The organism is Parapedomonas caeni, assembly GCF_041060555.1.
Taxonomy (GTDB): domain Bacteria; phylum Pseudomonadota; class Alphaproteobacteria; order Sphingomonadales; family Sphingomonadaceae; genus CAUJIW01.
Genome location: NZ_JBEUDS010000014.1, coordinates 57672 through 100602, shown reverse-complemented (window position 1 = coordinate 100602; position 42931 = coordinate 57672). Strand labels below are relative to the sequence as shown.

The 42931-nt window shown below is 66.2% G+C and carries 38 protein-coding genes (1 of these 38 running past the window's edge); 20 read left to right on the top strand and 18 right to left on the bottom strand.

Annotation, left to right across the window (positions count from 1 at the left end):
• Window positions 1–50: 50 nt before the first annotated feature.
• Window positions 51–1121: a zinc-binding dehydrogenase gene (locus tag ABU113_RS10940; RefSeq protein WP_454559553.1), complete on the bottom strand. Its 1071-nt coding sequence runs from the start codon at window positions 1119–1121 to the stop codon at window positions 51–53.
• Window positions 1118–2728, bottom strand: a complete 1611-nt coding sequence (locus tag ABU113_RS10935) for an FAD-binding oxidoreductase (RefSeq protein ID WP_454559552.1) — start codon at window positions 2726–2728, stop codon at window positions 1118–1120. Before ABU113_RS10935 ends, ABU113_RS10940 begins: the two co-directional genes overlap by 4 nt.
• A gap of 185 nt (window positions 2729–2913) precedes the next feature.
• Between ABU113_RS10935 and ABU113_RS10930 the strand changes: the two genes are divergently transcribed.
• Together ABU113_RS10930 and ABU113_RS10925 are read left to right on the top strand one after the other, a co-directional pair.
• Window positions 2914–4164, top strand: a complete 1251-nt coding sequence (locus ABU113_RS10930) for an MFS transporter (RefSeq protein WP_454559551.1) — start codon at window positions 2914–2916, stop codon at window positions 4162–4164.
• Window positions 4161–5114 (top strand): VOC family protein, encoded by a 954-nt coding sequence (locus ABU113_RS10925; RefSeq protein WP_454559550.1) that lies wholly within the window; start codon window positions 4161–4163, stop codon window positions 5112–5114. Before ABU113_RS10930 ends, ABU113_RS10925 begins: the two co-directional genes overlap by 4 nt.
• Before the next feature lie 22 nt (window positions 5115–5136).
• On the opposite strand, the gene ABU113_RS10920 is transcribed toward ABU113_RS10925, so the two are convergent.
• Genes ABU113_RS10920 through ABU113_RS10910 form a run of 3 tightly spaced genes read right to left on the bottom strand, consistent with a single transcriptional unit; the run spans window position 5137 to window position 8092 of the window.
• Entirely contained in the window at window positions 5137–6516 is a 1380-nt protein-coding gene (locus tag ABU113_RS10920) for an FAD-dependent oxidoreductase (protein WP_454559549.1), read from the bottom strand.
• Window positions 6513–6872: a hypothetical protein gene (locus tag ABU113_RS10915; protein ID WP_454559548.1), complete on the bottom strand. Its 360-nt coding sequence runs from the start codon at window positions 6870–6872 to the stop codon at window positions 6513–6515. Before ABU113_RS10915 ends, ABU113_RS10920 begins: the two co-directional genes overlap by 4 nt.
• Window positions 6872–8092 (bottom strand): methyltransferase domain-containing protein, encoded by a 1221-nt coding sequence (locus ABU113_RS10910; protein ID WP_454559547.1) that lies wholly within the window; start codon window positions 8090–8092, stop codon window positions 6872–6874. Before ABU113_RS10910 ends, ABU113_RS10915 begins: the two co-directional genes overlap by 1 nt.
• Before the next feature lie 182 nt (window positions 8093–8274).
• Here ABU113_RS10910 and ABU113_RS10905 point away from each other — a divergent pair, with 182 nt between their 5' ends.
• The 3 genes from ABU113_RS10905 to ABU113_RS10895 are packed head-to-tail and all read left to right on the top strand — an operon-like array spanning window position 8275 to window position 10770.
• A complete protein-coding gene (locus ABU113_RS10905) occupies window positions 8275–8577 on the top strand; it encodes an REDY-like protein HapK (RefSeq protein ID WP_454559546.1) in 303 nt (100 codons plus the stop codon).
• A gap of 1 nt (window position 8578) precedes the next feature.
• Complete coding sequence (locus ABU113_RS10900) at window positions 8579–9397, top strand: SDR family NAD(P)-dependent oxidoreductase (RefSeq protein ID WP_454559545.1); 819 nt, start codon at window positions 8579–8581, stop codon at window positions 9395–9397.
• Window positions 9394–10770, top strand: a complete 1377-nt coding sequence (locus ABU113_RS10895) for an MmgE/PrpD family protein (RefSeq protein WP_454559544.1) — start codon at window positions 9394–9396, stop codon at window positions 10768–10770. The genes ABU113_RS10900 and ABU113_RS10895 overlap by 4 nt, the downstream gene beginning before the upstream one ends.
• 48 nt (window positions 10771–10818) lie before the next feature.
• Here the strand turns inward: ABU113_RS10895 and ABU113_RS10890 are convergent, their stop codons facing one another.
• On the bottom strand, window positions 10819–12324 hold the full coding sequence (locus ABU113_RS10890) for an aldehyde dehydrogenase family protein (protein WP_454559543.1): 1506 nt from the start codon (window positions 12322–12324) through the stop codon (window positions 10819–10821).
• A gap of 194 nt (window positions 12325–12518) precedes the next feature.
• On the opposite strand from ABU113_RS10890, the gene ABU113_RS10885 reads away from it, so the two are divergent.
• The 4 genes from ABU113_RS10885 (at window position 12519) to ABU113_RS10870 (ending at window position 18647) form a co-directional block, all read left to right on the top strand.
• A complete protein-coding gene (locus tag ABU113_RS10885; protein WP_454559542.1) occupies window positions 12519–14567 on the top strand; it encodes a hydantoinase/oxoprolinase family protein in 2049 nt (682 codons plus the stop codon).
• 13 nt (window positions 14568–14580) lie between these two features.
• On the top strand, window positions 14581–16458 hold the full coding sequence (locus tag ABU113_RS10880; protein WP_454559541.1) for a hydantoinase B/oxoprolinase family protein: 1878 nt from the start codon (window positions 14581–14583) through the stop codon (window positions 16456–16458).
• A 77-nt stretch (window positions 16459–16535) separates the two neighbouring features.
• Entirely contained in the window at window positions 16536–17393 is an 858-nt protein-coding gene (locus ABU113_RS10875) for an isocitrate lyase/PEP mutase family protein (RefSeq protein ID WP_454559540.1), read from the top strand.
• Between the two features lie 342 nt (window positions 17394–17735).
• Window positions 17736–18647, top strand: coding sequence for an IclR family transcriptional regulator (locus tag ABU113_RS10870; RefSeq protein ID WP_454559539.1), 912 nt, complete (start codon window positions 17736–17738; stop codon window positions 18645–18647).
• Here ABU113_RS10870 and ABU113_RS10865 read toward each other — a convergent pair.
• From ABU113_RS10865 to ABU113_RS10850, 4 genes are read right to left on the bottom strand one after another with little or no spacing between them, the layout of a single operon-like run.
• Window positions 18631–20139: an aldehyde dehydrogenase family protein gene (locus tag ABU113_RS10865; protein ID WP_454559538.1), complete on the bottom strand. Its 1509-nt coding sequence runs from the start codon at window positions 20137–20139 to the stop codon at window positions 18631–18633. The two genes, ABU113_RS10870 and ABU113_RS10865, sit on opposite strands and share 17 nt — an antisense overlap.
• The gene (locus ABU113_RS10860) at window positions 20136–21287 is read right to left on the bottom strand and encodes an FAD-dependent monooxygenase (RefSeq protein WP_454559537.1); all 1152 of its coding nucleotides are present in this window, start codon (window positions 21285–21287) and stop codon (window positions 20136–20138) included. Before ABU113_RS10860 ends, ABU113_RS10865 begins: the two co-directional genes overlap by 4 nt.
• Window positions 21284–22198: a polysaccharide deacetylase gene (locus ABU113_RS10855; RefSeq protein WP_454559536.1), complete on the bottom strand. Its 915-nt coding sequence runs from the start codon at window positions 22196–22198 to the stop codon at window positions 21284–21286. Before ABU113_RS10855 ends, ABU113_RS10860 begins: the two co-directional genes overlap by 4 nt.
• 29 nt (window positions 22199–22227) lie before the next feature.
• Window positions 22228–22974, bottom strand: a complete 747-nt coding sequence (locus ABU113_RS10850) for a maleate cis-trans isomerase family protein (protein WP_454559535.1) — start codon at window positions 22972–22974, stop codon at window positions 22228–22230.
• Between the two features lie 265 nt (window positions 22975–23239).
• On the opposite strand from ABU113_RS10850, the gene ABU113_RS10845 reads away from it, so the two are divergent.
• Window positions 23240–25405, top strand: a complete 2166-nt coding sequence (locus ABU113_RS10845) for a TonB-dependent receptor (RefSeq protein ID WP_454559534.1) — start codon at window positions 23240–23242, stop codon at window positions 25403–25405.
• Between the two features lie 302 nt (window positions 25406–25707).
• Window positions 25708–26001 carry a DUF1330 domain-containing protein gene (locus ABU113_RS10840; protein WP_454559533.1) on the top strand — a complete coding sequence of 98 codons (294 nt, stop codon included), beginning with the start codon at window positions 25708–25710 and terminating at the stop codon, window positions 25999–26001.
• Window positions 26002–26091: 90 nt separating this feature from the next.
• Here the strand turns inward: ABU113_RS10840 and ABU113_RS10835 are convergent, their stop codons facing one another.
• Entirely contained in the window at window positions 26092–27450 is a 1359-nt protein-coding gene (locus ABU113_RS10835; protein ID WP_454559532.1) for an MFS transporter, read from the bottom strand.
• A gap of 287 nt (window positions 27451–27737) precedes the next feature.
• On the opposite strand from ABU113_RS10835, the gene ABU113_RS10830 reads away from it, so the two are divergent.
• Both ABU113_RS10830 and ABU113_RS10825 read left to right on the top strand, forming a co-directional pair.
• A complete protein-coding gene (locus ABU113_RS10830; protein WP_454559531.1) occupies window positions 27738–28979 on the top strand; it encodes a methyltransferase domain-containing protein in 1242 nt (413 codons plus the stop codon).
• Window positions 28976–29344, top strand: coding sequence for a hypothetical protein (locus ABU113_RS10825; RefSeq protein WP_454559530.1), 369 nt, complete (start codon window positions 28976–28978; stop codon window positions 29342–29344). Before ABU113_RS10830 ends, ABU113_RS10825 begins: the two co-directional genes overlap by 4 nt.
• 120 nt (window positions 29345–29464) lie before the next feature.
• On the opposite strand, the gene ABU113_RS10820 is transcribed toward ABU113_RS10825, so the two are convergent.
• Window positions 29465–30361: an alpha/beta hydrolase family protein gene (locus tag ABU113_RS10820; RefSeq protein ID WP_454559529.1), complete on the bottom strand. Its 897-nt coding sequence runs from the start codon at window positions 30359–30361 to the stop codon at window positions 29465–29467.
• 252 nt (window positions 30362–30613) lie between these two features.
• On the opposite strand from ABU113_RS10820, the gene ABU113_RS10815 reads away from it, so the two are divergent.
• Window positions 30614–31813, top strand: coding sequence for an FAD-dependent oxidoreductase (locus ABU113_RS10815; protein WP_454559528.1), 1200 nt, complete (start codon window positions 30614–30616; stop codon window positions 31811–31813).
• Window positions 31814–32061: 248 nt separating this feature from the next.
• On the opposite strand, the gene ABU113_RS10810 is transcribed toward ABU113_RS10815, so the two are convergent.
• The 6 genes from ABU113_RS10810 to ABU113_RS10785 are packed head-to-tail and all read right to left on the bottom strand — an operon-like array spanning window position 32062 to window position 37330.
• On the bottom strand, window positions 32062–32865 hold the full coding sequence (locus ABU113_RS10810; protein ID WP_454559527.1) for an alpha/beta fold hydrolase: 804 nt from the start codon (window positions 32863–32865) through the stop codon (window positions 32062–32064).
• 29 nt (window positions 32866–32894) lie between these two features.
• Complete coding sequence (locus ABU113_RS10805) at window positions 32895–33914, bottom strand: zinc-dependent alcohol dehydrogenase family protein (RefSeq protein WP_454559526.1); 1020 nt, start codon at window positions 33912–33914, stop codon at window positions 32895–32897.
• Window positions 33911–34828 (bottom strand): polysaccharide deacetylase family protein, encoded by a 918-nt coding sequence (locus tag ABU113_RS10800; protein ID WP_454559525.1) that lies wholly within the window; start codon window positions 34826–34828, stop codon window positions 33911–33913. Before ABU113_RS10800 ends, ABU113_RS10805 begins: the two co-directional genes overlap by 4 nt.
• Entirely contained in the window at window positions 34825–35718 is an 894-nt protein-coding gene (locus tag ABU113_RS10795; RefSeq protein WP_454559524.1) for a polysaccharide deacetylase family protein, read from the bottom strand. The genes ABU113_RS10800 and ABU113_RS10795 overlap by 4 nt, the downstream gene beginning before the upstream one ends.
• On the bottom strand, window positions 35718–36401 hold the full coding sequence (locus ABU113_RS10790) for an isochorismatase family protein (RefSeq protein ID WP_454559523.1): 684 nt from the start codon (window positions 36399–36401) through the stop codon (window positions 35718–35720). The genes ABU113_RS10795 and ABU113_RS10790 overlap by 1 nt, the downstream gene beginning before the upstream one ends.
• Window positions 36398–37330: a hydroxymethylglutaryl-CoA lyase gene (locus tag ABU113_RS10785; protein WP_454559522.1), complete on the bottom strand. Its 933-nt coding sequence runs from the start codon at window positions 37328–37330 to the stop codon at window positions 36398–36400. Before ABU113_RS10785 ends, ABU113_RS10790 begins: the two co-directional genes overlap by 4 nt.
• 94 nt (window positions 37331–37424) lie before the next feature.
• Here ABU113_RS10785 and ABU113_RS10780 point away from each other — a divergent pair, with 94 nt between their 5' ends.
• From ABU113_RS10780 to ABU113_RS10755, 6 genes are all read left to right on the top strand, one after another.
• Window positions 37425–38609 carry a CaiB/BaiF CoA transferase family protein gene (locus tag ABU113_RS10780; protein WP_454559521.1) on the top strand — a complete coding sequence of 395 codons (1185 nt, stop codon included), beginning with the start codon at window positions 37425–37427 and terminating at the stop codon, window positions 38607–38609.
• 16 nt (window positions 38610–38625) lie between these two features.
• Window positions 38626–40008, top strand: a complete 1383-nt coding sequence (locus tag ABU113_RS10775) for a 3-isopropylmalate dehydratase large subunit (protein WP_454559520.1) — start codon at window positions 38626–38628, stop codon at window positions 40006–40008.
• Between the two features lies 1 nt (window position 40009).
• Complete coding sequence (gene leuD, locus ABU113_RS10770) at window positions 40010–40639, top strand: 3-isopropylmalate dehydratase small subunit (protein ID WP_454559519.1); 630 nt, start codon at window positions 40010–40012, stop codon at window positions 40637–40639.
• A 232-nt stretch (window positions 40640–40871) separates the two neighbouring features.
• Window positions 40872–42098, top strand: a complete 1227-nt coding sequence (locus ABU113_RS10765) for a class I SAM-dependent methyltransferase (RefSeq protein WP_454559518.1) — start codon at window positions 40872–40874, stop codon at window positions 42096–42098.
• Window positions 42095–42469, top strand: coding sequence for a hypothetical protein (locus tag ABU113_RS10760; RefSeq protein ID WP_454559517.1), 375 nt, complete (start codon window positions 42095–42097; stop codon window positions 42467–42469). The genes ABU113_RS10765 and ABU113_RS10760 overlap by 4 nt, the downstream gene beginning before the upstream one ends.
• Window positions 42470–42536: 67 nt before the next feature.
• On the top strand, window positions 42537–42931 hold the 5' portion of the coding sequence (locus ABU113_RS10755) for a hypothetical protein (protein ID WP_454559516.1). Its footprint extends 283 nt past the window's final position; 395 of the gene's 678 nt are visible here — the first part of the coding sequence; it begins with the start codon at window positions 42537–42539; its stop codon lies off the right edge, out of view.

Below are 42931 nucleotides of genomic sequence, written 5' to 3'. Positions count from 1 at the left end.
AAGGCATGGCCGAACTCAACCAACCCATGATCGAGGAGGAAAATCAGCCCCTACACATCACCGCCAAAGCCGCCTGACGATGGCCCACGGCCACAGCCGAAATTACACCACCTTGACGGACGCGACCCGATCACTTTGCCGATGGATTGACCCGACAGCAGATGCTCGATGGCGTCATAGACGCCTTCCAGCCCCTGGAAATGGCGGTCGTCGAATCTCACCTGCACATTGCCTTCGCGGTAAAGCGCGAACAGCCGCTCCCGCGCGGCCGGCCAATGTTCGGTCAGCAGGCCGTTCATGAAGCCGCGTACTGATGCACCCTTGTAGTAGATGGCATGGGCGATGCGGGGCGCGGTGACGATCTCCGGCTTACCCTCCAGATCGCTGGCGGCGCCGCCCACGACCAGCCGGCCATGGCGGGCAATGTTGGCGAGGAAGGCGTCGAAGATTGCTCCACTGACCGTGTCGACCGCGACGTCGATGCCATGGGGGTATTCACGGGCCAGTACCTCGCCGACATCTTCACGGCGGTAGTCGATCACCCGCCGGGCGCCCAGATCGCGGACAAAATCCCCCTTCTTGGCACCACCGCACACGGCGATGACATGACAGTTCCGCTGAACTGCAATCTGCACCAGGAAATGGCCGAGACCACCGGCGGCCGCGGAGATGGCAACGGTCTCGCCGTCCTTGAGGGCGCCGATATGTTCAATGGCAAGCAGGGCGGACACACCCGTCGAGGCCAGCGCCAGCCAGTCGGGCGTCGCCGCCGGTACTTTCACGAACTGGGACGCCGGGCCCGTGTTGGCTTCCCGGTAACCGCCGGTGAAGCGCACCGTGACGGCGGCGTCACCAACCGCGAAATCGGTGACACCGGGGCCAACCGCATCCACCGTGCCGATGGCCTCGACGCCCGTGAAGGTAGGCAGTGTCAGGCGAACATAATCAACCGCATTGCGGGCAATCTGGGTGTCGAAAATGCCATTGATGCCGCAATAGGCATTCCGTACGCGAATTTCGCCCGGTCCGGGTTCAGCCAGTGGCAGGTCGACGATCGCCGTCGCCTCGCGGAACGACGGGGCAACGCGGTCGAGCCGGATGGCGCGGTAGGTTTCGCTCATTTCGGGAAACCCAGACCGCCGGGATTGAACTGGCGGCTCGGGTCCACCAGCTGCTTGATGGCGTCGAGCAGCTGCCGGGATGCTTCGTCGCGACTGCCGCGATAATCATAGCTGCGGCCGATCTGGAAATGGGCGCAGCCATAGCGGGCACAGATGGCCTTCACGGCTTCGCGGGCGCGAGAGACGACAGCCGTCGCCTCCGGGTTGGCCGGCAGCTTGGGCAGGCGCGCCAGATGGGCCGGCTCGATCATCGAGGCATGGACCGGGCGATAGCCATGCGGCCAGAAGAATACCGGTTCAATGGTGACGGCGTTGGTCGCCAGTGCCGTGAACAGGAAGCCGGTGGTGATGCTGTGCTGCTCGAACTCGGCGGCCATCTCGGCGAACATCGCCTGAATCTCGCCGAACATCGCCGGCGCGTTGGACAACGACACATGGCCATGCACCGGGGCCCAGCTTTCGCCCTTGGGGCCCAGCATGGAGTTGGGCGGCGGGAAGGGTTGGGCGCGGATCACCTTGGCGATGGTGTTGGCGATCTCAACGCCATCGAAGTCCTTGGCGATCTTGCGCGCGGTCGCGAGATCCGCCGCGACACCTTCCTTCGAGCGGCCTTCGGCGATGACATGGAGGGGGTATTCCTCCTCCTCGATGAAATTGCGACCGCTCAACGCGATCTTGGCGGCTGACAGCAGGCCCTTGCCAATGTTCTTTTCCTTGCTGATGACCGCGCCCAGTGCCTTGACATCACTCATCATCGACATGCGTTGCAGGCGCACCTTGGTGAGGCCGGGGTCGAACGCGCACATTTCGCTGGCGATGCCGGCGCGCGCCATCTCGGCCATGGCCGAGAGCATCTGCTCGCCGGTCTTGAACGAGAAGGACGCATAGTCCTCGTGGGCCGGCGTCCGGATCAGGCGCAGGGTGATCTCGGCCTTGACGCCAAGCGTGCCGGCGTCGCCGCAGAACAGGCCGGCGAGGTCGGGGCCATAGTGACGATAGAACGGCGTGTCGCCGTCGGGACCACGGGCGCCGGTGCGCAGGATCTGGCCGTCGCCCAGTACCATGGTGAGCGCGATCACGCTTTCGCTCGATGTGCCGTAGTGGCCGGCGCCGAACATGGCGTTGAGCTGGGACAGACTGCCGCCAATGGTGGCATAGATGCCCGACATCGGGCCCCAGAAGGGCGTGCGCAGGCCATGCGGGGCGAGGGCTTCATTGAGCTTCAGCCAGCTGCAACCGGCCTCGACCGTGACCGTCATATCCTCGGGACTGACGCGCAGGACGCGGTCCATTCTGGAGAAGTCCAGCGAGATGGTGCGGTCATTGGCGGGCAGGTAGGCGCCGGTGTAGCTCATGCCAGCACCGCGCGGCGCCAGCGACAGGCCAGCAGCATGTGCAAGGGCGACCACCTGGCTCAGTTCCGCCGTCGAGCGCGGCGATATCACCAGCAGGGTCTTGTGGGCGCTGGGGCTCCAGATGTCCTCGCTGAACAGGCTCAGGGTTTCCGCGTCGTCGCGCACCTGCTCGGCGCCCACGATGGCGGCAAAGCGGGTGGCGAGGTCGGGAATGGCGAGGTCCGCGGGGAGGGGCGTGACATTGGACGACATGGCTCGATCCTGCCTGTAATCGTGAGGTCGGACGGGGGAGTGTGTTCGAAACTAGAGGGGCGGCCACGATGGCGGAGATGTAGCGGCTTGATTATCCGCAGGGCGGATGCTCGCGGCGCATCCGTTGTGGCGATGCGACGTGAAAGGGCCAATCACCCGGACCATAACAGGGAAGGAAGCGTGACGTGGCAGTGGCGGATGGCGTAGCTCAGCCTGCAGGCTATGGTGAGTTCAGGCAGGGCTGGAAGATCGTCCTGGCCTCGCTTCTGGGTATCGGCCTTGGTCTGTCGCCCATGCCGTTCTATACCATTGGTGTCTTCGCGCCGCATCTCGCCAGAGATTTCGGCTGGTCCATCGGTGAAATCATGGGCGGTATCACGGTCACCACGATCGTGGTGCTGTGGGCCGGCCCCCTGGCGGGCTGGGTCGCCGAGAAGTACGGCGTGCGACGGGTCACCTTGACATCGCTGGTCCTGTTCGCGCTCGCGTTCATGTCACTGGCGCTGTCGACGGGCTCGCTGACGCTGTTCTATGTGAGCTGGGCGATCGTCGCGGCGTTCGGCGCCGGTACGCTGCCGATCACCTGGACCAAGGTGGTCAACAACTGGTTCGATGCCCGCAAGGGGCTGGCACTGGGCATTTCGCTGATGGGAACCGGCCTGTTCGGGGTACTGGCCAAGCCCTATCTGGCCTGGATGATTGCCGAATTCGGCTGGCGCTGGGCCTATGTCGGTCTTGGCTTGTTGCCGCTGATCATCGCGTTCCCGACCGCCTATTTCCTGTTCAAGGAGAAGGAGAGCCAGGCCGGGAGCGGCGTGGCCCGTGTGCTCCAGGGCGGACTGACGCTGCCGGAGGCGCTGCGGGAGTGGCGCTTCTGGCTGCTTATCCTCGCCATCGTTCCGGTATCCTTCGCACTGGGTGGGCCGGTGCCAAACATGGAGAATATCCTGACCAGCGCGGGTGTCGCGCCAGGCACCATTCTGGCGCTGACGCCCCTGATCGGCTTTTCGGCGCTCGTCGGGCGGGTTATCGGCGGCTGGCTGCTGGACCGCTTCTGGGCACCCGCGGTTGGCTTCATCATCATCAGCCTGCCGGCGATTTCCTGCTGGCTGCTGACGGGGCAGGATCTCAGCTATCCGGTGGCGGCGGCCTCGATCTTCCTGATCGGGTTTGCGCTGGGCATCGAATACGACCTGATGGCCTATCTCGTGTGCCGCTACTTCGGGATGCGCTCTTATGCGACCATCTACGGCGTCCTGTATGTTTTCTTTGCTCTTGGCGCCGGCTTCGGTCCGCTGCTGTTCGGCAAGGATTTCGACATGACCGGCAGCTACACCAGGGCCTTGATCGCGTCATGCGGCATTCTGGTCGCGGGCGCCGCATCGCTGCTGCTTCTCGGGCGCTACCGTCGTTTCGACAATGAGGTGGCGGCATGATGCGCGCGCTGGACAACGGCTTTCAGGAAGCCGTCGCCATTGTCAGTGATGCGTCGGCGACCGCGGATCGGCTGTGCCGGGTGCTGGGTTACGGGCGCCTCTGGGAAGGGGCGCCGGCACGGGAGTCGCTGGACCTGCTCGGCGTGCCCGCCGACTGGCAGGCTCATGAAGTCCTGATCGGTGACGCAGCCCAGGGGCGCGGCTACATCCGCCTGCTGGCCTTCCCCGGCCGTGACACCGGGGTCATGCGCGATGGCGCCCAGCCGTGGGACACCGGCGGCATCTTCGACATCAACATTCGCGCGCTGCGCTCCATCGAGACGCTGTATCGCGGCATGACCCAGGCGGGCTTCGCCGGTTTCGCGCCGATCACCGCCTGGGACTTCGGCCCGGTGTCGGTGAAGGAAGTGGTCTCCCGCGATGGCGACGGCGTGTGCATCGCGTTCATGGAACGGGTGGCGCCGCCGCTGCAGGGGTTCGAGGCCGTCACCGGGCCTGCGTCCTACGTGTTCAACTCCACCCAGGTGGTGGCCGATTTCGATGCGGCGCGCACTTTCTACACCGAGGTGATGGGCTGGAAACCGGTGCAGGAGTCGCAGTGGGCCCACGAGGCCGGTTTCAACTGCATGGGCCTGCCGCTCGATGTCGCGCGTACCAGGCAGATTCGCGTCGGTATCTACCACCCGCACGGGCGCATGGAAGGCTCGCTCGAAATCATCGCCTTCGAGGGCGAAGGGCTCGATTTTGCCAACGCCAGCCCGCCGGATCGCGGCTGGGCCTCGCTGCGCTTCCCGGTGCGGGATGTCGACGGCGTCGTCGGTCGGGCGGCCGCGGCGGGCTGCGCCGTCCAGCCTCGTCGCTCGTTCCTGCTGGCGCCTTACGGCGAGGTGGAGGCGGCGGGCCTGGTGACGCCGTGGGGCGCCCGGCTGGAGGCCTTCCGGGCGCTGTGATGCCGCCGGGCGGCGGCAGCTTTCAGGCAAGCACCTGACGCGCCGCCGTCTCGCCGGCAATCCGGCCCAGCGTGACCGCCGTGCACAGCCCCATGGCCGGCAGATAGCCCCAGGACGAAGGCCCGGAGACGCTGCGGGCCGCACCGCCGCCCGCGAACAGGTTGGGCAGCACGCTGCCATCGGCACGCATCACGCGAGCCTCGCCGTTGATCTGCAAGCCGCCCTGGGTGTGGTAGATGGCGCCCACCACCTTGAGCGCCCGATAGTCCGGGCTCGGCGGGGTGTCGCTGCCCCACACGCGACCGGTCTTGTCGGCGATGCCGGCCTTCTGGGCCTGCCAGGCCTCCGCCAGCGTGGCGGATAGGCGGGCGGCATCGACGCCGATGCGGGTTGCTAGTTCCTCGATGCTGCTGGCCGTCTTGGCGGCGTTGAGTTCCATCAGGGCCCTGGTTTCCGGGATGTAGGCGCAGCGGGCCTCGATGGCGGCGTCGAACACCACCCAGCAAAAGCCGCCCGGCTGCTCCAGCACCGGCCGGACCATGCCGGCGATGTCCGCCGTCTCGTCGACGAAGCGGTCGCCGGCCTGGTTGACGATGATCCCGCCCTCGACAATGACGCCCGGCGGCACGCTGATGCCCTGCGGGTCGGTGAGCATGGCGTAGCCCTGGTAGGCGCCCATGTCGCCCACTGCCGCCCCCAGTTTGGCGCCCAGCCGGATGCCGTCGCCCTGGCTGCCCTCGTGGCCGTTGTTACGGGCTGTTGCCATCTCCGGGATGTAGCGGGCCAACATGTCATGGTTGGCGGCAAAGCCGCCGGTGGCGAGAATCAGGGCCTCGCAGCCCAGGCGCTCGATCGTGCCGTCGGGCCGGGTCAGTTCGACGCCGCGCACACGGCCATCGTCGTCGGCGATGATGTCGGTGAGGCGTGCCTGCAGCAGGGTCGGGATGCCAGCCTCCGCCAGCTTCTGGTGCAGCAGTTCCACCATGTCCTGGCCGCCGTGGCCGTGCCAGCCGTGGACGCGGAAACGACTGTTGCCATAGGCCGGGCGGAACCCCTGGTCGAGCGACCAGGGTAGCTGGTGGCGCTCGACCAGCCAGTCGAGCGTCGGCCCCGAGCCGAAGGCGATGGCGCGGGCGATGACCGGGTCGGTCTGGCCGCCGGTCTTGGCCATGATGTCGGCGAAGAAGGTCTCGCCGTCGTCCTCGATGCCCAGCGCGGCCTGAGCCCTGGTGCCGGCGGCACAGAACAGGCCCTGCGACATGCCGGTGGAGCCCAGCGGGCGGCCATCGCGCTCGACCAGCAGGACCTCGGCGCCCTGATCGTGGGCGGCCAGTGCCGCGACCGCGCCGCAGGCGCCACCGCCAACGACGAGAACGGGAACGGAAAAATCAAACTCGGTCATGCGTCGCGGCTGATTTCTTCACCGACATCCTCGGACGCCACGTCGTCGGCGAGCACGGCGGCCTCGTTCTCCTGCTGCACGATGCGCAGGATGCGGGCGATATATTCCTGGGTCCACAAGGCGCGTTCGGCGGCGGCGTTGGCATCGGGCGCGAACGCGTCGATCTCGCCGGCGGCGAGGATGCCCTTGGCGGCCAGCAACCGCTCCAGCGTGTCGTTGCGCTGGCGGGCGACCGCCAGTTCCTGGGCCACGGCCATGGTGATCGCCAGCACCCGCTCGACCTCGGGCGTCATGAAATAGGGGCGCTTGCCGGCGGGCTTGGCGCCAGCCTCGCGCAGGGCGTCGGAAATACTCATCAGCCGATGGCTCCAATCACATGCCAGGCCGCCTTGCGACCATAGTCCTCGGTGTCGTCGTCGGCGGCGTCGGGGAAGAGTTCGCGGTCCACCACCGCCGTCACACCGCCGTGGATCAGCTTGTCCTGCTCGAAGCCGGCCGCCAGCATGGCGGCGTCGAGGTCCATCTCGTGCATCCGGCTCCAGAACGGCTCGTTGTTGTAGAAGGCGTCCCAGTCGCGCATCGCCTGCTCGAACAGCGGCATGTCCGGCGCGTATTGCGGCTGCTCGACATGCAGGACAATGCCGCCGGGCCGCACCAGCCGGCGCGTCTCGGCGAAGATGTTGCGCAGCGCGGTCGACGACAACTCGTGCAGGAACATGGTGGTCTGAATCCAGTCGAAGCTCGCATCGGCGAACATCGACAGATCCTCGCCACTCGCCTGGACGAAGCGGATGTTGTCGACCCCCAGCGACTTGGCGCGGGCCAAACCGTAGCGCAGCACCGGCGCGCCGAGATCAACCACGGTCATCGCCGCCTCGGGGAAGGCCTGCGCCAGCGGCAGGCTGCTGTGGCCGACCGTGCCGCCGATCTCCAGGATGGTGCGCGGTTTGAAGTCCGGCAGATTGCGCTTCACCCAGCGCGCCACGGCGTGGCCGCCGCCATCGGAATATTTGCCCAGCAGACCGCTGGTGGTGACGAAGCCGGCGTGGTCGTAATTGGCGCCGTTGGTGACATCGCCGGGGAAGGCCTCCTGATGGTAGCTGCCCGGCATGCAGTGGTGGTCCACCGCCGCCACGTAGCGCGGGATCGCCAGGCTCGGGTCGAGCCGGAGGCGGTCGTCGCCGTCGGTCAGTTCGGCGGCGAGGCGGGCCAGCCGCTCGCGCTGGCGGATGGCGGTCCAGCGCCCGGCCTGCTGGCGCTGTTCCATGGTCATGCGCCGCAAGGCCGACCAGGTCTGGAAAGCAGGGTCCTTCAGCAGCGCCTTGCGGGCCTCGTGCCGGTTGGCGATCGGGCGGCCCTGTTCGGCCTCGAAGCGCGGCGCGACGCGGGCGTCATAGGCGGCCTTGACACCGGGCACGACGCGGGCGGCGAGGTGGCGGTTCATCTGGGCGAGAAAGTTGATCCGCTCGATCTCGTCGTGCGAGGTTTGCGGGAACACGGCGTGGCGGCCGATCACCCGGTAATCGGGTGGCCCGTCATAGTTGGCGACGGGGGTGTTGCTGCGCGTTTCGTCCACGATCAGCTCCTCGCTGTACAATCCTGAACCACCTATGATGCGCCCGTCGGTGGCGACGGAACGGCCAGATCGGGCGCTGGCCGCACGTCGGACAGTTCGGGGCGGGGGCTCCCGCCGCCCCGTCGGGGTTGGTAGCAACGGCTTTCTGTTCTGGCCTCATGCACTTTACATGGAGATCCGCGATGCGCCTGATTGCCTTGTTCAATCTCAAGCCGGGCGTCGAGCCGGCCGCCTATGAGGCCTGGGCACGCGAGGTCGACCTGCCGACGGTCAACGGGCTGGGCTCGATCGAGCGCTTCGAGGTGTTCCGCGCCACCGGCCAGCTCGGCAGTGACGCCGCGGCTCCCTATGCCTATGTCGAGATCATCGACGTCGCCGACATGGACGCCTTCGGCGCCGACATCGCCACCGAGGCGATGCAGGCGATCGCCGCCACCTTCCAGGCCATGGCCGATGTGACGTTCCTGACGACGGAGAAGCTCTGACATGCGGTTCGCGGGCAAGACAGCCGTCGTTACCGGGTCCGGCCGCGCTGGCGGGCTGGGTGAGGCGATCGTGCGGCGGCTGGCGGCGGAAGGTGCCGCGGTCGTCATTTCCGACATCGGCGCGTCGCGGGACGCCGCGACGCCGGACAGCATGATCGGCGGCACCGCCGAGATGGCGGCCATCGCCGCCTCGCTGCCCAAGGCCTCGACCTGTCCGTGCGACGTGCGCGACCCCGAGCAGGTGCGGGCGCTGGCCGCGCATGCCGTCGCGGCGCATGGCTCGCTGGACATCTGGGTCAACAACGCCGGCATCGGCTACATCATGAAGCCGATGCTGGAGGTAACGCCGGCGGACTGGAACGCCGTGATCGCCGTGAACCTGACTGGCGCTTTCTATGGCCTGCAGGCCGCCGCCGAGGTGATGATCCGTCAGGGCCGGGGCGGGCGTATCATCAACATCGCCAGTCAGGCCGCCAAGTCCGGCTTCCCGCATGCCCAGGCCTACACCGCCTCCAAGCATGGTCTGGTCGGCCTGGCGCGGTCGGCCGCCATCGAGCTTGGCGAGCACAAGATCACCGTCAACAATGTCTGCCCCAACCATGTGACCACGGGGCTCGGCGCCTGGCAGAACGAGCATTTCGCCGAAGTGCAGGGCATTTCGGTGGACGAATATCTCAAGCGCATGGCCGCGCGCATCCCGCTCGGCCGGCCGGGCCTGCCGGCCGACACGGCGGCGGCGGTCGCCTTCCTGTGTTCCGACGATGCCCTCTACATCACCGGCGAGAGCATGAACGTCTCGGGCGGGGAAGAGACCCATTGAACCCGTCCGAGCAACTCGTTGACCATGCGCTGGGCGTTCGCTGGGCCGATGTGCCGGCGAATGCCCGCCGGGCGGCACTGACCTTCCTGCATGACAGCCTGTGCGTCGGTGCGGCCGGCCGCCACGCCGCCCATGCTGACGCCGTGCTGGACATTGCCCGTGGCTGGGGCAGCGGCGGCACGGCCGGCGTCCTGGGTCGGCCGGATGTCCAGTTGCCGCCCCATGCGGCCGCCTTCGTCAACGGGTTCCAGATTCACGGTCAGGAATATGACTGCGTGCATGAACCGGCGGTGCTGCACCCGATGGCGACGGTGCTGTCCGCAGTGCTGGCCGAGGCGGCGCGCGCGCCGGCGCCGGTCGATGGCGAGGCCTTCCTGGCGGCGCTGGTCGCCGGTGTCGACATCGCGGTGTGCCTGGGGCTCGCCGCCGGGCCGCTGAGCTTCTTCCGGCCGGCGACGGCGGGCATCTTCGGCTGTGTGGCGGCGATCGCCAACCTGGCACGCCTGCCCCGGGCGGTGGCGCTGGACGCCTTCGGTCACGCCCTGTCGTTTGCCTCCGGCACCATGCAGGCCCATGTCGAGGGCAAGCCGGCACTGCCGGTGCAGGTCGCCAACGCCGCCCGCAATGCCCTGGTGGCGGTCGATCTGGCGCGGGCCGGCATGCCGGGCGTGCGCCACCCCGTCGATGGCCCGTTCGGCTACTTCGGTCTGCTGGAGGTCGAGGGCACGGCACAGGCGGCGGTGGCCGGTCTCGGCGTGCCGGGGCAGCGCATAGCTGGCCGGCATATCGCCGAGGTCAGCTGGAAGCCGTTTCCCACCGGCCGGGCCGGCCATGGCGGCATCGTCGCCACCCAGCGGCTGATGCAGGAGCAGGGCCTGCGCGCCGAGGAGCTGGCGTCGTTCACCTATGTCGCGCCCCCCTTGATCCATCGTCTGGTCGGCCGACCGGCCCATGAGGCGATGGAGCCCGGCTATGCGCGCCTGTGTCTGGCCTGGCTGGTGGCGGTGACGCTGACCCGGGGCAAGGTTGATCTGGCTGACTTCCAGCCGGCGACGTTGCGCGATCCGGCAATCCTGGCGCTGGCCGCGAAGGTGTCGGTCGTCGACGATGGCAATCCCGACCCGGCGGCGTTCGTGCCGGCCCAGGCGATCGCTCGCCTGACAGACGGCCGGGAGCTGCGTGTCGACGTGACGGCCCAGCTGGGCTCGCCGGCCTGGCCGCTGACCGACGACCAGCACCGGGACAAGGCGCGGGGTTGTCTGGCGTTCGCCGGCCTGCCGGATGTCGACGCGCCGCTGGCGGCACTGATGGCGGATTTTCCCGCTCAGCCGGATGCGCTCGCGGCGCTGCGGACGACAGGAATCATCGGGTGATGCGGCAGCCGGCCTTGCCGGCAGCCATGCCCGTCGCCCAGGCTTGTCTCACACCACGGCGCAGATGGTCTTCCATTCCAGATAGTTGTCCAGCGCCTGCTTGCCGCTGTCGCGGCCCCAGCCGGACTGCTTGACGCCGCCGATCGGTAGCGAGGCGTCGTACATGGCGTGGCAGTTGATCCACACCGTGCCGGCACGGATGGCGCTGCTCAGCCGGTGGGCGGCCGACAGCGATTCGGTCCACACGCCGGCGGCAAGGCCATACTGGCTGTCATTGGCGGCGGCGACCACCTCGTCGACGTCGTCGAAAGGCTGGGCGACCAGCACCGGGCCGAACACTTCCTCCCGCACGATCTCCATGTCGGGGCGCACGTTGGTGACAACGGCCGGCGTGACGAAGGTGCCGGCCTCGCCGGCCTGATCGCCACCGGTGACGACAGTGGCGCCTTCCTTGCGCGCACCGGCCACGAAGCCGGCCACCCGGTCGGCCTGCTTGCGGGAGACCACCGGACCCATCTGGGTCGCGGGGTCGAGGCCGTGGCCGAGCTGCAGCCCTTCGGCGTAGCGGGCGACGCCTTCCACCACCTTGTCGAAAAACGAGCGGTGGGCATAAAGGCGCGAGCCGGCGATGCACACCTGGCCGGCGTTGAAGAAGATGGCGTTGGCGACGCCGGGGATGGCGAGGTCGAGGTCGGCGTCCGGCAGGATGATGCTCGGCGATTTGCCGCCCAGCTCCAGGGTGACGCGCTTGAAATTGGTCTTGGCGGCGTCCAGCACGGCGCGGCCGGTGGCGGTGGAGCCGGTGAAGGCGATCTTGTCGACGTCCGGGTGGCTGGCCAGCGCCGCGCCGGTTTCGGCGCCGAGCCCGGTGACGATGTTGAGCACGCCGGCGGGCAGGCCGGCCTCCATCATCAGCTCACCCAGCCGCAAGGCGGTGAGCGAGGTGTCCTCGGCGGGCTTGAGCACGATGGTGCAGCCGGCCGCCAGTGCCGGCGCCAGCTTCATCGCCGTCAGCACCAGCGGCGAGTTCCAGGGCACGATGGCGGCGACCACGCCGACGGGTTCGCGCACGGTCCAGGTGCGCATCTGCTTGCCGGCGGGCTGATAGTTGATGGAACTCTCGATGGTATTGCCCTCGATCGCCATCGCCTGCCCGGCGAAGAAGCGGAACTGGTTGATGGCGCCGGGAATTTCCGCCCAGCGGCCGACGAACAGCGGCTTGCCCTGGTCGAGCGTCTCCAGCTCGGCGAGTACATCGATATGGCGCTCGATAAGGTCGGCGATGGCCCAGAGAATACGCGCCCGCTCCACCGGCGTGGTGTGGCGCCACGTATCCAGCGCGCCGCGCGCCGCCTGTACGGCCTGGTCGATGTCGGCCGGGCCGGCCGCGGCGATCTGGCCGATTTCCCGACCCGTCGCCGGGTCGAGGGTCGGCAGGGTGCGCCCGCTCGCCGCCCCGCGCCAGTCGCCGTTGATGAGCAGCCCGGTGCCGGTGGCGCGGCGGCTCAGAAAAGACAGGTTGTCGGAATGCAGCGACGGTGATTCGATGGCCATTTCAGTCTCCTTGGGCAACATCTTGGCCTTGCCCCGGCGTGCGGGGCCATGTCACCTGTTCCAAAGGTCGCAGAGCGGATAGGCTGGCGCAAGGACAGGCTAGGCTGGCGGATGTCAGCATAGTGTTCCGGCGTCATTCTTCGGGTGGCGGGGCGTTTGTTCCGCTGCAACAATTGCAGTTTTTGAGGATGGGTATGGCTTATCGTCTGGGTGTTGACGTCGGTGGGACGTTTACCGATCTCCTGTTGTTCGATGAGGCGTCGAGCGAGTTCTGGCGGCACAAGACGCCGTCGACGCCGCACGACAGTTCCGTGGGTATTCTCAATGGCGTGGAGGCGATTTGCGCCAAGGCCGGGATCAAGCCGTCGGACGTCGAGGTGTTCCTGCACGGCACGACCGTCGCCACCAACGCCATCCTGGAAGGCAAGGGCTCGAAGGTCGGGCTGATCGTCACCGAGGGTTACCGCCAGGTGATGCAGATCGCCCGCAGCTTCGTGCCGGGTGGTCTCGCCGGCTGGATCGTCTGGCCCAAGCCGGAACCGCTGGCGGCGCTGGAGGACACGGTCGAGATCAAGGGGCGCATGAACGCCCAGGGCGAGGAAATCCGTCCGATCGACGAGGCAAACATTCGGGCCGCGCTGGAAACGCTGAAGGCGCAGGGCATCGAGGCGCTGACCGTGTCGTTGATGAACGCCTACCTCAACGGCGCGCACGAGAAGCGGGTCGGCGAGCTGGCGGCCGAAATCCTGCCGGGTATTCCGGTGTCGCTGTCGCATCAGGTGCTGCCGGAAATGCAGGAATATGAGCGCACCCTGACCACCGTCGCCAACGCGGCGGTGCGTCCGGTGGTGGGCCGCTATGTCCGCAACCTGCGCGACAAGCTGCGCGGCGCCGGCATGGCGGGCAAGCTTGCCCTGCTGCGCTCGGACGGCGGCCTGATGTCGTCGGAGAAGTCGGAAGAGCATCCGGTGTCGCTGCTGATGTCCGGCCCGGCCGGTGGCGTCACCGGCGCCATCTGGGTCGGCAAGAACGCCGGCATCAGGAACATCCTGACGCTCGACGTCGGCGGCACCTCCACCGACGTGGCGCTGATCGAGAATCTGGAGGCCCGCCGCGTGCGGACCACCGAGGTCGGCCACCTGGCGGTGCGCGCCTCGGCGCTCGACGTCAAGACGGTCGGCGCCGGTGGCGGCTCGATCGCCTATGTGCCCGAACTCACCGGCGCGCTGCGCGTCGGTCCGCAGTCGGCCGGCGCGGTGCCGGGTCCGGTCGCCTACGGCAAGGGTGGTACGCTGCCTACCGTGACCGACGCCAACGTGGTGCTGGGCTATCTGCCGGAAGCGCTGCTGGGCGGCACCTTCAAGCTGGACCGCGAAGGCGCCAAGAAGGCGGTGCAGACCATCGCCGACGCGCTGGGCATCGACCTTTACGCCGCCGCGCGCGGCATCATCGACATCGTCAACGAGAACATGTTCGGCGCGCTGCGCATGATCTCGGTGCAGCAGGGCTATGACCCGCGCGATTTCGCGGTGATGGGCTTCGGTGGCGCCGGTCCGCTGCACGTCAACGCCGTGGCCCGCCTGATGGGCAGCTGGCCGGCAATCTCGCCGGTGAGCCCGGGCGTGCTGTGCGCGCTGGGGGACGCCACCACCCGCATGCGCACCGAGACCGCGCGGTCCTTCTCCAAGCTGGCGTCCAAGACCACGCTGGCCGAACTGGAAGCCATCCTGGACGAGATGGCCTGCCAGACCGAGCAGGAGCTGAAGGACGAGGGCCTGTCGTCCGACGACATCACCATCACCTTCGAGATCGACGTCCGCTACTCCGGCCAGGCGTTCGAAGTGCCGATGGACGTCGCCCGCGACGACCTGAAGGCCAAGGGCATCGGCTGGCTGACCGAGCGCTTCGACGAGGAGCATCGACGGCTGTTCACCTTCAACATGGACAGCGAGCACGAGATCGTGAACCTGCGCGCGGTGGCGCTGGGCAAGGCACTTGAGCTGCCGGCCGCCCGCCTGCCGGAAGGCAACGGCGATCCGTCGGACGCGAAAATCCGCGATCACGAACTGTGGATGAACGGTCAGATGATGCCGGCGGTGATCTACGATCGCGCCAAACTCAAGGCCAACGACGTCATCAAGGGCCCGGCCATCGTCATCGAGATGGACTCGACGACGTTGATCGAGGCCGATTGCATTGCCACGGTCGACCACGTCGGCAACATTCTGATCAACCTCGCCTGAGGGAATACGGACCATGACCGCCCAGATCATTCAGAGCAACACGACTCCGTTCAACAAGGTGGCGATCGATCCGGTAACGCTGGACATCATCGAGAACGCCCTGCGCAACGCCCGCGTCGAAATGGACGCGACCCTGGTGCGCACCGCCATGTCGCCGGGCATCCGCGAGCAGGGCGACGCCTTTCCGCTGATCGCCGACCACAAGGGCCGGATGATCGTCGGCCAGTTCGGCAGCTATATCGGCCCGTTCCTTGAGGGCTTCCACGGCACGGTGGAGGAGGGCGACATGATCATGCTCTCCGACCCCTATTCGGTGGGGGGCTCGATCAGCCACTGCAACGACTGGCTGGTGCTGCTGCCGGTGTTCAAGGATGGCCGACTGATCGCCTACACCTCGATGTTCGGCCACCAGTCCGACATCGGCGGCAAGGTGCCCGGCTCGATGCCGATCGACGCCACCTCGATCTTCCAGGAAGGCGTGCGCATTCCGCCGGTGAAGATCTTCAAGAACGGCGTCTATAACGAGGAGCTGATCAAGCTCATCATGCACCAGGTGCGCACCCCGGCGTGGTGCTCGGCGGACCTCAATGCGCTGATCGCCTCCTGCCGGGTGGCTTCGCGCCGGGTGCTGGAAATGTGCGACCGCTTCGGCGACGACGTGTTCGTGTCGGCCTGCGAGGAACTGCTGGAGCGCAATTACAAGGCGATGAAGCAGCTCATTGCCACCTCGATCGGCGAAGCGCCGGTGACCTTCGAGGATTATATCTGCGACGACGGCATGGGCTTTGGTCCCTACAAGCTCAAGTGCACCATGTGGCGCGAGGGCGAGAAGGTGGTGCTGGATTTCGCCGGCACCGACCCGCAAAGCCCGGCATCGATCAACTTCCTGCTCAACGAGAACATGTTCCGCATGTTCTTCGGCATCTACATGATCATGGTGTTCGACCCGCAGATCCTGTTCAACGACGGCTATTACAGCCTGATTGACGTGCGGATCCCGGAAGGCTCGCTGCTGAAGCCGAAATTCCCCGCCGCCCTGTCGGGCCGCACCCATGCGCTGGGCCGGATTTTCGACATTCTGGGCGGTCTGCTCGGCCAGAAGACGCCGGAGTTCCTCAACGCCGCCGGCTTCTCGTCGAGCCCGCACCTGTTCTATTCCGGCACCGACAAACAGGGCGACTATTTCCAGCTGTTCCAGATCGGCTTCGGCGGCATTCCCGGCCGCCCGCTGGGCGACGGACCGGACGGCCACTCGCTGTTCCCCGGCTTCACCAACGTGCCCAACGAGTTCCTGGAGCGCTATTTCCCGCTCATCATCGAGCGCTACGAGACGGTGGCGGACAGCGGCGGCGTTGGCCTGCACCGTGGCGGCAACGGCATCAAGATGTCCTACCGTTTCCTCGAGTCGGGCATGATCGCCATTCATGACGATCGCTGGTTCGTGCCGCCGTGGGGCGTCAACGGCGGCAAGCCCGGCGCCCGGGCGCGCAAGATTCTCGAAAAGGCGGATGGCACCCAGGTCGTCGTCGGCAACAAGATCGAGGACTTCCATGTCGAGGCCGGCGACATCCTCCACTTCATCACCTGGGGTGGCGGTGGCTGGGGCGATCCGCTGGAGCGCGATCCCGCGCTCGTCGCCAAGGAGATCAGGCAGGGTCTGGTGACCGCCGAGGGCGCGCTGGGCTATGGCGTCGTCATTGCCGCCGATGGCAGCGTCGACGCCGCGGCCACCGAGGCGTTGCGGACCAAGATGCGCGCCGAGCGCGGCGCCGTGCCGGTGTTCGATTTCGGCCCGTCCATCGAGGCGCTGCGCGCCCGTTCGATGGAGGAAACCGGGTTGCCGGCGCCCGAGCAGCCGAAGTGGGCGGCCCAACAGCTCGCCGCCGAGTAATCCACCACAAGACCACCCGCCATCTGTGGCGACCGCGCGGTGCCTGGCGCCGCGCGGTTCGATCTGGAAAGACTGACATGGCCAACCCGATTCTGCGCCAGAAGCTCGCCGAGGGGAAATTCTTCGTTGTTCCCGGCGTGCAGGACATGATTGCCACCGTCATTGCCGATCGCGTCGGCTTCGACATCATCTACGGCACGGGCTACTGGCTGACCGCTTCCGCCTACGGCCTGCCGGATGCCGGCATCGCCACCTACAGCCAGATGGTCGATCGCATGGCGACGGTGGCGCGCACCAGCAAGGCCGCGCTGATCGCCGACGCTGACACCGGCTATGGCGGTCTGCTCAACGTGCATCATACGGTGAAGGGCTACGAGGCCGCGGGCATCACGGCCGTGCAGCTGGAGGACCAGGAGTTCCCCAAGAAATGCGGCCACACGCCGTACAAGCGGCTGATTCCGCTGGAGGACATGGTCGAGAAGATCAAGGTTGCGTGCGATGCACGCAACGACAAGGAGAACCTGCTGATCGTCGCCCGCACCGACGCCCGTCAGAGCGAAGGGCTTGATGGCGCCCTGCGCCGCCTGGAGGCCTATGCCAAGGCCGGCGCCGACATCCTGTTCCCCGAGGCACTGACCAGCGAGGAGGAAATGCGCACGGCATGCGCCACCTTCGACCAGCCGGTGATGGCCAACATGTCCAACGGCGGCCTGTCGCCGGTGCCCAACGCCTCGGTGCTGGCGGAGATCGGCTATGCCTTCGCCATCTACCCGTCGCTCACCAGCCTGGTGGCGGCCAGCGCCATGGAAAAGGCGCTGATCGACCTCAAGGAGCGCGGTATCGGCCAACCGGACGGCCTGTTCAGCTTCAACGAGTTCTGCACGCTGATCGGCTTCGAGGACGTGTGGGCGTTCGAGAAGAAGTGGGCGAAGTAATCGCCTGGATCGCGGCGGCGGTTGATGGCACTCGCCAAGATGGTATTGCCGGCGGTTGGCAGGGGCATGACGCTTGCCGTCGTGCCCCTGAGTCGCCACTCTCCGGTTGGCGGACACCACTATGCCGCGACATCGCGTGTGCACTCGTCGCGTCATTGCTCGGCAGTGCGGAAATGCTCGCTGGCCGTCATGATCCGCGACGCCGTGTCGGCAAATTGATCGAAATCAATGCGTTGTCCTGACAGCGGGAGGAGCCTTCGTTGATCGGAGTTTAACCGATCTGGCTGTCGCATTATCCGCCACGCGGATACTTATTGCCATTTTTCGGTCATATCCCCATTCATGTTGTCACATTGCCCGAGCCAACGACAACAAGGATGCAGGGATATGGAGAAGGGCGTACCCATTCGATCGATTACGCGTGCTATCGCGGCATTGAAGGCGATCAACCGGGAAGGCTCCCTGTCCATGATGGAGATTTCCAGGGCCGCTGAGGTACCTTACCCCACGGCCTGCCGGATTGTTCAGACCCTGCTCTATGAAGGCCTGATCGAGCAGGAGCCCGCCCGCAAGCGTTACCGGCCGACGGCGCTGGTGCAGACGCTGGCCCATGGCTTCCAGCAGGAGGACATGCTCGTCCAGATGGCCCGGCCGCATATCGTCTCGCTGACCAGGAAGCTGGGCTGGCCGCTGTCGATCGCCATCCGTGTCGGTCGCAACATGATGCTGCGCGACAGCACGCACGCCAACTCCTCGCTCACTTTCGAGCACTATTACCCGGGTTTCACCCTGCCTATTCTCGACAGCGCGTCAGGCAAGGTGTCGATGGCCTATGCGCCGGACGACGAACGCGAAATGATCCTGCAATGGATGCGGGTGTCGCAGGATTTCGATCTCGATTATCTCGCCACCGCCATCGCCGGACTCGATGTCGAGCAGATCCGCGAGCGCGGCTACGCGGTGCAGGGACGCAATCACTTCAACCGGACGCCGGGCAAGACATCGTCGATCGCCGTGCCGATTTTCGAGAACGGTGTCTATCGCGCGGCGATGACCATGGTGTTCTTCGTTTCGGCGATGAAGCTCGACACGGCGCTGGAGAAATACCTTGATGATCTGAAGGCGACCGCCGCCGCCATCAGCCATGATCTCAGCAACGTGACATTGCCGCGCAATGGTCATGCCGACATCGTCGGCAGCCGCGCCGACAGTGGCCGTCTCATCGATCGGGCGACGGCTATAGCCGCGCAGTGACGGCCTTGGTTTCCAGGTAGGCATCAAGGCCTTCCTGACCGAACTCGCGGCCCCAGCCCGACTGGCCATAGCCGCCGAAGGGGATGTTGGTACCCACCGCGCCGTGGCAGTTAATGGATACGTGGCCGGAGCGAATGCGCGCCGCGAGCCGGTGCGCGGTGCTCAGGCTGGTGGTCCACACGCTGCCAGACAGGCCGAAGGGCGACGCGTTGGCCATGGCGGCGATTTCATCGAGGTCGGTGGTCGAGAAGCGCAGCACCGACATCACCGGACCGAAAATTTCCTCGCGCGCCACCGCCATGTCGGCGGCGACATCGGTGAAAATGGTGGGCTGGATGAAGTTTCCGGGCCGGTCGAGGCGCTTGCCGCCGGTGACCAGGGTCGCGCCGGCGGCCCGTGCGCCGTCGATATAGCCCATCACCTTGCGGGTGTGGGCGTCGGAAATCATCGGCCCCTGCTGCGTGGCCGGGTTGAGGCCATGGCCCAGCACCATCGCCTGCGAGAAGGTGGCCAGGCCGTCCATCAGGCGATCGTGGATGGCCTCATGCACGAACACCCGCGTGCCGGCCATGCAGTTCTGGCCTTGCAGGAAGAAGGTGGCGAGCGCCACCCCTGGCACCGCCAGGTTCAGGTCGGCATCCGGCATCACCACGACGGGCGACTTGCCGCCCAGCTCCAGCGACACCTTCTTCAGGTTGCCGGTGGCGGCGTGGACGATCTTGCGTCCCGTGGCGGTGGAGCCGGTGAAGGAAATCTTGTCGACGTCCGGGTGGCCGGCCAGCGCGGCACCCGCCTCGGCGCCGGTGCCGTTGACGATGTTGACCACGCCCTCGGGGAGGCCGGCATCGAGAATGAGCTCGCCCAGCGCCAGCAGCGACAGCGGCGTTTCCTCGGAGGGCTTCACCACCACGGTGCAGCCGGCAGCGAGCGCGGGGGCCAGTTTCAGAATGGCGGTGGACAGCGGCACGTTCCACGGCACGATCTGGCCGACGACGCCCACCGGTTCGCGCAGCGTATAGGTCAGCGCCTCGGTTTCCGCCGTGATATGGCGTGGCGGCGCGGTCGTGGTGCCTTCGATGCGCAGGATGGCGCCGGTATAATAGTCGACCATCTCGACACAGTTGGCCACCGTCAGTTCGGCAATGAAGCGCGGCATGCCGTTGTCGACGATGTCGAGCTCCGCCAGCAACCGGGCGTTCTGCTCCATCAGTCGGGCAAGGCGCGAGAGCAGGGCGATGCGCTCGGCCGCCGGCATCCGCGTCCACGGACCGTTGAACGCCCGCCGCGCCGCCTTGACGGCGAGGTCGATTTCATGGGCGCCGCCGATGGCGAACGAGGCGAGGGCCAGGCCGGTGGCCGGATCGCGCGTTTCCATCGACTGGCCGGAGTCGACCCACGCGCCACCAATCAGCAGCTTGTGCGATCTGGCCAGAAACGCCGAGGTTTCCGGCGAGATGGCGTTGCCGTCGAAGGCGGCGACGTTGGCGGTCATACGGCGACGGTCCGCGGGTCGTAATCGAACAGGCCGAGCGACTCCTCGTTGCGCAGGCCTTCCAGGCCGAACAGGTCGGTATCCTGGCCCTGCATGCGGTCGGCGTTGGCGTTCGACTCGGTCTGGATGAAGGTTGCCCGCTCATGCCGGGCGGCGACGTAGCGGTCGAGCGCCTCGGCGATGGAGCCGGCGGCGGCCAGCGCGCGTGCCAGCACCACCGCGTCCTCGATGCCGCAGGCAGCGCCCTGGCCGAGGAACGGCGTCATCGCGTGCGCGGCATCGCCCAGCAGCGTGACGTTGCCGTCGATGATCCAGTTGTCCAGCGGCCTGCGGGCATTAATCGCCCACTTGAACATCGGCTGCTTGCAGGCCGCCTCGATCTGCCGCTGGGCGTCGTCGCACCAGCCGGCGTAGATCGAGCGCAGCTCGCCGGGGTCGACCGGGGTTGTCCAGCCTTCCTGGTTCCAGCCTTCCTGACGGGCGAAGAACACCAGGTTCATGATGGTGGAATGGCGCACGTTGTAGCGGTTGATCATGGCGCCAGGGCCGATGATGATGCCCGGGTGGTCGGACAGATCCTGCAGATCGGGCGTCACCGGCACCAGGGTGCGCCAGGCGACATGGCCGGTGAAGTGCGGCCTGGCGGGCTCGAACCGCTGACGGATGACCGACTTCACGCCATCGGCGCCCACCAGCAGATCGCCGGACACTGTACTGCCGTCGGCGAGGGTCACCGTCGTGCCCTCGCTGGAAACAGCCGCCGCGTTTGTCCGCATGTCGACGCCGGCATCCCGCGCGGCCTTGGTCAGCACCGCATGCAGGTCGGCCCGATGGATGGTGATATAGGGTGCGCCATAGGTGGCGCGCTGGGTGGAACGGTCGAAGCCCACCAGGGTGCGGCCATCCTGCCAGTGCTGGATGCGCTGCAGCGTCGGCTCGACGCCGACGGCGGCCGCCTCCTCGCAGACCCCGATGAAATCGAGGCCGCGCATGGCGTTGGGGGTCAGCGTCACGCCGGCGCCGATCTCGCCGAACTCGGGGGCGGATTCCAGCAGGGTGACGGCGAAGCCCTGACGGGCAATGGCCGCCGCCGCCGTCATGCCGGCGATGCCGCCACCGACGATCAGGATCTCTTCGCCACGGCTCATTTCAGCTGTCCCGGAATATGGCTTTCGTGATTCTTCAGGTACCAGTCGGCGATTTCCTCGCGGGTCGCCCACCACACGCCCGGCAGTGATTTGGCGTGCTCGATGAATTCCCGCAATGCGCGGATGCGATGGGCGCGTCCCGAGACGTGGGGGTGCAGGCCGACGTTCATGATGCGCGCCGTGGTGGCGCCTTCGGCGTACAGCACGTCGAGTTCCTCGATCAGCGCGTCGCGGAACTGGTCGGTGGTGTAGTTCTTGCGCGTGATGAAGGTGAAGTCGTTGATCTCGTTGGAATACGGTACCGACACGATGGGGCCGTGCGGTGTCCGGATCAGGTAGGGCTGATCGTCGTTCATGATGTCGCAGTAGAAGGTGCAGCCATATTCCGCCAGGATGTCGGCGGTCTGAAGCGTGCCGCGCAGCGACGACGACAGCCAGCCCTTCGACTTGCGGCCGACGAACTTCTCGTACTGGTCCAGCGTGCGCAGCACCACGTCCCGCTCGCGGGCAGGGTCGTTGGCGAAGTTGGTCAGCAGCTCGCCCTGCTCCCAGTTGTGGGTGATCAGCTCCCAGCCGCGCTCCAGACAGGCGTCCGTCATCGCCTTGCGGCGTTCGAAGGTCACGGCGTTGGTGGTGCAGCTGGCCTTGACACCCAGGCTGTCGAACAGTTCGTAGAGGCGCCAGATGCCGACCCGCTGCCCGTATTCACGCCAGGTGAAATTGGGGAAGTCCGGCGTGTTGCCCGGCAGGATATCCGGCAGGATCGACGGCCCGCCCGCATAATAAGGCTTGTCGGTGTCCTTGGTGAGATCCCAGGTCTCCAGATTGAAGGTCAGGATCAGGGCAACCCGGGCATCCCCAGGCCAGCGCAACGGCTGACGCTGGGGCAGCGGGACGTAATCATACTCCATCTACGCTATCCTTAATGCCGACGTGGGCTTCAGTACCGGCTCAGGAGCGAGCCGAAGCCCTCCATCTGGTCCATGATGCCCATGCTGCGCAGGGCATGCCAGTAGGTTGCAGTGTTGATCGCGATCACCGGCTTTTCAAGCCAGAACTCGGCCATGGTGGCAACCTGGGCGAAGGCGAGGTTGGTGCCGCACTGGATGACGGCATCGACGCCTTCCGACACCTCGATGGCGGCCCGCTTGAGCGTTTGTGGCGTCTCGTGGCCGATCAGCAGCGGCGAGCCGCACTTCAGGCCCTTGATGTGCACCACTTCGTAGCCCAGATCCTCGAAGAACAGCTTGACCTGCTTGTCGCCGATCGGGGCATAGGGCGTCACGACACCGATCTTCTTGATGCCGCCATAGGCCTTGATGGCCGCGTCGACCGCCGTTGAACCCATCACAACCGGGATGCCGCCGGTGCGTTCGACCATGCGGGCGTGCAGGCGTTCGGCGCCGTCGGCACCGTCCCAGAAGGTCTCTGCCGACATGCCCATGATGACGCAGCCCGGCTGCATGGTCATGGCACTGTCAATGGTTTCCAGTGTGCCGCGGCGGATGTTCTCGATCATCACCATGAAGCTGTCGTCATCGGTGACCTTGGTGTCGGGAATGGTGATCCGGCAGAAATGGTTGGTCACCCAGCGCGGGCGCATGTCGTCGTATTCGGGCTGGACACTCGTGTTGGTGGAAGGGGCGATCACCGCGAATTTCATCCGCGAACCCAGTGAATCAGTCATGTCCAGTCTCCCTCGTCGCTCCAGCAGATGGGCCATGCTCGTATCAGATGCCGGGCATGGCACAGACAGCTGACGGCCTTTCTCCGCACTGCGGTCATGGCGGCCTGATGCCGGCGGCGAAATGTCCGACTGCTGGTCAGTTTGACAATCCGTGACGGCAGGCGCGCCGCGCCGCGCATCCTTGGCGGGCATCGTTAATCGATGGCCAAAAAAAGTGCATCGCACCGACGATGCCGGAGGGATACAGGTGCAGGAGATACATCGAATGAACAATCAGTCAGTCACGATCGATATTCTTGTCCGCGCGCGCCGCTATCTGGCGGGTGCATCGGTGCTTGCCATCATGGCGGGCGCCACCGTGCCGGCGATGGCGGGCGCAGAGCAAGCCGCCGAACTCGGCGACATCATTGTCTCGGCGCAGCGTGTCGACCAGAAACTGCAGGATGTGCCGGCGGCGGTGTCCGCGGTTACCGCCGATACTCTTCAGAAAATGCAGATATCGACAGCCATTGACCTCAACCGGATCGTGCCGAACGTCAAGTTCAGTTCCGTTACCGGCGGCAGTGCCGGCCTAAGCCCCTACGTGCGCGGCGGCGGCATCACGGATGGCGGCATGGCGCTGTCGGAGTCGGAAGTCGGTATCTATCTCGACAATGTCTATCGCGCTCGCCTGTCGGCCGCGCTGGTGGATTTCCTGGAGCTGGAACGCATCGAGGTGGTGCGTGGCCCCCAGGGTGTGCTGTACGGGCGCAATTCCTCGGCCGGCGCGGTCAACATGATCACCAAGGCACCGAGCGCGGAATTTTCCGGGACCATCGAGGCAGGCTTTGGCACCTGGAACGAACGCCGTCTCAAGGGCTATGTTACCGGTGCGCTGAGCGAGGATGGCAAGTGGAGCGGGTCGCTCAATGGCATGGTGCGCGGCCGCGACGGCGGCCGGCAGTATAATGTCACGCTGGACGAGAAGGTCGGCGACGAGAGTTTCGAGGGCATTCAGGGTGATGTGGCCTATGCCGGTGACACGGTTACCGGCCGGCTCACCGTATTCTACATGCATACCGATGGTGATGGTCAGTGGGCGGTGCCGACGACGATTGTCGCCGGCGAGATCGTGCCGTCCACGGGCTCCTATCGCAAGGTCGCCTCGCCAGTCGAATCCTACACCAGGGTTTCGCAGTATGGCGCGACACTGCGGCTTTCCGCCGACTATGACACCGGCACCTTCACCTCCATCACCGGCTACTCCGAGCTCAGCGATGACTGGCGGCAGGATTTCTCCGGCGGCGTCGCCGGCAGCCTGATCGGCCTGCCGAGCGATGATCCCGTGGCTTTGTTCGATCGCGTCAGCGAGACCGACCAGTGGCAGTTCAGCCAGGAATTCCAGGCGGCGGGCGGTCTGGGTGAGCGGCTCGACTATGTGGCCGGTGTCTACTTCTTCACCGAGAAGGCGACGCAGGACGTTTTGTCGACGATCTTCTTCTCGCCGTCATCGACCCTGTTCGTCGCCACCACGGACAGTGTCGCCGGCTTTGGCCAGTTGACCTATCGCGTGACGGACTCGCTGTCGCTAATCGCCGGCGGTCGCTACACGCTGGACCAGAAGAAGCTGAAGGGCAGCATCGGCGGTGCGGCGTTCGATCTGCATGAGCGGTATGACCGGTTCACGCCGAAACTGGGCGTTGACTACAAGGTGACGCCGGACGTCCTGCTCTATGCGAGCTATGCGCAAGGATTCAAGTCAGGAGGCTACAACGGCCTTGCGGGCAATCTGGTCCAGATCAGCACCCCATTCCTGCCGCAGTACACCACGGCCTATGAGGCTGGCGTGAAGTCCGACCTGCTGGGCGGCACACTGCGTCTGAATCTGGCGGGCTTCTACAACAAGATCCGCAACCGTCAGCAGAGTCTGACGGTCGCGTCCGGCCCCGATATTGGCACGTTCGTGGTCGAGAACTACAATGCGACGCTGAAAGGTGTCGAGCTGGAAGCCACCTGGCGGGCATTCGATGGCTTCACCCTGTGGGGCAACGTTTCACTCAATGATGGCAAATATACCTCGTGCAGCACGACGGTCAGCGCGGCCTGTTCCATCATCGACAACGACCCGCCGGCGTTCCCGGACTGGTCCTACGCCGTAGGCTTCGACTACGAGGTCGATGTCGGTCCGGGCAGCCTGCGACTGGGTGCAGACTTCAACGCCCGTGCGGCCTACTTCTCGACCGCCGACAATGTGGCCATCGGCTTCGTCAAGCAGCAGGAATTCCTCGGTGGCTATGTCGGCTACGACTATGACCGCTGGACGGTGCAGCTGAGCGGCAAGAATCTTCTGCAGGAAAAGGGCTGGACCACCGGCTTCGGCTTCTCCGTCGTGCAGCCTCAGTTCGCGGTCGATCCGCGTACGGTGCTGGCGACCGTGCGTTACAAGTTCTGATACCGGCGGGCTTGTCGTCACCTCGGACCGCAACGGCCTGAGGTGACGGCAAAGGCTGACCCAGCGGCCACAGGCAAGGCCTGCCAGGGTGGGGAGCCTCATTGCCGGCAGGCGCGGCCGACAGGCAGGGGCGTGTGTGGTCTGACCGCACGCGCCTTCGTCATTTCCGGCATCGCCGGGCGGGTAGGCGGGGGCCTCCATGGCGTCATGCCGCTCCCCGACAGGCGGGGAATTTCCCGCCGGCGCGTTGGTTCGGATCGGCGCGTCCCTGATTTTCGGCCCTTCAACATTGGGAGATTGTCATGGCTGCTTACATTGTCGCCACCGTCCGGGTGACCAATCCTGAGAAATTCGGGCTCTATCTGAAGGCGATCGCCGGCCTCAACGAACGGTTCGGTGGACAGTATCTGGTGCGGGGCAAGGTCGCTCAGGTGCTGGAAGGCGCTGTCGACCCCGAGGAACGCGTGGTGGTGAGTCGTTTCGAGACCGCCGAGGCGGCGCTCGCCTACGCGAAGTCACCGGGATATCTCGCTGGCGCCAAGTTGCGCGAGGGCGCGGGTGAGGTGGAGACGCGGTTGATCGTCGATCCCGTCTGACACCCAGGCTCTGCGTTCAGGCGCGGTAACGCGAAAAACCCCGCGATCTTGTCGAGGCCGCGGGGTTCTGGTCGCCGGATGGACGGGCGCTCAGTGGTGGCGGCCCCAGCGCGCCAGCAACAGGGCGCCGACCACGTTCAGCACGGCTGGCGTGATACCGAAGGCAATCATGACGCCCAGCAGCGCCGAGTCGGATTGCGGTTGTCCAAGGACGGCCTTGGCGGAGTCGAAGCCAAAGGCGGACAGGATCACGCCCACCAGCAGCGTGCCGCCCAAAGCGAAGGAAATCTTGTCGGTGGCGATCCAGGCCGCCGAGTAAAGGCCGGCGTTGCGGTTATCCTCCGCCGCGATGTCCGACATCATGGAGAAGCCCAGCATGGTCCAGCCGGACTGCCCGATGGCCGCAACAAACGAGAGGGTATAGGCCACCACCACGCCCCAGTCCGCGGCGAAGGCCCAGATGGCATAGCAAATGGCATACAGGAAGGTGGCGATCAGGTAGCCGGGCAACTTGCCAAAGCGGGTCGATACCGCCAGCCAGAGTGGCTGGGCAATGACGATGGCGGCGCACGCCGCCACCACAAGTCCGCCGATCAACTGGAAGGCGTCGGCTCGTGCCATGTTGTAGGTCAGGAAGTAGAGCATGGTGGCGAACCCCATGCCGGCGCCGGTAAGCTGGAGCAGGGTCGCGGTCAGCAGGGTGCCGAAGCGCGAGCGGAACAGAACGCGCATGGCCTCGCGCGGGGTCAGCCGGGTCGTGGAGATCGACGCAGCCAGAGACGGTCCGGGACGCGGCGTCGATTTTCCCGTGGCGAAGAAGGTCACCAGCAGTGCTGTCGGGCACACTGCTGCCAGCACCAGCGACATCTTTTCGTAAGCGTCCTGTCCGCCACCCCAGTGCTGGATCAGATTGGGAGCCAGCATGCCGGAGGTCAGGATGCCGACCGCCGTGAAGACCAGGCGCCACGCCATGACGACACTGCGATCGCGCGGCGTGGTGGTCAGATCGCCGGCCATGGCGAGGTAGGGGACGGAAAAGCCGCCGAACACGGCCATGTAGAGCGTGAACACGCCGGCGATATAGCCGACTTGCAGGGTTGTTGAGCCATCGGGGACATGAAACAGCAGGATCATGGCCAACGGCGCGCCGAACACGCCGACAAGCAGCCACCAGCGGCGCGCTACCTTGTGGCGCAGGCGATCGGACATGATGCCGACGCCGACGTCGCATACCGCGCCGAGCACCAGTTTGGGGACAAAGATCGCCGCGCCGGCGATTGCCGGCGAGATGCCGAGCACGGTGGTCATGAAAAACAGCAGGAGCAGGGAGGGTAGATCGCGGAATACCTGTCCGGCGATCTGTCCGACACCATAGCCGATCTGGGCTGCAAGCCCGGTCCGCTTGACCGCTTGTGAGCCGATATCAAGTGTTGCCGCCACATCAGCCATATGGATTATTCCTGCGGGAATTCGGGAAATGATGGAGCCGATCGTGCGCCAGGGGCAGCATCGGCGCCGACGACGAGGGTGATGGGCCCGGGGTTCTCGCGTCGCGCCGGATTGATATTTGTCATTTCGCTGCGTCTCCCAGGCAGGTATCCAGCGCAAAACTTGGAACGTCAGGCCGTGGCGACGCCATGTGAAACAGTTCCTTGATCGCTGAGCGGATATGGCGTGTGGGCTGTTCTTGCCAGGCCGTATCGAAAAGCTCACTTTCTCCCTGAAACTAGATGGAGATGCCGTCGATGCTCAATACCTTCCAGCAGGCCCAGCATCCGATGCTGACCAAGCCGACGCACGATGAAGCGGCGCGGCAGGAGTTCACCAAGAGCTTCAAGGGGTTCATTCAGGGCAAGCTGTTGCCGGGATTGACGCCCATATACAAGGGGCGGGTCGCCAAGGCGTTCGAAAAGGAGCACGGACGGCCGCCGGTTGACCGGCGCGATATTCGCGCAGCCATGGTCAAGGAACTCTACTTCCAGCATTATGCGGCCGCCAACCGGATCGCTCAGGAGTTGTTGTGGGAGTCGGTCAACGTGTCCGTTGATCGTGAACTGCTGGACCTGATCGAACAGGCGCGCAAGCTCTCCGCCTCGACCAAGGCCAAGCTCGACATTCCGCAGGGCTTCGTGCCACCGCGTTATGTGACGGCGGTCGACATCCACTGCATGCCTGGCGGCTACGCGTCGGAAGTGGCGCCGGACGATGTCTCGGTCGGCGCGCTCTATGATCGGGGTGTCTACCTCTACGCCATGGGTTATATGGGGCCGCTCAACGACGACATGGGTCGTTCGGTGTGCAACTACCTCAAGCGCCACATGCCGGATTTCAAGCCGCGTCGCATTCTCGACATGGGGTGCACTGTCGGCCATGCGACCTTGCCCTACAAGGAATTCTTCCCCGACGCCGAAGTATGGGGCATCGATGTCGGTGGACCGGTGGTGCGTTATGCTCATGCGCGTGCGGCGGGTCTGGGGCTGGAGGTCAACTTCGCCCAGATGAACGCCGAGGAGACCCGTTTCCCGGACGAGCATTTCGACCTGGTGGTGAGCCACATCCTGCTGCACGAAACCAGCGGCAAGGCGATGCCGAGGATATTCAAGGAGTGCAACCGCCTGCTGGCACCGGGCGGCCTGATGATCCACGCCGATCTGCCGCCGTTCGACCTGATGGACCCGTTCACCCAGTTCATCCTCGACAACGAGACCTGGTACAACAATGAGCCGTTCTGGGGCGCCATGCGTGACATGGACCAGTTCGAGCTGGCCGAGCGCGCCGGGTTCGACCGCGCGGATGCCCGCTTCGATACCGCTCCCATGGCCGTGATGGAGTTCATGGGCGCTGAGTCCGGTGGCTATAGCCAAGAGGCCGCGACGGCGGTTGCGGATCGTGAATTCACGGCCGGTGAATATGCGCCCGGTGGCGGCTGGGAAGTGTTCATCGCCCGCAAACCCCAGCAACAGGTGAAGGCCGCATGACCGTGATCCACAGCAACGAACGTCCGCATGTCATCAAGGACGCCAAGGGCAAGCGCCCGACCTTTTATCAGGCCCCCGGCCTGGATCAGGCGATGTCCATGATCATGGTGCTCGCCAACGAGATCGCGGTCGTCCATGATCGCCTCGACTCCGCCGAGCGTGTCGCCAAGGCCAATGGACTGGATCTGGCCGCCGGCATCGAGGCGCTGAAGCTGGATCAGGAGGCGCTGGAGGCCCGGGAGGCCTGGCGGCAGGATTTTCTCGACCGCTTGTTCTATCTGATGCGCAAGGAAGCGCGCGAGGTCGCCGAAGCGGAATCGGAAGACCAGTTCCGCTCGATGATCGAGGAAATCGCCGAGCGCTGATCCGGCATGTCGATGACAAATCGAGGCGGGGGTTTCGAGTAGGCCTCCGCCTTCGTTTTTTCCGTGGCGACCCGGTCAACGGCGTGGGCCGCGGTGAACCGGCGGCAGGATCGGGCGGCGCTATTTCACGCGCAACTGAACCGGCCCGGTCGCGGCAAGCTGGCGGTCGAGTTCCTGGCGCGCCGCCTCGTCGCCGCTGCCAAAGGCCTTCAGGAAGAGGGCGGCCATGGCAGTCGCCCGCGCCAGCTGGTCATTCTGCCGGGGGCCGGGCAGGTCAAGACGACAGATTGCACCACCGAAATAGTGGTCGACGCCCTCCAGCACCAGCGCGTAGCGGTTGCCGCCGCCGGCGGCATTGTCATACGCCGCCAGATGGCCGCGCCAGGCGTCGGGGTTGTTCTCCATGCCCGGCAGGATGTCGCGGGTGCCGGTCTGGATCAGGGCAGGGGTCACAAGCGTGCCGTAGCCCCGGGCCTCGATCAGCGCCGGCACCGGCGCCGGCGGCGAGAAGGCGACGACGGCTTTCACCCTCGGGTCGTGCATCGGACCGGCGTAGCCTTCCGGCCGCACCGCTGCGGCGCCGCCGAGCGTGAGGGCGACGAGGGCGCCGTAGCTGTGCCCCATGGCGACATAGGGCTGCTCGCCCAGATGCGCGGCAAGCGCCCGCATGTCCTCCAGACGGGCCTTCCAGCTGGCGAGGCCGGGATAGCGTGATGTCAGCGGGTGCTCCGCCGAGTCGACATGCAGTGGCGCGTAAACGTCATAACCCGCGGCGGCGGCCGGCTGTATCAGGGCATCGTAATAGCGTGGCGCCGACAGGGCGCCATGTGAGAAGAAAATCACCCCCCGATGTGGTGCATGTGCTGGCCATGCGTTCACCGGTATCTGGCGTCCGTCGGCGGCCGTCAGCGTCAGCGTCAGTGTCGTCGGCGCGGCGGAATGCGCTCCGGCGGCGGGCAGGCAGACCGTGGCCGCCATGCCGGCGAGCAGGGAACGTCGGGTGATGTGTATCGTCATGACCGCAGGCTAGCGCGCGACCGCCATGTTCGTCCAGCAATCCGCCCCCTGACGGCGGCGGGCTATCCGACTGACGGAGCGACATGCGGTCGGCGTGGGTCGTTAATCTCTGTCACCCCCTTGTTTTACCCGTCAGACGGACAGTCCCAATGCTCTCACAGCGCATCGTGACAATCCGGCGCTACCCCTAGGGCATCGATTTAACGTCAGAATTGAAGCCAATTGCCGGCGACTGAAAGGGGATAGTCAACCATGAGGCGGACACAAGTGCTGGTAGCCGGTGGTGGTCCTGTGGGGGCGACGGCAGCCTATCGCTTGGCCCAGGCGGGAATCGACGTCCTGCTGGTTGAGGTGCTGCCCTTCTGCCCCGAGGACATGCGGGCGTCGACGATGCATCCACCCACCCTCGACATGATGGCCGAACTCGGCCTGCTGGAAGAGCTGGAGAGCCAGGGCCTGCGGGCACCTTCCTACCACTATCGCAACCGCCGCAGCGGCGACATCATCGAGTTCGACCTGACCGAGCTGTCGGACATCTCGAAGCATCCGTACCGCCTGCAGTGCGAGCAGTTCAAGCTGTCGCGTCTGCTCACCACCAAGCTTGAGGCCCTGAAGCCGGGGTCGGTGAATTTCCAGCATCGTGTCCTTGCCTATGATCAGGATGCCGATGGCGTGACGGTGTATGTCGAGACGCCGATGGCGATCGAGACCATCCGGGCGGATTTCCTCATCGCCGCGGATGGTTCCAACAGCACGATCAGAAAGTGGACGCGGACCGAGTTCGAGGGCTTCACCTATCCGGAGCGCTTCCTGACGCTGTCGACCCGCTATCCGGTGGAGCAGCACTTCGATCGCCTGGCGTCTGTGAACTACGTGGCTGACGCCACCGAGTGGTATGTGCTGCTCAAGGTACCCGAGTTCTGGCGCATTCTGGTGCCGACCGACATCAATACCACCGATGACGAGCTGCTGTCCGAATCCTACAAGGATGCGGTGTTCAAGCGGCTTCTGGGAGATGACAGGCCGATCGAGACCAGCCATCGCACGCTCTATCGCGTGCACCAGCGGGTGGTGAAGGAATTCTGCCATGGCCGGGTGCTGCTGGCCGGCGATGCCGCCCACCTCAACAACCCGCTGGGTGGCTTCGGCATGAACTCGGGCATCCACGATGTGTGGAACCTGACAACCAAGCTGAAGGATATCTATCTCAACGGTGCCAACTGGCAGGCCGAGACGGAGCGCTATGGCCGTCAGCGGCGGACGATCGCGCAGAGCTTCGTCCAGGCCCAGACCATCGAGAACAAGCAGACGCTGGAGGCGGCCAGGTCGGCCGAGCGCAGTCCGCAGGAGCTCAAGATGCAGGAGATCGCGGAAACGCCTGCACTGCGTCGCCAGTATCTGATGCGTCAGTCGATGTACGAGAGCCTGCAGCAGGAGGCGGGCATCAACTGATGATGCTGGGGCCGGACACGGCGGCATGTCGATGCCCGCGTCCGCGCCTGAACCGGACTGCACGACTCCCCCGGCGGCCACGAGGCATCTCCTAGCCGAGCTTCGTGGCCGCCAACTTATATGCCGCCCCTTCCGGCCGTGGAGGCTTTGATCCCGTTCCCGTAACGTTACGCCGGTACCCTCGAACGCGCGAGGATGGATGGACGCGGGTGGGCGATGGCGGCAGGCGCGGCTCGCCGCCAGCGATGTCAGATGAAGAAGTCGCGCAGGGCCCGGGCGACCGGGCCAATCCCGATTTCGAAGATGTCCCGGTCCAGTTCTGGCAGCTCGACGATGTCCATGTTCGGCACCAGGGCCGCCGCCTGCTTTGACACCGCCAGCAGATCCTCGTGCGTCTGCACCAGCCGGGCCGGCTGGCGGATGAGCGCCAGGCGCTCATAATCGTAGGACCATACCCCCTGATAGGCCCAGGAATAGCGGTGCAGGGTGCGGATACGGTCGGCATAGCACAGCACGGCGCGTTCCAGCGGCACCCGCGGGTCGCGCTGGCCGACTGCATAGTCCCACAGGTAGCGCAGCAGCTGCATGGTGCTGGTGCCGTCCTCGCTTGGCGGCACCACGTCGAGCGCGGCCTTCAGCCGCTCCTCGCGCTCCGCCGCCGGGAACATCGGAATGCCGGTCATGGCGACGCGGCCGATGCGGTCCGGCAGGGCGATGGCGAGTTCCGCCGCCAACAGGGTGCCGGTGTGGAAGCCGTAGACGTCCAGAGGTCCGGCGAGGCCGAGCGCGTCGATGGCGTCGGCAAAGGCCGCCGCGTAATCGGTCATCGACAGCGGGACGGGCGGGGAGTCAGACATGCCGTAGCCTGGCGTGTCGAAGGCGACGACGCGCCGGTCGCGCGCCATCTCCCGCATCAGCCCTTCATACTCCCACGAGGACGACGGGTTCTGATGCAGCAGGATCAGCGTCGGCGCGGTGGCCGCCTGCCCGGGCGTGGCTTCCCGAAAGTGCATCTGGCCGTATCGGCAACGGGTGTAGCCACGCGTGATCATGTGCCGTCGTCCTTGTTATGCAGGCGCTGTCAGTCGAACGCGATCAGCACCTTGCCGACATGTTCGCCGGATTTCAGGTAGGCATAGGCCTGCGGCACGTCGTTGAAGTGGAAGCGCTTGTCAATCACCGGCTTGATGCCGTTGGCCTCGACCGCGCGCAGCAGGCGGGCCAGCATGGCCTTGCTGCCCTCGGCAATGCCGCGGATGGTCAGGTTCTTGCCGATGATCGAGGTGTAGTTGGGCAGGCCGGAACTGACATTGCCGGCCAGTCCGCCGATGATCACCACCCGGGCATTGGCGGCGGCGGCGGCAATCGACAGCGACAGCGTGGCTTGGCCGCCGTTTTCCACGATGATGTCGGCGCCGGCGCCGCCGGTCTGGCGCATTAGCTCGGCCGCCCAGTCCTCATGCGTCCGGTAATTGATCAGGATGTCGGCACCCAGCGAGCGGGCGAACGCCAGCTTGTCGTCGCTCGACGAGGTGATGGCGACACGCGCGCCGTTCATCTTGGCGATCTGCAGCGCGAAGATCGACACGCCGCCGGTGCCCAGCGTCAGCACCAGGTCGCCGGCCTTCACCTGGCCGACCTCGACCACGGCATTCCAGGCGGTGAGCGCGGCCGAGGCGAGCGGCGCTGCCTGCTCGTCCGTCACGCTGTCCGGCACGCGGATCAGCGGCGCGGCCGGCACCCGCAGGCGCTCGGCAAGCCAGCCATCATGGGTGATGCCGATGTCGTAGGCGAAGGCGGTGGGGGAAAAGGCGCCATCCAGCCAGGTGACGAAGTGCGCGAAGATCACGCGGTCGCCCACGGCGACGTTGGTGACGCCGTCACCCAGTGCCACCACCTCGGCGATGCCTTCGGACACCGGGATGCGGTCTTCCGGTTTGCGGGCGCCGTAGGTGCCGGCCAGCACCAGCAGGTCGCGATGGTTGAGGCAGGCTAGGCGCGGTTTGAGGATGACCTCGCCGTGACCGGGCACCGGCTCCGGGCGGGTGACGGCGGTCAGTGAGTCGAGGCCGGTCTGCGATCCGATCTGATAGGCTTTCACTGCTGGCTCCTGAAGTGTTCGAGAATGTCGATGCCGCGGGCAAACCAGGTCTGCGGCCGCGCCGCGAGGTCGGCCAGCAGGTGTTCGAAGGCGTCCATGCGGTAGGGCAGGCCGATGATATAGGGCGTGAGATGCAGCGGCAGCAGGCGTCCGCCCCCTTCGCGGTCCGCTTCCGCCGCCAGCCAGTCGTGCGCATCGAGGATCTGCTCGGCGTAGCTGTCCACCGACTGCTGCTGGACATTGAGAATCTGGCGGTCGGACAGTTCGTGATTGAGCGGGATGTTCACCAGGCCATTGTTGAAGGCGTAGGGCAGCTCGTCGTTCACCCAGTCGCAGCAATAGGCGACACCGGCCTCCTTGAGCAGGCGCGGCGTGTTCCAGCTCTGCGAGCGGGCGATGGACAGCCAGCCGCTGGGGCGGGTGCCGCTGACCCGCTCAAGACTGTCCAGCGACTGGGCGATGAGCGCGCGTTCCGCGTCCTCGGGCAGGCCCGTGGCAATGGTGCCGTTCATGTCGGTCGTGTGGGCGATGATTTCGTGGCCGGCGGCGACGATGTCGCGGATGATCGACGGGTAGCGCTCGGCGATGGCGCCGTTGGCCGCCACCGATGCCCGCACGCCCGCCTTGGCGAAGGCGTCGAGCAGCCGGTAGAAGCCGACCCGCGTGCCATATTCCCGCGCCGTATAGTGGCGGTAGTCGGGGTAGGCCGTCTGCATGTGACCGGGGGCGCGAAATGGCGTGTCGCCGGGGATGATGGGAAACCACTCCAGGCTCACCACGGCCCACACGGCGACCGACTTGCCATCCGGCCAGGCCAGCGGCTTGCGGTCCTTCAGTGGCGACCAGTCGTACAGCGTGTGGTCATAGCCCAGTTGGCGATGGGGGTATTCAAGGTAGGCGGGATCGAGCGTCATGCCGGCACTCCCTGCTGGCCCTGCTGGGCAAACCAGTGGGTCGCGATGTCGCCGGCCCGCGTGATCCAGGCGCGCCCGTCGGCCGCGATATGCCGCAGCACCTCCTCGAAGGCGCCGATGCGATGCGGCTGGCCGATCAGGTAGCTGTGCAGCGGAATGCACATCACGGTGCCGGTGCCCTCGTCCGCCAGCCGCTGGTACTGGCGGATCAGCGTCCGGGCATAGTCCCTGGGGCTCATGTTGTAGATGAAGAAGCCGTAGTGGTCGTTGACCTCCAGGCTGTAGGGCATGGAGATCAGCCGGCCGCTCTTCACCTTCACCGGCATCGGCTGGTCGTCGTGGTAGAGATCGCAGGTGTAGTCGAGGCCGTATTCGGCGATCAGGTCCAGCGTGCGCGGCGTATGGGTCAGCGCCGGCGCCAGCCAGCCGCGAATGGTCTGCCCTGTCGCGTCGCGGACCGTGCGGATGGAGTCCTCGATGATGGCGCGCTCCTGCGCCTCGTCCATGCCATAGGAATAGCGGGTGTTGTAGATGCCGTGGCTGAAAAATTCCCAGCCCCGGGCGTTGGCGTCGGCGACCACGTCCGGGTGGTGCTGGCACAGCGCGATCGACAGCGACACCGAGCCGGGGAAGCCATGTTTGCTCATCACATCGGCCATGCGCCAGTGACCGACGCGGTTGGCATGATCGCGGTGGCTGTAGCCCACCACGTCCGGGTGCGGTTTGGTCCAGCTCTTGCGGTGCGGGTTGGCCGGCGGGTCGATCTCGTAATATTCGAGGTTGGGCGACACCCACACCGCGACCGACTTGTCGCCGGGCCAGCGGATCACCGGGCGATCGCGATAGGCCGCGAAATCATAGAGTGCCGGATCGGGCGCGCCGTCGTGCATCAGCGGGACTCCAGCCAGTCGATCACCACCTGCACCGGTTCGACATCGGCGTATTTCAGCTGCAGGTCGGTCAGGTTGGCGAAGTGGAAGCTCTCGTGCTTGTCGGCGCAGGTCTCGATCGGCACGATGGTGCGGTAACCGCGGCTCAGCGCATCGACGGCGGTTGCCCGCACGCAGCCCGACGTGCTGCCGCCGGTCACCACCACGGTGTCGACCTTGTGCCAGACCAGCAGACTCTGCAACGGCGTCTCGAAGAAGGCCGAGGGCATCCGCTTGGTGTAGATCATATCCTCGGGGCGGATGTCGCAGCGGTCGTCGAAGGCGTGGCGGCGGCTGCCATATTTGATGTTCTGCAACGAGTCGGGCGTGTTGGTGCGGGTGCCCCAGACACCGGCGTCCGCGGCGTCCTCGGCATAGGCGACGTGGGTCCATATCACCGGCATGCCCTTGGCCCGCGCCAGCGCCGAGATGGTGTTGGTATGCTCGATCTGGCGCGGATCGGTTTCATAGGCGGTCTTGAACTCGTCGATCCGGGTGTAGGCGTTCTGGAAGTCGACGTTGACGATGGCGAGCTTGCTGCCGAAGCCGAACTTGGTCCGGCCGGGGTTGGCCATCACTTCCTCGAAAATCTGGCGCGCGGTCTTGCCGTCGCAGACCATGCGAGTCCCGACGATATCGCTCATGCCTGGGTCCTCCAGCCTTTGGGTAATCCTGCATCCGGCACGAAGCCGTACAGCGCCTCGCCCGGCAAAGCGGCGGCCAGAATTGACCGCACAGCGACCAGGGCGTCAATGTCGATGCCGGTGCGCAGGCCCATGGCCTCCAGCATGAACACCAGGTCCTCGGTGACGATGTTGCCCGAGGCGCCGGGCGCGAACGGGCAGCCGCCCAGCCCGCCCAGCGAGGCATCCAGCGTGGTCAGTCCGCACTCCAGCGCCATCAGCGCGTTGGCCAGCCCCAGGCCCCGGGTGTTGTGCAGGTGGATGCCGGTGAGGGCCGCGTCACCCGCGACCCCGCGCACCAGGCCGATCAACCGCTTGACCGCCGCCGGATCGGCATAGCCGGTGGTATCGGACAGGCCGACCTCGTCGCAGCCGGCCGCCATCAGGGCCTCCGCCAGGCGGGCCACCTGCGCGTCGGGAATAGCGCCTTCCAGCGTGCAGCCGAACACGGTGGACAGCGAGCCTTCGAAATGCGGGCGCTGCGCCTCGGGCAGGGCGCGGATCATGTCGGCGATCGCCCGGGCCTCGTCGAGCACCTGGGCGTGGGTGCGGCGCAGGTTGGCGAGGCTGTGCGTCTCGCTCACCGACAGCGGCAGGGTCAGCTTGTGGGCGCCAGCGGCGATGGCGGCCTCGGCGCCACGGGCGTTGGGCACCAGCACGGCCACGGTCAGCCCCGGGATGGCGCGGGCATGCGCGACGATCTCGGCGGTATCCGCCAGCTGGGGCAGGAGCTTGGCGGGCACGAAGCTGCCCACCTCGATCTCGCGCACCCCGGCGGCGGCCTCGGCGTCGATCCAGGCCTTCTTGGCCTCGGTGGGCATGAGGGCCTTGATGCTCTGCAGGCCGTCGCGCGGCCCTACTTCGCTTACCAGAATGTCGATGTCAGCCATGATTTCGTCCGGTCTTCGGTCATTTCGCGGGTTGCCATCCCATCACATGCCCGGTGCGGCCTAGATGGGGCCGGAATTACGGAGAACTGACCGAATGTCGGATACTGACGAACTGCCGCTGGCGGGCCTGAAAGTCGTGGAACTCACCCATATGGTGATGGGGCCGTCAACCGGCCTGATCCTGGCCGACATGGGTGCGGAGGTCGTGCGCATCGAGCCGCCCGGCGGTGATCGCACCCGTCGCCTGCTGGGCTCCGGCGCCGGCTATTACCCGATGTACAACCGCAACAAGCAGAGCCTGTGCCTTGACCTGAAGAAGCCCGAGGGGCTGGCGGCGGCGAAGCGGCTGGCACTGGCCGCCGACATCGTGGTCGAGAACTTCCGCCCCGGCACGCTGGACCGGCTGGGGCTGGGCTATGCGGCGCTCGCGGCGGAGAACCCGCGTCTGATCTATTGTTCCGCCAAGGGCTTCCTGGCCGGCCCCTACGAGAACCGGGCAGCGCTCGACGAAGTGGCGCAGATGATGGGCGGGCTTGCCTATATGACCGGCCCGCCGGGGCGGCCGCTGCGGGCCGGCGCGTCGGTGATCGACGTGACGGGCGGCATGTTCGGCGTCATCGGCATTCTCGGCCTGCTGGAGCGGCGCCACCGCACCGGCAAGGGCGGCTACGTGAAGTGCTCGCTTTACGAGACCACCGCTTTCCTGGTCGGCCAGCACATGGCGCAGAAGGCGGTTACCGGCAAGGCGGCGGCACCGATGCCGGCGCGCATCTCCGCCTGGGCGATCTACGACGTGTTCGCGACGGCCAACGACGGCCAGATCTTCATCGGTGTGGTGAGTGATGCCCAGTGGCAGGCGTTCTGCGCCGCCTTCGACCTCAAGGCGTTCGCCGAGGACCCCAGTCTGGCGCTCAACAATGACCGCGTGCTGGCGCGCGACCGCATCCTGCCGGTGATCCGCGAGATTTTTGCCGGCATGGATCGCGACGCCCTGCTTGCCAAGTGCGAGGCCATCGGCCTGCCGGTGGCGCCGATCGCCCGGCCGGAGGACCTGTTCGACGATCCGCACCTCAACGCCTCCGGCGGCCTGGTGGACCTCACCCTGCCGGGCGGCGCGCCGGCGCGGCTGCCGGCCCTGCCGGTCGAGATCGATGGCGGACGTCTGGGCGTGCGTCACGACCTGTGCGAGCCCGGCGCGGACACGCGCGCGGCGCTGGCGGCGGCGGGCTACAGCGAGGCCGAGATCGCCGCCCTGCTGGCCGATGGCGCCGCGGGCTGAACCCGGGACCTGAAACATGCCCAGTACGCCTCTGACTCTGTTCGACAAACTGTGGAACGACCACCAGGTCGCCAGCATCCCCGGCGGCGGCCTGATCCTCATCGACCGGATATTGCTGCACGAACGCACCGGCGGCATCGCGCTGCAGAGTCTGGCGGACTCCGGCCGGGCGGTGGCGGCGCCGGCGCAGGTGTTCGCCACCATGGACCATGTCGTGGACACCCTGCCAGGGCGCACCGACCGCACCATCATGCCCACCGGCACCGATTTCATCCGCGCCACGCGGGAACAGGCCCATGCCGCCGGCATCACCCTGTTCGACATCGGTGACCCGGGGCAGGGGATCGTGCATGTCATCTCGCCGGAACAGGCCATCGTGCTGCCGGGCGTGACCCTGGTCTGCCCGGACAGCCATACCTGCTCGCAGGGCGCGCTGGGCGCACTGGCCTGGGGAATCGGCTCCACCGAGGCCGAGCACGCGCTGGCGACCCGGACCCTGCGCGTCGCCCGGCCCCGGACCATGCGCGTCACTGTGTCGGGCCGGCTGGCGCCCGGCGTCACCGCCAAGGACCTGGCGCTGCATATCCTGGCCCGTCATGGCTCGGGTGGTGCCAAGGGGCATGTCGTTGAATATGCCGGCGAGGCGGTGCGGGCGCTGGACGTCGAGGCGCGCCTCACCCTGTGCAACATGGCGACCGAATTTTCCGCCTTCACCGCCATCATCGCCCCGGACGAGACGGTGTTCGACTATCTCAAGGGGCGGGCCTATGCGCCGCAAGGGGCGGCCTGGGAGGCGGCGGTCGCCTACTGGCGGACGCTGCGCTCCGACGACGACGCCGTGTTCGATGCCGAGATCGCCGTCGACGCCACCGAGGTGGCGCCGATGATCAGCTGGGGCACCAGCCCGCAGGACGCGGTGCCCATCGACGGGCGAGTGCCGGCGACGGCCGCCGCGCGACCGCTGGAATACATGGGGCTCAGCCCGGATCTGCCGCTGCTGGGGCTGCCGATTGACGCCGCCTTCATCGGGTCATGCACTAACAGCCGCCTGTCCGACCTGCGTCGGGCGGCGGCGTTGCTGGAAGGTCGGCGGGTCGCCCCGGGCGTCAAGGCCATCTGCGTGCCCGGTTCGACGGCGGTCAAGCAGGCGGCGGAAGCCGAGGGGCTCGATCGCGTGTTCAAGGCCGCCGGCTTCGAATGGCGCGAGTCCGGCTGTTCGATGTGCTTCTTCTCCGGTGGCGAGAGCTTTGGAACGCGCCAGCGGGTGGTGACCTCCACCAACCGCAATTTCGAGAGCCGGCAGGGCCCGGAAACACGCTCCCATCTGGCCAGTCCGGAAACCGTCGCGGCCAGTGCCATCGCCGGCCGCATCGCCGATCCCCGAACCCTGGGGTGCTGACATGGAACCTTTCGTCCGACTGACCGCCGTCGCCGCGCCGCTGCTGCGGGACAACATCGACACCGATGCCATCATCCCGTCGCGCGAGATGCGCTCGGTATCCAAGCGCGGTCTTGCCGACGGGCTGTTCGCCGGCTGGCGCTATACCCGGATCGGCGGGCGCGAGCCCAATCCGGACTTCGTGCTGAACCGGCCCGATTATGCCGGCACGCGCATTCTGCTTGGTGGTGCCAATTTCGGGTGCGGTTCCAGCCGCGAGCACGCGGCCTGGGCGCTGGCGGAATATGGCGTACGGGCCATCCTGGCACCGTCGTTCAACCCGATTTTCCATGGCAACTGCATTCGTAACGGCATTGTGCCGGTGGTGCTCGCCGCCGAGGCCATCGCGGCACTGGCAGCGGATATCGCCACGGCGCCGCAGGCCCGACCGCTCACCGTTGATCTTGAGGCCTGTACCGTTGCCACCGCCGATGGCCAGACCCAGGGCTTCGTCATGGCCGACGAAGCGCGCGACATGCTGCTGCACGGCCTGGACGCCATTGACCTGACCCTGCGCGACAAGGCGGCCATCGACGCGTTTATCGACGTCGACCGCCAGCGTCGCGGCTGGGTCTATCGCGCGACCACCTGATTCCTCGATTGCCGCGACATCATGCACGCCGCCGGGCTCTTGAGGCCCGGCGGCGTTGTCCGTTGGCGCGGGATGGGCCGGTTGGCGGGCGGTTTTTATCCGCTGGTTGGATAGTTGCCGCGCGTTCGCCCGTCGCGCGCGGTCCGATTGACATTTGTCATGTCTGAATTTCGGGCCGCCCTCGACAGTCGGCGACAGGCACCGATGCCTGACGACAGACGGAGCAACGCCGATGACGCAAGACAATCTGCCTCCTCCCTATACCAAGGTTGCCCGGCACGGGATGTTCCCCGTGCCGCAGCATGACGAGGTTGCGCGCTACAATTACCTGACGCTGTTCAATCGGTACCTCTCCGGCACCGTCGGCGCCGGTAACAGGATCGCCTACGACACGCGGGTGCTGCCGGCGTTCCGCGCCGAGCATGGCCGCGATCCGCAGGACCGCATGGAAGTGCGTGATGCGATGAACCGCGATCCGTGGCACCGCTTCTGGACCGCCATCAAGCGCAACAGCATGGAGATGCGCCAGCAGAACGGCCGCGCTATCGTGCTGCGACAGCTCGACGACCTGGATGCCCGTGCCCGCGCCCACAACGAAGGCGCCACGACCCTGCAACTCGACCCGACAATGCAGCAGCCGCGCTACATGACGGCGGTCGACATCCATTGCATGCCGGGTGGCTATGCCGGCGAGGAGCGTCCCGGTGACGTATCGGCCGGCGCCAACTACGACTCCGGTCTGTTCGCCACCACCGGCGGTGCGTTGGGCGCCTATTCCGACGGCGGCGGCCAGGCGCTGGTTGCCTGGGCGAAGGCCAACCGGCCGGACTGGAAGCCCAGGCGCATCCTCGATATCGGCTGCACCATCGGCCACAACGCCGTGCCGCTGGCCCAGGGTTTCCCAGAAGCCGAGGTGGTCGCCATCGACACCGCCGCACCGGTGCTGCGCTACGGTCACGCCCGCGCCAAGGCGCTGGGGGTCAACAACATCACCTTCGTTCAGGCCAATGCCGAGGATCTGTCGCGCTTCGAGGCCGGTTCGTTCGACTGGGTGCAGACCACCATGTTCCTGCACGAGCTGTCCTACGGCTCGATGCGGGCGATCATGGCCGAGATCGGTCGCGTGCTGGCGCCGGGCGGGCTGATGCTGCACGTCGAGCAGCCGCAGTACACGCCGGAGATGCCGCTGTTCGAGCAGTTCATGCGCGACTGGGATGCCTTCAACAATAACGAGCCCTTCTGGTCGGCCATGCACGGCATCGACCTGCCGGCGATGATGGCCGAGTTCGGCTTCCCCGCCGACAGCCAGTTCAAGGTTGGCGTCAAGGCGGTGGCCGATAAATCGGTGTTCCCGGCTTCGCCTAGCGGAGAGAAGGAAGATTATGGCCGGGCGGCTTCCTGGAACGCCTATGGTGCGTGGAAGCCCGTCAATGTGATCCAGATGGGAGAAGCAGCATGATCGCGACCACCACGACGCAGAGCATCGACTGGATCGAACGGGCGGGCGCCCGGCCGAAGGGGCGCCGGCCGATGATCAACGGCGACATCGCCCTCGAACAGCTGACCTCGATCCTGATGGCGGTTACCGCCGAGGTGTCGGTGCTGCGGGAGCGGCTTGATACCGTCGAGCGGCTGCTGGAGGCCAAGGGCAGCATCACCCGTGCCGATATCGAGGCCTATGCGCCGGATGACGCCGCGGGTCGTGAGCGCGGCCTGATGACCAGGGCCTATATCGCCCGGGTCATGCGCGGCATGCAGCAAACGATGGAGGCGATGGACAGCTTCGATCCCCCGATCGACGACATTGCCGAGGAATTGAGCCGAGGCTGACACGAAACGGCACCGCCGGGGCACATCCCGGTTCTCGACCATAGAAGGAAGAAAAGGGAAGAGCATAATGTTTGCAGAATTGGATGTGCTCCGGTGGGTGCATATCATCGCCATGGTCTACTGGCTGGGTGGTGAATGGGGTGTCTTCCAGACCTCCTACAATATCGTCAATCACCGGCTGACGATGGAAGAACGGCGGCGTCACCTAGAGACGGCCTATCGCATCGATATTCTGGCCCGCACGGGCATTCTCATGCTGCTGCCGCTGGGCCTGCACATGGGCCACCTGTTTGGCATCCAGCCCTATGGCGGCCACTGGCTGACCTTGATGTGGGTGGTGATGCTGAGCTGGCTGGCGCTGACCTGGTCGGCGTTCCTCACCCGCGAGACCGATACCGGCATCCGTCTGACCAAGATCGACGAGTATCTGCGCTATATCCTGATCCCGGCGATCTTCATCGT

Excerpts from the sequence above, each read along its gene's own strand:
- ABU113_RS10935 (WP_454559552.1), bottom strand. The coding sequence starts at position 2,728 with ATGTCGTCCAATGTCACGCCCCTCCCCGCGGACCTCGCCATTCCCGAC.
- ABU113_RS10920 (WP_454559549.1), bottom strand. The coding sequence starts at position 6,516 with ATGACCGAGTTTGATTTTTCCGTTCCCGTTCTCGTCGTTGGCGGTGGC.
- ABU113_RS10815 (WP_454559528.1), top strand. The coding sequence starts at position 30,614 with ATGAGGCGGACACAAGTGCTGGTAGCCGGTGGTGGTCCTGTGGGGGCG.
- ABU113_RS10865 (WP_454559538.1), bottom strand. The coding sequence starts at position 20,139 with ATGACCGCCAACGTCGCCGCCTTCGACGGCAACGCCATCTCGCCGGAA.
- ABU113_RS10850 (WP_454559535.1), bottom strand. The coding sequence starts at position 22,974 with ATGACTGATTCACTGGGTTCGCGGATGAAATTCGCGGTGATCGCCCCT.
- ABU113_RS10880 (WP_454559541.1), top strand. The coding sequence starts at position 14,581 with ATGACCGCCCAGATCATTCAGAGCAACACGACTCCGTTCAACAAGGTG.
- ABU113_RS10885 (WP_454559542.1), top strand. The coding sequence starts at position 12,519 with ATGGCTTATCGTCTGGGTGTTGACGTCGGTGGGACGTTTACCGATCTC.
- ABU113_RS10790 (WP_454559523.1), bottom strand. The coding sequence starts at position 36,401 with ATGAGCGATATCGTCGGGACTCGCATGGTCTGCGACGGCAAGACCGCG.
- ABU113_RS10800 (WP_454559525.1), bottom strand. The coding sequence starts at position 34,828 with ATGACGCTCGATCCCGCCTACCTTGAATACCCCCATCGCCAACTGGGC.
- leuD (WP_454559519.1), top strand. The coding sequence starts at position 40,010 with ATGGAACCTTTCGTCCGACTGACCGCCGTCGCCGCGCCGCTGCTGCGG.
- ABU113_RS10765 (WP_454559518.1), top strand. The coding sequence starts at position 40,872 with ATGACGCAAGACAATCTGCCTCCTCCCTATACCAAGGTTGCCCGGCAC.
- ABU113_RS10775 (WP_454559520.1), top strand. The coding sequence starts at position 38,626 with ATGCCCAGTACGCCTCTGACTCTGTTCGACAAACTGTGGAACGACCAC.
- ABU113_RS10795 (WP_454559524.1), bottom strand. The coding sequence starts at position 35,718 with ATGCACGACGGCGCGCCCGATCCGGCACTCTATGATTTCGCGGCCTAT.
- ABU113_RS10900 (WP_454559545.1), top strand. The coding sequence starts at position 8,579 with ATGCGGTTCGCGGGCAAGACAGCCGTCGTTACCGGGTCCGGCCGCGCT.
- ABU113_RS10905 (WP_454559546.1), top strand. The coding sequence starts at position 8,275 with ATGCGCCTGATTGCCTTGTTCAATCTCAAGCCGGGCGTCGAGCCGGCC.
- ABU113_RS10925 (WP_454559550.1), top strand. The coding sequence starts at position 4,161 with ATGATGCGCGCGCTGGACAACGGCTTTCAGGAAGCCGTCGCCATTGTC.
- ABU113_RS10890 (WP_454559543.1), bottom strand. The coding sequence starts at position 12,324 with ATGGCCATCGAATCACCGTCGCTGCATTCCGACAACCTGTCTTTTCTG.
- ABU113_RS10915 (WP_454559548.1), bottom strand. The coding sequence starts at position 6,872 with ATGAGTATTTCCGACGCCCTGCGCGAGGCTGGCGCCAAGCCCGCCGGC.
- ABU113_RS10835 (WP_454559532.1), bottom strand. The coding sequence starts at position 27,450 with ATGGCTGATGTGGCGGCAACACTTGATATCGGCTCACAAGCGGTCAAG.
- ABU113_RS10855 (WP_454559536.1), bottom strand. The coding sequence starts at position 22,198 with ATGGAGTATGATTACGTCCCGCTGCCCCAGCGTCAGCCGTTGCGCTGG.
- ABU113_RS10785 (WP_454559522.1), bottom strand. The coding sequence starts at position 37,330 with ATGGCTGACATCGACATTCTGGTAAGCGAAGTAGGGCCGCGCGACGGC.
- ABU113_RS10830 (WP_454559531.1), top strand. The coding sequence starts at position 27,738 with ATGCCGTCGATGCTCAATACCTTCCAGCAGGCCCAGCATCCGATGCTG.
- ABU113_RS10875 (WP_454559540.1), top strand. The coding sequence starts at position 16,536 with ATGGCCAACCCGATTCTGCGCCAGAAGCTCGCCGAGGGGAAATTCTTC.
- ABU113_RS10860 (WP_454559537.1), bottom strand. The coding sequence starts at position 21,287 with ATGAGCCGTGGCGAAGAGATCCTGATCGTCGGTGGCGGCATCGCCGGC.
- ABU113_RS10825 (WP_454559530.1), top strand. The coding sequence starts at position 28,976 with ATGACCGTGATCCACAGCAACGAACGTCCGCATGTCATCAAGGACGCC.
- ABU113_RS10810 (WP_454559527.1), bottom strand. The coding sequence starts at position 32,865 with ATGATCACGCGTGGCTACACCCGTTGCCGATACGGCCAGATGCACTTT.
- ABU113_RS10940 (WP_454559553.1), bottom strand. The coding sequence starts at position 1,121 with ATGAGCGAAACCTACCGCGCCATCCGGCTCGACCGCGTTGCCCCGTCG.
- ABU113_RS10870 (WP_454559539.1), top strand. The coding sequence starts at position 17,736 with ATGTTGTCACATTGCCCGAGCCAACGACAACAAGGATGCAGGGATATG.
- ABU113_RS10845 (WP_454559534.1), top strand. The coding sequence starts at position 23,240 with ATGAACAATCAGTCAGTCACGATCGATATTCTTGTCCGCGCGCGCCGC.
- ABU113_RS10780 (WP_454559521.1), top strand. The coding sequence starts at position 37,425 with ATGTCGGATACTGACGAACTGCCGCTGGCGGGCCTGAAAGTCGTGGAA.
- ABU113_RS10840 (WP_454559533.1), top strand. The coding sequence starts at position 25,708 with ATGGCTGCTTACATTGTCGCCACCGTCCGGGTGACCAATCCTGAGAAA.
- ABU113_RS10760 (WP_454559517.1), top strand. The coding sequence starts at position 42,095 with ATGATCGCGACCACCACGACGCAGAGCATCGACTGGATCGAACGGGCG.
- ABU113_RS10820 (WP_454559529.1), bottom strand. The coding sequence starts at position 30,361 with ATGACGATACACATCACCCGACGTTCCCTGCTCGCCGGCATGGCGGCC.